This window comes from Microcoleus sp. B5-D4 (genome assembly GCF_036705145.1).
Classification (GTDB): domain Bacteria; phylum Cyanobacteriota; class Cyanobacteriia; order Cyanobacteriales; family Microcoleaceae; genus Microcoleus.
The window spans coordinates 1-44,550 of the sequence record NZ_JAUBTV010000066.1 but is presented as its reverse complement, the minus strand read 5'-3'; the positions used below and the strand labels follow the sequence as shown (position 1 = coordinate 44,550).

Below are 44,550 nucleotides of genomic sequence, written 5' to 3'. Positions count from 1 at the left end.
TCTCGCCCGTCCAAAAAGGACGGGCGAGACGCCCATCCCACAATCTTGTGGAAGTTATTTAATTCTCATTCCTTAGCAACAACAAACCGTAAAAAATGCAAGACGAAACTTTAAAAAAAGAGCGGCAATTCCACGATGCTTGGGCATCCACAATCGATATTGACGGCATTCGAGTCAATGATTACTTTGAAGCTTGCACCGCCCCAGAAAATAGATTTATCGTCCAGCAAATGGGCGATATTACAGGCAAACGCCTGTTAGATTTAGGCTGCGGCGCCGGAGAAAACAGCGTTTATTTTGCTAAAAAAGGCGCGCATTGTGTGGCGGCGGACTATTCTCAGGGCATGGTAGAAGTTGCCCTGAAATTGGCTGAGAAAAACGGCGTCAAAATAGAGGGCTGCACTGTAAATGCAATGGCTATGGATTTCGCGGACAACAGTTTTGATATTGTCTACGCTTCTAATTTGCTGCACCATTTGCCGGAACCGGAAAAGGCGATTCGCGAAATGCACCGGGTACTGAAGCCTGGGGGTAAAGCTTGTTTTTGGGACCCGATGAAGCACAATCCGGTGATTAATGTTTACCGCAGGATGGCGACTGAGGTGCGGACGGAGGATGAAACTCCTTTGGATATTAATATTGTGAATTTTATCAAGTCTTTGTTTTCGGAGACGGCTTATGATACCTTTTGGCTGACATCGCTTTGGATTTTTTTGCGCTTTTATTTGATCGAAAAAGTGCATCCGAATGAGGAGCGTTATTGGAAAAAAATTATCATTGAACAAGAGAGATTGAAACCGGAATACTCTCGGTTGGAAGGGTTGGATTGGTTTTTGAAGAAGTTGCCTTTGATGAAGCGCTTGGCTTGGAATTTGGCTGTGGTGGCAACGAAGTAATTAAAAGAAGTACAATAAGTCAAAGCATTTAATTAAGAGGCTAATTATGCCAGAAACTATTACTGCTATCTACGAAAACGGGGTTTTTCGTCCCTTGAGTCCTTTGTCATTGAATGATGGGGAAACTGTGCAAATCACAATTGTAGCGGAAGTTTCGCCGGAAGAACTCAAGGGCGATCGCGAAAAAGCGATTAAGTTGATGGATGTACGAGGATTGATGCGTTTGCCAAATAAGCAGGGTAAGCTCGATCCTGTTGAATTAGCACGACGTGAAGAGAAATGGCGCGAACTGTTTGAAGAACTGAAGGGAAGGCCGGGGACACCTGTCTCTGAAATAGTTATAGAGGATCGTGGCCCGTGGTAAATACTTATTTTCTAGATACCAGTGCTTTGGTCAAACGTTACGTGCCTGAAACAGGGAGTAATTGGATTCAATCGATTACTGATGTGGCTGCAAATAACGATTTAACTATTAGCCAGATTACATGGGTGGAGTTACACAGCGCCTTGTCGCGTCGTCAGCGGGAGGGGAGTATGTCTGCTGGTGAACTTGACATAATTTTGCAAAAGTTTCGCAATGAATTCGAGACCAAGTATCGAATCATTGAAGTTGACCAAGCGTTGATTGAAAGTGCAGGTCAATTGGTTGTGCAATACCCTTTGCGCGCTTATGATGCTGTGCAGTTGGCGTCTGGTATGTACGTTAAAACTCTGCTCATGTCGGTGCCAGAAACTCAACTAATTTTTGTTTCGGCGGACAATCGATTGCTGAATATTGCTCATTCAGAAGGGTTAGCTATTGATAATCCTAATAATTATCCGTAATCAAGCTATGTCTAGTGAGGAATGCAAGTCCTCATAAAAATCAGAGGACTTGCATTCCTCACTAGAAACTAATTTTAGTGCGATCGTTATTTAGAGAATTTCTTTCAAAGTTTTAACCAATATTTGATTCTGTTCCTCCGTACCTACACTAATCCGCAATTTGTCTTCCAATCGTGGCTGATTGAAGTATCGAATCAATATTCCTCGTACTTTCAGTGTTTGATAAATTCTTTCTGCATCGCCGTTTGGTGGCCTAACTAACAAAAAGTTGGTTTGCGAGGGCCAAACTTCAAAGCCTAATTCCTGGAAACTAACGGCTAGTTTTGCTCGCGAGACCTTAATCTTTTCGGCGTTGGCTATTTTGTGGTCTTGATCTGCGATCGCAACCGCCCCCACTGCATAGGCTAAAGCATCCACATTATAGCTGTCTTTGATTTTATTTAATTCTGCCAGCAGCGCCGGATTTGCTATGCCAAAACCCAGCCTCAATCCTGCTAGGGAATAACCTTTGGAAAGCGTCCTCAAAACTATAACATTACTGTACTTTTTTGTCAATTCCAAAGCATTTTCTTCTGCGAAATCTACATAAGCTTCGTCGATGACAAGAATGCCCGATAACTCTTTAGCCAGTTTCTCCAAATCTGCAAGAGAGATGGCTGTTCCCGATGGACTGTTTGGCGAAGCTATAAATGTCACTGCACCCTGGGCTGCTATTAGCAAATCGACTGGTAACTTGTAGTCATCGGGATAAGGAACTTCAACAAACTCTGCATCTTGAATTTGTGCCAAAGTGCGGTACAATACATAGGTAGGCGCGGGACAAACAATCTGTTTCCCCGATTCGCCCACAGCGCGAACTATCAAGTTTAATAAATCGTCGCTGCCGTTACCTACAATAATCCAATCGTCAGCAACTCCAAAAATTTTACTAGCAGAAATGCGGAAAACTTTGCCCGTTGGATCTGGATAGCGCCGCAGCATTTCTCCGTCTATTTCCTGAAGCACTTTTAACGCTTTGAGAGAAGGCGGATAGGGATTTTCATTAGAATTTAGTTTAATAATTTTTGTGCCTAGCGGTGGCTGTTCCCCAGGCACATAGCCAGACATTTCGTGGATGTTTTTGCGAAAATAATTCATCTATTAATTGAGTTTTGTGGAACGGGCCGAAGAGCCCGTTCTTGATAATGGTGCAAGATATATTGAGTTTTGTGGAACGGGCCGAAGAGCCCGTTCTTAATAATGGTGCAAGATATCAAGTTAAACAAATTATATCAAACAATTAGTGACTATCCGCGTTATACCCAAATCAATTAACTTTTGCATATCCGCTCGATCGTCCACCGTCCAGGCCACAATGTCAACTCCCTGACTCCGGCTTTCTTGAATTAGTGCGGGGTTTTCCAGCAACACGCGATACTGACTGCTAATCAAATTATCCCGATGCGCCACAGCTTGAGCAAATTGAGTTTTGTACGCTTCTAGATTAGCAACAATGTGTCCGATCGCCAAATCGCCAGATAGCCGCCGCACTTGTTCGAGAAATCCATCGTTAAAGGAAGTAATAACGCATTTATGTTGGATCTCTGCGCCCTTCAAACTATTGACAAAAGCCGCGACATCTGCATCCGACCACTCACAGTGAGGTTTGACATCAAAGTAAAGAAATTTGTCAACATTTTTGAGGATAGCTAATGATTCTTTTAAGGTAGGAATTTTTTCTTGTGAAAATTCATCGCTAAACCATTTTCCCGCATTAAGTGTCTGCAATTGAGACAGGGTTGTTTCCCTAACTTTGCCAGAAACTCCAGTGATTCTATCTAATGTTGCGTCGTGAAAAATCACTGGTACGTTGTCGGCGGATAGCTGGATGTCAAATTCGATCGAATGAGCTCCACGGGCGATCGCCAGTTCAAAAGCTGCTAAAGTATTCTCCGGGGCGATCGCCGAAAATCCCCGATGTGCGATAATTTCTACATTCACTGTCTTGTGCCCTCTAAAAAATCTGCCACAGTTTGATTAAAAGTTTCCGGTTGAGTCAAAAAAGACCAGTGATTCCCCGGTACTTTTGCAACAGTAAGATTTTTCAAGTATCTCTTGTATGGCTGCATTTGCCAAGCCATGCGATTTACGCCTTTTTCCGGCTGTACAAACAAAGTTGGTATCTCAATATTTTCAGTTAAACCGGCAACTTTCATCACTTCTGAAAATATCTGATTTCTGGCTGCAATCGCAAATTTACTGCCCCAATTTCCGTCGGATTTTGGTTCGATTTGCTGTTGGAATACCATTTGCTGCACATCACTCCAATCTGCGTATTCTCCCGATTGTTTTGCCGCTGCTTCTGCTTGGGCTAAAGTCGCAAACGGGCCCACACATTTGAGACAGTCTAATTTTCGGTAAACAATTGGCAGGGTGAGTTTCATCGCGGCGGGAAGTTTGGTGATGAAGATGGGGTCTACTAAAATCATACTGCAAAAGCGATCGGGATTTTGCCTCGCCCAAATCGGTGCTAGTTTTCCCGTCCAAGAATGTCCTAAAATGTGGGCGTCTGGCCAGTTGAGATGTACCATCAAAGCTTCTAAATCTGCGATCGCACTTTCAAAAGTATAGCCTGTTTTCGGTTTGCTACTCTCTCCGTGACCGCGCATATCGGGCGCTACAATATGATAGCGGTTGGACAAGTAATTGCCCAAGCTAGTCCAGACAAACGCACTATCTGCTAAACCGTGTAACAGCAGCAAACGCGGAACTTTTTCTGTCCCAGTTTCTGGCTGCCATTCTAGGTAGGAAAGTTCAATGTCTGGTAAGTGCAAAGTATTACGAGTTGGCATAATTAGGGTATTTTATAGGTGGATAAATGTGATTTAACTTTTTTAGAAACAGGCAAGATGCCTGTTCCACAAGGAGTGAATTTTATTGTACTGTTTTGATAAACAGGCAAGATGCCTGTTTCACAAAGAATAAATCTTCTTGTGGGGTGGGGTGGGCTTCTAGCCCGCAAGATGCCTGTTCCACAAAGAGTGAATTTTATTGTACTGTTTTGATAAACAGGCAAGATGCCTGTTTCACAAAGAATCTTCTTGTGGGGTGGGGTGGGCTTCTAGCCTGTTTATGAACAGGCAAGATGCCTGTTCCACAAAGAGTGAATTTTATTGTACAGTTTTCATAAACAGGCAATATTGTTTTTTCACAAATAATAAATCTTCTTGTGGGGTGGGCCGTTGCTCCTAGCCCGCCCTTCTGACTTAACCTTTGCCCTTCAAACTCAACAAGATAAACTGAGTTTTCTGCGCTTCATCAAAATTGTCATCGCTGACCAAAACTATACTCTGGCTGCCATCTGGCAAGCGCGGGCCGAGGGTCATTCCCTCTAAATTATATAGCGGAATTCCGAGTTGGCTTAAGTCTAGCAGCAACTTTTTCTTAACAGGTTCGACCGCCACTCGTCCTTTAAAACTCTGGATTCTCGAAGTATCTGTAGCCGCCCCAACTGCTACTTGATAAATCCTAGCGCTGTATCCCGACAGCCCAAAAGAACGTTCTAAACTCAGAATCTGACCGCCACCGACAGTTACTAATTCTGTTAAACCGTTCAAAATAGTCATGGGAACTTGGTCTAACTTGTAAAGATTCTCCGAGACTAATTGCGGCGTTTTATCGACGATGATATAATGTAAAAGACGCAGTTTGCTTGCCTGTTCGGGGTCTAAATCTTGCATTAACGGCGCTTCCGTAGCTGCGAACAAACGAAACGGATCAAGACCGCCCGGACTAAAGGTTTCTGGGTCGATGGTTAAAGATTCAAAACCTAAATTGTCCACAACTCCTTGCTGCTGTTTTTCATCGCTGGCATCGGGAATATAGCGCTTTGGTATCGGCAAATTTCCCCGCATTTGCCCGGTTTTGAGGTCAAATTCTCCGAGAAAAGGAGGGATGCCCACATGAGTAACGCCTTCGCTGGCGACAAATACTGAATTGCGGGGAGAAAGGGCGATGCCTTCGGGATTTATGGAACCCCAAGAGAAGGTTTCACCGTCTGCTTTTTTGAGGGATGTAACGCCGTCAACGGTAACTTTTTTCAGGCGAATATTTGCTGGATCGCTTGATGTGAGGTCTAGTCGGAGACTGTAAAATCTCGCTTCTCCGTTTTCGCTGGGGTCGTCGGAGAGAGCGTAAAAGCGATAAGCTTTGGAAGTGACTGCGCTAATACCTTTGGGATCGTAGGTAATTCCTGACAAACCGCCGACTGGTACTCCTTCAAAATTGGTTTTTGGCAATTCGTACTCGCCCAAAAATTCGAGGGACAATTCTGGAAAAGATCGGTCTTTTGCAACTGCGGGAGGGGGGGCGCAAGCTGTGCAAACAGTTAAGAGAATTAGGGCTAGACTAAATAAGCGTAAAATGCGTTGGCGAAGCCCTCGAAGAGGATCGCCCAGCGTCTTTAAATGCCAATAATTGCTCAGCACGGTGACATTTATTTTGTTGCTCTTGTTGAACTGTTTACTTTTGTGCCATCTTTGTGACATAATTTATACCGTTTTGTAGATATGCAAAACTTGATGTTTCCAGAAGAGATGCCGAATCGCGGCAACCAAATTTTTAGAATGAGAAGTTCTGTACCAATTGGGTGCTTGCTTTTCCTGTGGCTGTGTGCTGGTTCTATTGCTAGCGCCCAAACTAATCCACCAGCCCTCGATCAATTTTCTCCTAATCCTCTAGAAATTACCACACCCGATCCCCTAACTCCCGCTAATGAATCTTTGAGCAGCACTCAGCGGGACGAACTGACAGCGGCTTTGGAAGAGTTAAACTTAGAAGCAGCGACTAAACTGCAAGCTGGAGACGGCGCGGGTGCTTTTGAAATTTGGTTCCGAGAATTGCGGCTGCGGAGGTATCTGGGCCCGGCGGCGGAAATTGCTGCTTTGAGTCGGGTGGGAAGTGTTGCTTGGAGTAATGGTAAAAACCTCGAACTACAGCTTATTACTAAACGGTTGCAAGCAATTCAAAAAGAAGTCAAATCCCAAGTACCACTTAATACTGAGTTGCTACCCGCCTTCGCTGCGGCTTTTCAGCAGGTGCGCGCTAAAGGCCCGACTGTAGAAGTTTACCAAGAAATTCTCGAAAATGCGCGCCAAAACCAAGATATATTGGCTGAAGGTCAGATTTTGAAGGCGATCGGGCTTATTCACATCAATTGGTTGAGTTACGATAAAGCTGCTCCCGTGTATGAGGAATTGGCTACTTTAATTCAGGAAAACCGCGCTTTATTTGCTGCTAATTCTGCTGTGCAAAATTCTGCTGTAGTTGCGGGAAACGGCGCGCCGCCGCAGCCTGTAACTCCTCCAACTGAGGTAGATACCCTGAGACAGTTGGCCTATGTTTACCAACAGTCGAAACAACCCCTAAAGGCGATCGCAGCTAGGGAAAAACTAGCATCGGTGTATCTTAACTTACAAAATCCAAGCGCTATACCACCGCTCAAAATTGCGATCGCCAGCGATTACCAAACCATAGGTCAAATCAATTTAGCAGCTCAATACTATCAGGAAGCCTACAATTTAGCCGTCCCTATTCAACAGTATGCCCAAGCTAGTGAAGCTTTAGATAAATTAGCATTACTTTATCGATCGCAAAAGCAATGGGAGCCGACTTTGCGGATTTATCAAATGCAGTTGCTGTTAGAAGAGCGGGCTTACAATTTCTACGGATTGATGAACACTTATGACAATATCGGTCAAGTTTATCAAGAGATGAAGGCTTACGATAAAGCTTTGGAATCCTATCAAAAAGGGTTGGACGTGGCTAAAAAATTGGGACACAGACAAGAGTATTTTGCTAAGAAAATTCAAAAAGTTAACAAGCAATTGCAAAGAACTTCGTAGTTGTCAGCAGGCAATAATGACAAATTGCAATGTGAGTAATTTAAATGAAGTAAGGTGTGCAATGCACACCCTACAAAACTACTTTTGAATCGTAGGTTTCTCGCGAGATAGAGTAATATAGTACATCAGTTTCGTAGTAATGAGCATTTTTTTCATATTTCATGCCAACTTTCTGTATCACCCGCTGGGAGGCAATATTTTCTGGGCGGGCGATCGCAACTATTCTCTCCAAATCTAATATTTTAAATCCATAATTTAGACTAGCCAAAGATGCTTCTGTCGCCAATCCTTGATTCCAATAAACTTTGTCTAGCGCATAGCCCAGCTCAACTTCCGGTGTCTGATCCAGAAAAGCCAGTCCGCAGCGACCAATCATTTTACAGTCTATTTTATGTACTAAAGCCCACATTCCGAAGTTGTTTTGTTCCCAACGTTTGAGCATGGTATGAATGGCAATTTCTGTTGCTTCTCTCGTTCTAACTCCTGTGAGGTATTTCATTGTTTCCGGATCGCTGTAGATGCGGTACAGATCGTCTAAGTCCTCTGGCCTAAATTGTCTCAGATACAATCTGGCTGTCTCTATTTCTTGCATAAGTTATACCCAAAAAGGCTAATACACTTTCATTGGGACGACGGTGAAATGTAAAATCAATTTCTTCAATGCAGTGAACTGCATTTTGAAAACCCAGCATTTGACCAGCAAATAAAACCAGTGGCCAACTCTATGTCTAAAGGCATAAAGTGGCAAGTAGCGGGTATCCGCTGTTGTAATAAATACGGGTGACAGAGCGCTGTCAGGTTGGATAATTTGCTGGATCTGCACAATATTTCCTCATTTGACTGACTCTATTTGCTACAATTATTAGTTGGATATATTGTACAGCTTTTTTGCTCAAAGCTGAGCGAACTGATCTCGCCCGCCCGCCCTACAAGCCGCGCAGCGAAAAAAAAGCTCGATATCCTCACAAAAAGCCGCCGAATTTAGCAGCATAATAGCTTCTGCAATCTAAAATCTAAAATCTAAAATCTAAAATCGGATGACTCTTTCCTCACCAGTAGCAGACACCAAAAACAAATCCGGCCAGGAAACAGACTGGCGGTTATTCATGAGGTTGGCATCTTACGCAACCCGCAGCAAACGCTTGCTGATTATTTCGATCGCACTATTAGTACCGCTAGCAGTCTCAGGAGCAATTCAACCCATTCTCATCGGACAGGCAATTTCGGTAATTCGCTCGGAACCTACCTACGAATTCTTGCGGGGATTGTCTCTATCTGCTGCTTTGAATATTTTGGCTATTTTGCTCATGCTAACTATAACACTTAGATTAGCACTGCAATCAGTTCAAGGCTATTTAGTCACGAAAGTAGGGCAAATAATTACTACAGATATTAGAAATGATTTGTTCGCCCACGTCACATCGCTAGCAGTGAGATTTTTTGATCGCACTCCTGTCGGTAAACTGATGACTCGCCTCACCAGCGATGTAGAAGCTTTGGGAGAGGTTTTCTCTTCAGGGGCGATCGGCATTGTCAGCGATTTATTTTCAATTTTAGTAATTGCCATTTTCATGTTTACCATGCAGTGGCAACTAGCTTTAATGTTGGTGCTGATGATGATACCAATTACCGCTGTCATAGTTTATTTCCAGTACCAATATCGCATAGCCAATTACAATACCAGAGAAGAACTTTCCGAACTCAACGCCCAACTGCAAGAAAACCTGACTGGTATTGGCGTAGTGCAGCTATTCCGCCGCGAAAGGTTCAATTCACAATTGTTTCGCGTCACGAATAAACGCTACATTAAAGCAGTTGACAAAACTATATTTTACGACTCAGCCGTATCTGCGACATTAGAATGGATTGCTTTAGTGGCGATTGCAGCCGTTTTGTGGATGGGGGGTCAAAGGGTTTTAGCCGGTAATCTTAACTTCGGTACTCTCTCAGCATTCATTTTATTTGCTCAGCGTCTCTTCGATCCGCTGCGGCAATTTGCTGAGAAATTCACAGCAATTCAAGCAGGATTTACCGCTGTCGAACGGATTAGCGATATTCTCAACGAACCGATCGAAATTAAAGATCCAACTAGCGGGAAGAAGGAAGGGCACAACACGGATTTTGACACGGATACACGGATGTTTGAAGGGAGAGGGAAGAGGGAAGGAGGAAGAAGGGCAGGTTATTCACCGTTGTTGATAACTGGACATCCAGAGGCAACGGCTTACAACTTGTCTCCGTTCGATCGAGAATTGGCAGATAATCATCAAAATCCAGCAAGTTCCGAATATCGTTTAGTGCCTAACAATCCCCAATCACCCCCCGCCAATCCCCCCAAGCTTCGGGGGGGAGAAAATGCCAAATCGCAGAATTCTGAATCGGGAGAAATCCAATTTGACAACGTGTGGTTTGCTTACAAAGAAGACGAATATGTCCTGCAAAACCTCAATTTCACCATCAAATCCGGCGAAAAAGTAGCATTAGTTGGCCCCACCGGTGCGGGCAAAAGTTCGATTATCCGTCTCCTGTGTCGCCTTTACGAACCTAGCCGAGGACGGATTCTGGTTAATCATGTCGATATTCGGGATTTGCCTCAAGCAGAGTTACGCAGGCACATAGGCGTGATTATCCAAGATGGCTTTCTATTTGCTGGTGACGTGAAGAGCAATATCAGCCTGGGAGAAAGTTACTCGATTGAGGAAATTCAAGCAGCAGCAGAAAAGACTAATGTTGCCCGTTTAATCGAACAGTTGCCTCAAGGTTATGATACGCAATTGCGGGAACGGGGAACCAATCTTTCGGGGGGACAAAAGCAATTATTAGCGTTTGCTCGTGCCGCTATTCGCAATCCTAGTATTTTAGTTCTCGACGAGGCAACTGCTAGTTTGGATGTGGGGACGGAAGCTTTAATTCAAGAAGCTCTAGAGCGTTTGATGGTGGACAGAACGGCGATAATTATTGCCCACAGGCTCTCGACTATCCGAAATGTCGATCGTATTTTAGTGCTCAAACGCGGGCAGTTAGTAGAGTCGGGCAGCCACGAAGAGTTGTTGCAGCTAGAAGGGTTGTATGCCAGCTTGTACAAGTTGCAAATGCTGGGCAGTTAATATCTGAAGGAAGGCACGACACGGATTTTGACACGGATACACGGATGAATTATCGATAAGAGGGAAAATTCTCGGAATACCCAGATACCCGACTTCTTGAAGAAGTCGGGGATCTAAAAGAATCTAAAATCTAAAATCGCAACTCTAAAATTGATTCATTTGCCTGAAATCATTTTCCCCAGGGTTTCCGGCAAGTGAATTATATGTTGGAAAAGCTGATTTGGGCCGATGCCAAACAATAACTGCATCGTCAGCACAATTGCTGCTAAACCAATCGCTGTCCCGATGCTGGCTTTCAATACTTTAAAAGCCCAATTAAACACTAGCCAAGATACAAGTAACGAAGCAATTAAGATAATTAGTTCTATTGGCATATAACATTTTTAACTCTATTTTAACTCTACATAAATTACGTATCAATACCAAAGAAATCGGGTTTTTTATCTGTGTTAAAGGTTCAAATGCAGTATTTCCGTAAAAACCCGGTTTCTGCGTCAAGGACTACTCTACTTATTACTTTAAGCAATACTGCCGCGCTTCCGTGTTTCCTTATAAGAAATTCCGACATTCTTTAAGCCGGCTTTAATCATTTGCTGCTCTAACAAAGCGAAAAAGCGAGTTCGATCGCCCCCCGTGACTACCGCTTGATTGTGAGCTTCTGCTAGCGTCACCGGATACCCGCCGCCTTTGTGTACTTGAGCCAGCATCATTCCTAATGCTAAATCTAGCTGTGCTGTATCTTGTGCTACCCATTCCGGCACTTCTATTCTAGCAATTTCTGTGCCAACGTGAACGTAACAGAAATAGACGGAATTAATGCCGTACAAATCTAAAATTCGAGCTTGGGATTTCCACAAAGGGCTTCTTTGTCCAGGTGACAGGATTGTTGCCCACAATATGGCATCCCGCAATGGTTCAAATTCTTGACAAGGTGCTTTTTCGGCGAAAGAAATTGTGGCGGCAAATCCGACGTTCGGGCAATTTGTCATGCAGTCTGGTACTTCGTGGGTGCAAGCTTCAAACCGTAAAAAAGATAAGCTTTCGCTGCTGCGAGAAGCGCTTAAGTATCCTAACAGCGGAATTCCTGCTAAACGCAACTTGTCCCAAGCTTCTAAAATTGGCAGCAAAATTTGATCGCGCGCGTCGGTGGGTAACTGTTCCAAAAACCAATAAATCAGGGAACCGTCTACCATTGCTAAAGCTGGCGCGGGCAATTTATTGTCGTTAACTTTTGCCCAATTGCAGCCCATTTCTGCTAAGGCAATTGCTTCGGAAACTGCTCGCCGGTATCCCATCCATTCTTCGGTTCTAATTCCCCACTGTCGCGAACCGTACAAGTCTTCGGGTTTGTAGAAAACTTCGGGTACGCTGTCTAAAACTGGGTGGCGACTTTGGCCGTAGTGTAGCATGACTGTGCCGACGTTTAGCAGGTAGCAGTAGGCTATTTCGTGATGGTTGGGGGAAATTTGCGATCCGTCTGTGGCAAAGACTGTGTGAGAGGCGGGGGGTGCGGTGATGTAGGTGCGATCGTCTAAGGGCTCGATCGGCGTGGCAGCATTGAATAAAGTGCGATCGCGCCAATTCTCTTGCAATTCCACCAATTTTTCCTGTTCCGCTGCTGCCTTTACCAGCAAATTCTGAGCCACTTCCAAACGTTGGCGAGCCGCCTGAGCTTCCACATTCAAATGTTGGCTCATTCCCTGCATTGCCTTGGCTGCTTTAGTTAAATCGAGCATCGGTTTTAAGTCTCAATATTAGAAAGCTTTCAAGCTGAGAAATTATCAAAACACTTTTCAAATTTTTGGTTCAGAAGCTTGGTTTTTTTGTCATAAACCGGGTTTGATAAACTAAAATACTTCGTTGCAGCCCGAAGAAACTGTAAAAAAATCCGTTTCTCAGGTCAATAGTACCTCCAAGACTGTATCAAAAAAAATCATTTTTTTTTTCGATATCCTTGCTTTTCTTGAGAATTCCTGTTATTATATATCTTATAATGGGATGGTTGCACAAATATTATTTTTGCTACCATCCCATTATATTAAAATACCATGTCTGCGCCGCAAAAGTCAACAAAAAAGATGTAAAATTTTGTGATTTTTTTTGACTCTGAAAAGCGAAAAAAAATCACTACTGTAAACAAATCTAACATCAACAGTCGATCGGCAGCCAATTTGCAAAATCTCCGGCAAACTGCGACAGAGAAAGCAATTGAACTGGTGGATTTTGAGCCACAGATTCCCGTTCGGGCAAAGTATTGTAACCCCAATCAGCCAAAAATAACCTCACCTGAGATAAATCCGGCTGCTGCTTCACCGACAGCAAAGTTTTTAACCTGTCTTCCACAAACCAAATAGTCGAATCTTTGCCAGACGCGGCCAAAAATTCCCGCAAAATTTGGTGCTTAGGCTTGTTGTATTCCTTGCCAAAAATTAACTCAGACGGCATTTGTACGCCTGCTAGCTGCAAAAGTTCCCGCACAAAACGGCCTTCCTTCGTAGTGACGATCGCCACTTTCACCGAACTCTCCTGCAACGAGTGCAAGCGATCGGCAACCCCTGGATAAAAGCGGTGCAAAGACAGCCACCCAGATAAATCCTCAGCAATCCAATTATCGCGCAATCCGTCTAACATAGCGCCTACAGACTGCGCTTTTAAATTATTTTCGGTCAACAAATACGGTACTATATTGGGCCACTCTAGCAAAATTTGCTCTGGAGAAATTCCTGTCAGTAATGCGCGGATCAGCAGCGGCATTTCCCAACCAGTTTCGATGGCGGGCCGCACTCGGTAAAAACTCAAAGCTAAATCTGGATCTGGCACTGTTTCGACTGGTTTCCAGATTTGACAGTAGGTACGCCAAGCTGTTTGGAAATATTCGATTAGTCCGTCACAAATCACACCGTCAAAATCAAGAGCTAGAATTGTCGGAAAGTTATTAGCCATCAATCGATTTTAGATTTTAGATTTTGGATTTTGGATTGAATAATTGAATAATTTGAGAATTGAACGAAGCGATATCACTGATGAATCCGGGGACTGGTTATCGGATACTATTTTTTGGTTGTACCAGGATAAAAACGGGGGCTTGTACCCTGGCTGCTTTCGGTCACTGGATTGAATAATTGAAGAATTGACTCTGCAAACACTCAGCAATGATTGGTGAACAGTCGTTATTAAAAAGACTGAACTAGAGGTTGAGTAGCAATCGATTCTAGTCCTTGGGACTGCAACAATTGCGTCCACTCGGTCGTCAGCCGCGAATCATTGGGTGCGAGGCGCCGCATTTCGACTAGAGTAGCAATAGTCTCGTACCAAATCCCATTTTTAGCATAAGCAATCACCTTAGCCATAGGGTCGGGATTTGCCAAATCGTTCTTGAGATTTGCCGGGGGTTCAATTCGCTGCATCCATCCTTTAACAATATAATCTCCAGAACGCTCCAGAGGATCGCAGGCTAGTGCAAACGACCACACATATCGCTTACCAACCTCAATATTTTTTGTCTGGTCTTTCTCAGAAAGGCTAACTCCAACAATTCCGGCTTTGTCATTTTTTAAAGTAGTTTCGTAAACTACTTCGGATTCATCTGCGTTTAGCAAAATAAACTTTACTTGAGCTGTCGGTTGAGAAACATATACAAAAAATGTTGGCGACTCTGTGAGCGTTAAGCCAATATTGCTTTCAGGTATTAAGGGAGTAATGAATAAACCATCCGGTAACTTACAGCCTCGATGCGTCCCCCCTTGCCGGTTGTCGGGGGCTGTTACATCGGGAGGTGTGAAATTAACATTCTGACTCAGCAGAATGGGTGCAGGCACAGCCTGCATCGGTGTAAGCAAACTGGGGAGAGTAAGGGCGATCGCCAATACAGTCATCGCCAATGCAGTAAAATGTATAAAACGTTTCATTTTTCCACCAACTTGTATAAATATTTATAGAGCGCATATCTTATGTTAACCCGGAGTTTTAACCCCGGGTGCGATCGAGTAAATGGGTCAATTTTCACATCGCCATCGGCAGACCGACCAAACTTCAAGAAATATCGAGATTTAAAGAGGCGCAACCAGTGGTTGAGCTGCAACTGATTCCAGTCCTTGGGACTGCAATAATTGCGTCCACTTGGCTGTCAGCTTCACATCCTCCGGTGTCTGACGCCGCATTTGGGCTAAAGTAGCGAGAGTTTCGTACCAAATCCCATTTTGAGCATAAACGTTGAGCCTAGTCATCGGGTCGGGATTTGCCAAATCGCTCTTGAGAGTTGCCTGCGGTTCAATTCGCTGCACGAACCCTTTAACAACTGAATCAGCCGATCGGTCTTCCGGGTCGCAAACCATCGAAAATGACCATACGTATCGCTTGCCAACTTCAAGGGATTTGTTGTTGTCCACGGTAGCAGGAATACTAACTCCTACAATCCCGGATTTGTCAAGTTTAAAGGTTTTTTCGTAGACTACTTTGTCTTCGTTTTCGTTGAGCAAAGTAAACTCTATTTCGGGCGAGGTGTTAGGAATATAGACAAAAATTGTGGGAGAATCTGTTAGGGTTAAACCGATATTAGTTGGAGGCATTAAAGGAGTAATAGATACACCCGCTGGACAAAGCTTGTTGCCGCGATGTGTTCCTCCTTGTCGGTTGGCGGGGGCTGTTACGTCGGGAGGCTGGAAACCAAAATTTTGACTCAGCAGAAGCGGCTGGGATTGTGCGCGCATCGGTGCAAGTGAACTGGGGACGGTAGCTGCGATCGCAGATACGGCGACCGCAAGTGTAGCCCGATGTAGAAAACGTTTCATTTTGTTGTACCTTTCAGTATAATTACAAACACAGGCATTCGCTGATGGCGACAAATATTTTTGAGATGCTAGTCGAGGGCGCAGATACACATTTTAAACCTTTACATATCATCAATAACATTAATTAATTCGATCGGCAAGTGGATTCTCTGTCGGAAACATCAGGTTGCCTAGGCCGCAAGTATCATTAGATACAGTTGCTCGCCACGTACTGTAAATTTTTGTAACAAAGTGGTCGGAGTTTCCGAGTGTTCTAAGATGGAGGAAGTCTCCAGCAGGCGGGAAATGTGAAGGGGAGCATCTCAATGAAAGCAGCCAATCTAGAAATTGGAGTTAGGAGCCAGGAGTCAGGAGTCAGGAGGAAAGAGTCAGAAGGAAGCAGGAAGAAGAAGTGTTTTTACAAATATGAGATGCTCCCAATGTGAACCAACTGCTGTTCCAGAAACGAGTCAAACTTTTATGCTGGATAATGAGTAAAATATCTAACAAATTTCGATCGGCAGTGGCTCAAGTGAGTCAAAGGTATAAACCATCACTCTTCTTGGCTAAGTCTGTATTAATTGCCAGCGTGGCAGTAACATTATCCTTGATGGGAGCCAGACAGCTAGGAATACTCGAACCAGTAGAATTAAGCGCTTACGACCAAATGGTGAGGTGGCGTCCCGATGAACAGCCAGACTCGCGTTTGCTAGTTGTGGGGATTACCGAAGCAGACATTCAGAAACTGAAACAGTGGCCAATATCCGATCGCAAAATAGCTGAAATCTTACAAAAACTCGACAAAATGCAGCCGGCAGTCATCGGTTTAGATGTACTGCGAGACGTACCTTTAGGAGACGGGCGGGAGGAATTAACTAAAGTTTTACAAAAAAGCGATCGAATTATCGGGGTATGTTTAGTCACCGACGGCAGCCCGGACAATCCCGGTTCTCCGCCGGCGCCGGGGCTGCCACAAAACCGGGTGGGATTTGCAGATTTCGGAGTCGATCCGGGTGGCATACTCCGCAGGGCTTTATTATTTATGAAACCGCCGACAATTAAGGGCAATGCCTCGGCCCAACAACATCTTTGCAATGACAATTCTCAAGTTTTAGCTTCCTTCAACCTCCAGCTAGCACTCCGCTACCTGCAAGGGCAAAAAATCTATCCTCAACTTGCACATCAATCTTTATGGCTGGGAAAAACCCAATTAAAACAACTAGCAAGCAATGACGGAGGATACAAAAATGCCGATGTCAGGGGATATCAAATATTAATTAACTATCGTTCCAAGCAGCAAGTCGCAAACCAAGTCAGAATTACGGATGTTTTAGAAGGGAAAGTTGACCCAAATTTAGTTAAAGATAAAATAGTTCTCATCGGTTACACCACAGAAACCGTTAAAGATTTATTTTATACTCCTTACAGTGGGCGACAGCAAAAAAACCAATTCATGCCGGGGATCGTGGCACACGCACAAGTAGTCAGCCAAATTTTGAGTGCAGTTTTAGACAACAGACCGATGTTTTGGTTTTGGCCGGAATGGGCAGAAATTCTGTGGATTTCGGCATGGTCAATTGTGGGAGGAACCTTGGCATCGCGGATGGCTCACCCAGCGAAGTTGACGGTGACATTTGGAGCACTGCTGTCCGGGTGCTGCGCGATCGGCTTTGGGATTTTTCTCTTAGGAGGGTGGGTGCCTGTGGCAGCGCCAGCCTTAGCATTAATCGTAACTGGCGGTAGCATTGTATCAGCAGAGAGATTTAATAAAGCCGGATACGGGAAAGCAATTAGCGATCGAGTAAAACAAGTCTTCAAAATCGAAATAGACCAAGCCAAAAAAGAACAGCAAGTCGCAGAAATCACAGAATCTGATTTCTTTAAAGAATTGCAGCAAAAGAAAGATAAACTGAGGATTAGCAAACAAGAAACCTCTGAAAAAGCATCTTCCGAACCCCAAGAAATAATTGCCATTACCCCAGAGCTTCCCAAGGTCGAAAGTCAGACAGACGATTACTTAGCTCAGTTGCAGGAAAAAGCCAAACAGCATCAGCAGCGCGCCGCCGTGACTGAATTGGAAAGCGGCTCTCAAACAGGTGTCCCCATCAATGGGGGCGGCGGTGCTAGTTCAGCGGAAACCAAACCCGATGACGAGTTCAGCGATTTGCAAGCCAAAGCCAAACAGATGCGGCAGCGCAGGGGCGGCCAAAAGATGATAAAAGATGAAAAAATTGATAGTTTAGCAGACAAGGAGGATTTGGGGGACAAGGAAGAATGACCGACAACTCGACTGTATCATCGAGAATTGCATCATAATGGGTTCTCCCCGTTTCTTACCCTCATACGCAGATCATGTCCAAAATCATCTCTGTCCACTCTTACCGGGGCGGAACTGGCAAATCGAACACGACAGCAAACCTGGCATCTATTATCGCTCGCGGCGGAAATCGAGTCGCCATTGTGGACACAGACATTCAATCGCCGGGGATTCACGTGCTGTTCGGTTTCAGCGAGAGCAATATGGATCGCTGCTTGAACGATTACCTGTGGGGCCGATGTCCGATCGCGGATACGGCCTACAATGTGAGTTCGCTGCTGCCAAAATTAGCCAGTAACGGCAGCCTCTACCTGATTCCTTCGAGCATTAAAGCAGGGGAGATAGCGCGAGTTTTGCGGGAAGGCTACGACGTGGGACTGCTTACCGACGGCTTTCAAGAACTGATCGAGGTTTTGAACTTAGACTACCTATTTATAGACACGCACCCGGGGCTCAACGAAGAAACCCTCCTCAGCATCACCATTTCCGACATCCTGCTGCTGATTCTGCGTCCGGATCAGCAAGATTTTCAGGGAACGGCTGTTACGGTAGATGTGGCCCGCAAATTAGAAGTTCCCAAGATTTTGATGACGATCAATAAAGCCCCTGAATCCCTAGATTTCGAGGATTTGAAGCAACAAGTAGAGAGTATTTACAACATCCCAGTGGCAGGGGTACTGCCCCACAGCGACCAGATGATGCTGCTCGCCAGCAAGGGGGTGTTTGCGCTGCACTTCCCTAACGACCCTCTAACTAAGGTTGTGGAAGGGATTGCCAAACAGATTGTGGGATAATTGGTGCAGCGAATGCCGAGATCCCGCCCAGGAGTTTCGCTTTCGCTCTCAATTCTTGGGGAGCGATGTCCTCCTGCGTATCCCGAATATTTGCTTAGAGAGTCAGGAGAATGGCGACAAAATGAGATACAAATAGATTATGAGAATTTGTTAAAAAACTTTAGGAGGAGAACTCATGGAATTTGACTTCCGCATACTAATAGTATTGATGCCCGTATTGTTGGCGGGCGGCTGGGCTGCTTACAACGTCGGCGCTATAGCTCTCAAACAAGTGCAGAAAATGTTGAACAAGCAAGCATGAACTAAGCATTATCACAAGTAATTTCGCAGCCGGCTGTTTTTTGAGATACAAAACAGTCGGCTAATTTGTGCATTGGCTCTGCTTAAGTGATGGCTGATTCTTGGTGAGCAATTTACGACTGCAGAGAGATGGGGCAAAAACCCAAGAAAAGTTAAATTTAAAGATTAGGCAAAAACCGGGTACGCTCAAGCAAAATACTTTGTTGCAGCAAACGAGCCTGGGTAAAAAAACCTAGCTGTGAAAGCAGGGCGATCGTGTAAGTTCGGATTTTGATGTTTTGAACTTTACTCAGGATTTATGAGTAGAGTGCCCTAAAAATATTTGGTAAGCACGTTATCGCAGAAAATATGAGACAATCACAAAAGTATTTGCCCTGAGAATCTCCCTCAAAACTACGAAGTTTAATGAGTAGGGAATATAGGTCAAATTGTCAATGTTAAATTCCTATATCTTTAGATAGATTATGCTTTTTCCCCGATCGAGTGGCCTTTTACTCCACCCCACGTCCTTTCCCAGTCAATTTGGCATTGGGGACATGGGAATAGAAGCATATCGCTTTATTGACTTTTTAGTTGAGAGCGACCAGCAATACTGGCAACTATTGCCGCTAGGCCCGACAGGATACGGCAATTCTCCTTATTCGTGCTATTCAGCAATGGCGGGAAATCCGCTGCTGATTAACCCAGAAATGCTGCGGGACCAGCAATTGCTCGGAGATGAAGACTTCGCTAATTTGCCAGAATTTCCGCTGGATTATGTAGACTTCGAGCGAGCGATCGCCCTGAAAGTGCCTTTGCTCAAAAAAGCTTGCGAAAACTTCAAAGCCAAAGCATCCCCGATCCAGCAAAAAGAATTCTCAGGTTTTTGCGAAAGCAAAGAGAATTGGCTGGAAGATTACGCCTTATTTATGGCACTAAAAGATCACTTTGGCGGTGTTAGCTGGAACAATTGGGAACCAGAAATTGCCCGTCGAGAACCCAAGTCCCTAGAGAAATGGCGCCAGCAGCTAAATGCTGAGATTTATTACTACAAATACGTCCAGTTTGAGTTTTTTCGCCAGTGGACGGAGTTGAAACGCTATGCTAACCTGCGGGACATTAAAATTATTGGCGATATTCCGATTTATGTAGCTCACGACAGCGCGGATGTATGGTCTCATCGAGAAATATTTTGCTTGGATGAAGCCAGCGGAGAACCAGCTTTAATGGCGGGAGTTCCCCCTGATTACTTCAGCAATACAGGTCAATTGTGGGGCAACCCCGTATACAATTGGGAGAAGTTGCAAGCAACTAATTTCGAGTGGTGGGTGCAGCGTTTTGAAGCGATTTTCGCTTATGTAGACGTAACTCGGATCGACCACTTCCGAGGATTTGACGCTTACTGGGCGGTGAAGCGCGGACAAGAAACTGCGATCGAGGGAGAGTGGATTAAAGCGCCGGGAACAGCTTTATTGGATCTAATTAACGAAAAGTTTGGCAACTTGCCGATTATCGCTGAAGATTTAGGGGTAATTACTCCAGAAGTGGAAGCTTTGCGCGATCGATACGAGTTTCCAGGAATGAAGATTTTGCAGTTTGCTTTTGCCGGTGGTCCGGGCGATCCTTTTTTGCCTTTCAATTACGATCGCAACTCCGTAGTCTACACCGGCACCCACGACAACGACACGACTGTCGGCTGGTTCAATCAACTGCAAAACTACGAAAGAGATGAAGTTTTGCGTTATTTGGGCTGCATAGATCCCCAAGGAATTCACTGGTCTTTAATCCGCATGGGCTGGATTTCTATTGCTAATATGGCAATTGTGCCGTTTCAAGATTTGTTGGGTTTAGATACTGACGCGCGGATGAATTTTCCGGGGAAACCAGAGGGAAATTGGGGATGGCGGTATCGGCCTGAAGCTTTGAATTGGGAAGTGCGCGATCGGCTCAAAACCATGACTTACATCAGCGGGCGTTCTCCCAATAAAAATTAAAAATTGGGCATTGGCCCGCGCAGGGCATTGGTTATTTGTTATTTGTTATTAAAAAAACTACTAACTACTAACTACTAACTATGCCCGATGCCCGATGCCCGATGCCCCATGCCTCATGCCCGATTACCCTTCATTCTTGGGCGGTGCTGAAGGCTGGATTTCGTTTGCTTTAAAAACTACTTCTTTGGCGACTCCAGGATCTCCGAGTGGTTCGGCTTGTCCGTTATTAACAGCAACCATTACCCCGCCGGCGTTACCTGCTACCACTACCAATTGCTTTTGAGCCCCCCAGGTGCGAACAGTCCCGGTCGGCAAAGTTCCCTCAAACTCTGTTTTACCATCGACTTTAACCTGCATCCACGATTCTGCTTTAAAAGTGACGCTAACCATTACTGGTTTATTGCCAGATTTATCTAAACTTTGACCTGTTCTTACTGCTTCGACAGCCTCGTAACTATCGGGTTTCTGATTTTGTGAGGCTCTTGATGCCTCAGCAGCGGCGCGAGCTTGTTCTTGCTGCCCAAGCGCTATTTCTTCGGCTCCCGCACCGTTTTTTGCGGTAAGAGAACCGCTCATCAACTGAGATAAGACATTGACCGAACAGATAATTAGAAATGTGTAAAAGAGGTAGAGGTGCATCGGCCGCAACTGAGGCCCATCTTGCCAGGATAGCTTGGTTCTCGATCGGGGCGGCGGTTCGATCGGGAAAAAGTCGGCAAACTGAGTTCCGTCCAAACCCATTGCTTCAGCGTAGCGCTTGATCAAACCCTGAGTGTAGACGGGTTCGGGAAGTTGGTCGAGTTGACCGTCCTCGATTGCTTGTAGCAGATTCCGCCGAATCATTGTTACCACGGCTACTTTGTCCAAACAAATCGACTGCTGTTCGCGGTACTGACGGAGTTGAGATCCTATTTCCGCTAGCTTCTTCTGAGCTGGTTCTGGCTCTTGGGATTGCAGTTTCTGCTTAGTGGTTTTGAAGAATAAAAACAATAAATTCTTTGTCATATGCTGTGCTCCGGGGAATTTACTGGCACGCTTATTGATGTTAGGTTGACTAGATTCCATAAATAAATAATTTCCGCATCTTCTAGGGGTCGGCAGCAGCCTGGTGGCAATATTGGCGAACCAGGCCGCTGCAATTGAATCGGGCCAATGGCTGTGCGGTGCAGGCGCACCACGGGATATCCCAATAGCTCGGCTGTTCGCCGAATCTGTCGGTTTCTGCCTTCTGATAGAATGACTTCTAACAGAGTTTGGTCTCGCGCGCGATCGAGAACTTTAACTTTCGCGGGCAAAGTTTTTCTGCCGGACAAGATGATGCCCTGACGCCACGTTTGTAGTATGGGTTCCGGGGGATCGCCACTCACCCAAACCTGATAAGTTTTGGCGATCGAGTGACGCGGATGGGTCAAACAAAATGTCAGCTTACCATCATTGGTGAGCAAGAGGGCGCCGGTGGAATCTGCATCTAAGCGTCCTACGGGGTGGATGCCTTGACCACAGCGCAGTTGGGGTGGCAGCAAGTCGAGAACTTTCGATCGGGATCTTGGATCGCTGCAAGTAGAAACTACGCCTGCCGGTTTGTTGAGCAACAGATAGACCTTTGCTGGTCGATCCGTTGGTTTCACCGGGACTCCATCGACTTGGATGAGATCGCGATCGGGATTCGCTTTTTCTCCTAAGCGAACAATATTGCCATTAACTCGGACTCGTCCAGCTACAATCATCTGTTCTGCAAGACGGCGAGAGGCAATGCCCCACTGGGCGAGGATTTTTTGCAGCCTTTCATCAGACATGACGGGAGTGTGGAAATCCCCAACGAGCGAACGGTGGGGAGGAAACACGACACGGTTAATTGATTAACCGTACTAGCAATGCTCAATTCCTGGTTGGGAATAAATTATAATTCCGACCAATTATTACAGGACGTCCGGCAAGAGTGCAGATTGTCCTTGTGGCAAGAGTGCAGATTGTCCTGATGGCATTACCCTGAATGCTGTGCAAAAACTACGAAAAGACTCGCGGCAGGCACAGGTTTGCACCGTTGGTTTGCGGCTGGTTTGAAAGGTGTGGGTCTGACCCGACCATAAACCAACACTACCATAAATCCCGTACTGCTGGTTAAATTTATACGCTTGATCGCGAATTTTTCATCGGGATCGCACAACTCGTGAACTATCCAAAGATCCCAAGGGGAGAAAGGTGAGAATTTTTCTGCTTCTGGCGTTGCTGATGCCAGATTTCTGCTTGATTTTGGAGTTAATCGGACTTGCGTTCATCAACCCGGTTTCTAAGGAAAATCAGAGGTTGACGGCGATATATCTGTGCAGAAACCGCATTTTTGAGACCGGATGTGCCAGATCTAGTTAAATTTCTGTGCTTGAATATTAAGGTTTATATTCTGAAATTGTTTATGACTGTCGATCGAAACTCTCTTCAATTTGACAATAGAGATGGCGCTGCTGGCTCTGGTGGGACTGTGAATCTCGGCGACGAGCCGGGGATACCTTCGCCGAGTCAAGGCAGCCGGATTGCGAGCGCGGTGCTGTCTCCGGCGGTGCAGTTGTGGCTGCGATCGCAAGTTCAGCACGTGGACGAGTTGAAGGTGAAAATTGAGGGGAGCGATCGACAAATCTTCAGCGGTGCGATCCCCAAAGTCACCGCTGCCGCGATCGGTGCTGTGTATAAAGGACTACACCTAACTGAAGTTGCCATAGAGGGCTGCGGCATTCGCATCAACCTCGGTCAAGCTCTCAAAGGCCAACCCCTGCGCCTCCTGGAATCAGTTCCCGTGGCAGGCGTTTTGAGGGTCAGCCAAGCGGATTTGAATGCGTCGCTGAAAGCGCCTTTGCTGGCTGATGCTTTGAGCGAATTTTTGCGGACGATGCTGCCACTGGCAGATAGGGAAAAGTCGCTGAAGTTGCAAAATTCGCAGATTGTAATTGAGGCGGGTTTGTTGACGCTTTCGGCTGCAATTTTGCGCGCTGGGGGTACGCAAATTCCTTTTGTATTGCGGACTGGTTTGCGGATGGCTAGCGGTCGCGAATTGATGTTTGAATCACCCGAAATCGAAATGGATGGAGAATTAAAGAGCAGTGATTTCAATGGTTTTAAAATTGATTTTGGGCCGGAAGTTGAGATAGAAGAATTGATTTTGAGTCCGGGGGAGATTGTTTGTCGGGGAGGAATTAGAGTTTTGCCTTAGTTAGTTGACTGTTGACAGTTGACAGTTGACAGTTGACAGTTGACAGTTGACAGTTGACTGTTGACTGTTGGCTTTAACCTGGTTCTTCGGTAGAGCCTGGGAATACATACTCAATGCCCAATGCCCAATGCCCAATTCCCAATTCCCAATGCCCAATTCCCAATGCCCAATGCCCAATGCCCAATTCCCAATTCCCAATGCCCAATTCCCAATGCCCAATTCCCAATTCCCAATGCCCAATTCCCAATGCCCAATGCCCAATTCCCAATGCCCAATTCCCAATGCCCAATTCCCAATTACCGATTAATTAAAAAAGAGTCGATCGCGGGCAACAGTAAAGTGACAAAATAGTAGACTAACGGCGCGGTAAAAACATAACTGTCGGTGCGATCGAGAATGCCGCCGTGACCGGGGATCAACTGTCCCGAATCCTTAACGCCGGCGTCTCGCTTCATCATCGACTCAGTTAAATCTCCCAACAGGCTAGCAACCCCAATCAACAGACCAAAAGCAGCCCCAGTATACTGCCACCCCGGCCAGTGTAAATACCAAGAACCAGCGACTGCCACGGTGATGCTGCCACAAACTCCAAATACGGCACCTTCAACGGTTTTTTTGGGGCTGATGTGGGATAGGCTAGTGCGGCCGAAGAATTTGCCGACAAAATAAGCCCCAATGTCAGCGGCCCAGATACAGAAGAAAGCCAGCAGCAGCGAAGTCAATCCTAAAGATACATGGCTGGAAGTTGTCCAAGACGGCGGCGAGGAAATGTTAACGGGCAAATTGCTTGCTACTGCTTGCGAAAGTTGGGTTGTAGCAAGATTGCCTGGGTCGAGGCCGACTCGCAGCCGTACCCAATAGCTGGGCAAATAACCGCCGTAGAACAATCCTAAAACTGAGGAGGCAATATCGGCGATCGTCGATAATTTAGGTTGGAATAACAGGTAGAAACAAATTAAGGTTCCCGCTAAGGGGAACATGGCATCTACGAGCTCCGGTGCTAGGGCGGCAGTAATTAATAGCCCTTGACTGACGGCTAAGGTAGTTTTGGCAGCGGGTGCAATACCTTTAGCCCTGGCTAATTGAAAATATTCCAATTGCCCTAGGTAGACGATGACCCCAAAGCCGACGGTGAAGTACCATCCGCCCATAATAATCATTCCCAAAGCAAGGGCGATCGCAACTATTCCACTCAGGATACGAGACCAAGGCATAAAATGAATTTCTCTTGCAGACGGCGGCGGATCATTCGATTTTGGATTTTAGATTTTAGATTTTAGATTCTAGATTTACTCCACAGATGAATCTGGGAGATTGAACTAGGGTCTAAAATTTTGGGTAGCCCACGACGATTGTCGGCGGCTTGTATCCGTTTTTGGGCGTGTCATTCGACGCAAGGATGCAAGGATGCAAGGATGCAAGGATGCAAGGATTGTTAGGGTACCGTTTCCTCCCTTACACAGCCAAGCCCAATACCCAACTGGCGATGATCCAAAATCTCAACTCAGGGGGTCAATCCAGCTATGGTGGCCCCTATTCTTAAGTATGAAGGTTAAGTGAACTTAAAAAAGATTAAGAATTACATTTAGGAATTGGCATAGGGCATAGGGCATGGGGCATGGGGTATGTATTCCCAGGCTGTGCCGAGGAACCAGGTTAAAGTTAACTGTCAACTGTCAACTGTCAACTGTCAACTGTCAACTGCCAACTGCCAACTGTCAACTAACTTCTAATCCAGCTTTTCGCCGCTGAGAATAAATATGGGATTGACGGCGGCAAAGGTTTGACTCAGGCCGCGAGTCTCCAAGCGGTTGACGGCGGACTGGACTACTTCAATGTTGCGGACTTGTAACTCGGCGAAACCTTCGGAAAGGGCGTAAAGATTCTCTAAATTCGATGCTGTGGCAACAACTCTACCGTGGGGTTGCAAGTAACGCCAGACTTCTTGGAGAATGGCTTTAATGGGGCGACCTCCTTCGATGCAGACTCGGTGGGGGGGTTGGGGCAGGCTTTCCAGGCATTCCGGGGCACTGCCTTCTATGACTTCTACGTTGTTGAGCTCGAATCGATCGCAATTTCTGCGAATCAAGCTTGCTACTTCTTCGTCCCTTTCAACGGCGATAATCCGACCTTTAGGACACAGCAAACCTGTTTCTACGGCGATCGTACCAGTACCTGCACCGATGTCCCACACCACTGAATCTGCTTGCAGCCGCAGGTGGGAGATTAATAGCAGTCGGACTTCTCGCTTACTCATGGGAATTCCCGGTAAACGTTCAAATAAGTCATCCGGGATGCCTGGAGTGACGTAGGGCCAAAGCATAGTTATATTTTTGATTTTTGATTTTTGATTGAAGCAAGACCGAAGTTGGAACTCGCGGAAGAAGTAGAAATTCTCCCAATTTCCCCGAAGCCTTAATATTTACTGTCGCACAACCTTGAGAGTTTGGAGGCAGGGATCGCTGCAACCTGTGATTTTTCCGCCGGCGGCAAGGATTTGTTGCAGGTAGTCAACGGCTGCTGGGGTAATGATTTCACCGGGCATCAGGACTGGTATTCCTGGGGGATAGGGACAGATGAGTTCGGCGCACAGGCGATCGACTGCTTTGTCTGCGGGTACTGTTTCCGCTGGAAAAAAGAAAGCCTCACGGGGGGAAAGGAGAGGGGGAGAGGGGGAGAGTGGCAGAGTGGGAGAGTGGGCCAATCTTCCATCGGACATCGGACTTCTTCTCTCGGACTTCTTCTTTCGGACTTCTTCCTTCTTCCTTCTATCCTTTACATCCGTTACAGAATCCGTTGCCGAACTTCCTTCTTCATTCTTCCTTCTTCCTTCTAAAAGAGTACAAGCTTTAACTAGATTGTCAATATCTGATTGTGTATTTCCCAAGGTGATAATAAATGTTAAATGTTTGGGCATTGGTAATTCTGCGGTGACGCCGAGTTGAGAGTGCAAAATTTCATCGGCGGCAAATCCTGTGATTCCTAAATCTGATACTTTTACTGTTAGCCTAGTGCGGTCTAATGCTGCAAAACCGGGTGTATTTAAGGGTTCTAAAACTGATAAGCCGGGAATTTGACTGATGCGCGATCGCGCTTTTTCTGCTAGCTGTAAAGTTGGCGCCATTAACTCTTTGCCGTGGAGTGCGATTTGTTGGCGGGCTGCGTCTAGGGATGCTAATAGTATGTAACTCGGACTGGTAGATTGTACTAGCTGCAATGCTTTATTTATTTTTTGGATATCTATCCGATCGCCCTTGACGTGCAGCATCGATGCTTGTGTCATTGCACCGAGGGTTTTGTGGATTGATTGTACTGTTAAATCGGCACCGGCTGATAGTGCCGTTTCTGGCAAGTTTGGATGAAAGTTAAAGTGCGCGCCGTGGGCTTCGTCTACTAATAACGGTATGTTGTATTGATGGGTAATTTGGGCGATCGCCCGCAAATCCCCGCAGACGCCGTGATAGGTTGGGTAAACTATCATTACTGCTTTGGCGTCGGGATGTTGTTCTAATGCGGCGGCTGTGGCTTCTGGGGTGATGCTGTTGGCAATATCCCAATCCGGGTTGTACTCTGGATTGACGAAAATTGGAATTGCGCCGGATAAAATTAAACCAGAAATTGCCGATGAGTGGATATTTCGAGGTAGGATAATTTTATCTCCTGGGCCGCAAGTTGCTAAAATGGCGGCGATTATTCCGCAAGTCGAACCGTTGGCCAAAAACCGAGTTGATTGGGCTCCAAATGCTTCGGCGGCTAAGTCTTGAGCTTCGGCAATTGCACCTTCTGGGTTAAAGAGATTGTCTAACTCCGGCAATTCCGGTAAATCCGATCTAAATACTGCCGCACCGAATAAGTCAATTAGGGGTTGAGAGATTCCTTGTCCGCGTTTATGTCCGGGGGCGTAGAATGGGGCGTGCGGATGATTTGTGCGATCGCGCAAGGCATCTAATAGAGGCGTTTGTTGTTGAGAGTTTGCTGGTGACACGCTTAATCTTGATTTGATTATTTGGAATTATAGCAACCGCCGAGGTTTCACTGGACGTTATTAATTGCTGAAACCATTGCGGGCAATTCCGCGATCGCATCGACGGCTGCCTTTTTCCTTGCAATCGCCCACAAGCAACACCGTCTCAATTTCAAACTTCTCTAAAATGACTTAATATGGACTGCTTAAGTATGATACTCAAACAGTTGAAAATTCTGGCTACTGCTTTACTTATGGTTTGTCTAGGGGCTGTGGTTTCAGTTAAAGCACAAAATCGTACCACAGTCTGCGGCTATTTTTCAGCCAAGACCGGCTTTCGAGTCAATACAACCTGTTCGATAATATCGGCTGCTTTTTTTACTCCGCCCGATCGCCCGATCGCGTCTTGGAGGGCGATCGACCTTTTTTGATACCACCGCTTACTTCTTATAGAGGCGATCGCACTCTAACAACTCATATCTACCGCTGAGAATTACCGATACCATCACAGAGGTTGCGATCGCTATTCTTTTCGTCAAGGGTAGCTAGATATTTACGCGCTCGTTCACAACCCCGTTGGAGTAATTCATCTAATCCTCCTAGCTGCCACAACTGAACTTTACCATCCTCACCAACAACAGCCAATTTACTGTCATCAGCACTAAAACTGACACTTTTTATCCTATCTATATATCCTTCAAATTTCATCAACTGTTCGCCCTGTAAGTCCCAGATGGCTACATCGCTTCCTAAAGCGGTAGCAAATAAGCTACCATCGGCATTGAAATTGATACTGGTACGTAGAAAGGTATCTTCTATATTTTTTGTATTTAAAGTAGTTGATTTTCCCGAACTATCCCACAAAACAATATCACCACCGCCATGTGTATAAATTGCTTTTAATGTACCATTAGATTGAAAATGAATGCTACCGACACTCGGCTCGTTAAATGGCACTGTAAACTCGTCTAATTTCTGACCATTCAAACTCCACAGGTGAACTATTGTGTCTTTATTGTATTCATCAATTTTGATAGTAGCAATACTCTGACCATTCTGTGCCCAACCGATAATCTTTACTGGATTACTTGGATAAGCTTTAAATTCCTTCAAAATGTTGCCGTGCAAGTCCCAAAACTGAACAAAGCCGTTTTCTCCTCCAGTAACTAGCTGCTTGCCGTTAGGGCTAAAGCTCAAGCTTGCAATCTTGCCTGAAACTTTAGGAAATTCCTGTAACTGGTTGCCCACTAAATTCCACAAGCGAACAGTTCCTTGGGTATCTGTGGCTATGGTAGCAATTGTTTGACCATTTGGGTTAAAACTGATACTTTCAATTCCCTCTAAAGAGAATTTAGGTTCAGTTTTGGGATAGGGCAGATCGACATCCCATAAGCGCAGGATGCCATCATCGCCTTGAGTAATGAATTGCTTGCCGTCCGGGCTAAACATCATATTCTCAAGTGCGCCTTGAGGCAAATTGAATTTACCTAAAATATTAGCACCAACACTATCTGAAACTGACAAATGTTTATACAAATAAACAGAACGATCTTGGTTGATAGCTACTAATAGCTTTCCATCGGCGCTAAATCTCGATGTATGGACTTGATTTAGATCTTGAGCCTCTACGTTTACCCATTGGTTCTTATTCAAATCCCAGACCCACATTTCGCTGCTAGAAAAATCGCCGGCTGAACTTACAAAAGTTACTTTTGTGCCATTAGCACTAAAATTAGCATTATAGATTTCATCCGGTATTTTAGCCATTGGTGAAATACGGCTCACTTGTCCAGATGGCCAGTTAAGCACTGCGACATACGGACTCTTATTTGTGTCATTCAACGTAGCTATTAATAGATTGTCATTCGACTTAAAACTCATACCAAGAAGGTGAGAGTTTGGTAACAGATATGGCTTCTTGCTTTCTAAGTTCCACCACAAATAGCCGAACCTCTCTGAAGCATCCTCATTCTTGGCAACTTCAATAGCCAATCGCTTACCATCATGGCTAAAACTAATTTTTGCGGATCGACGCTGATCCTCAAGTGATGCCGAGCCTTGCAGTCCGTGTAATTCGTACTCAAACTGCTTGCTTCCCAAGTTCCACAACCGGACAGTTCTATCTTTACCTGTTTGATTTTGGCTTAAGATAGCCAGTATCTTACCGTTAGGGCTAAACTTTGCCACTACAATTAAGTCTTGTCTTGGTAAGGGATTACACGCTTTAGTCTGTGAATCCCATACGCAAATATCATTTTTATCTTTTTGAATAGCTACGAATATTTGACCATCCTGGCTAAAAAATATATCTAGTACCTCACCTTGAGGTAGTTGCCAGCGATAGAGCTCTCTAACTTGAGAAACTGCTTTTCTTAAGGTAGTTATAACTTGAATTTGCTGCTGCCGATCTGCGTGGGGCGGGAGAATAGATGTATGCAGGAGCCAATGTTTCAAAGGCTTTCCTGCCCGTAAACTACTTATTAAAGCCTCTAGTATCGGTTGATTTGTGCCTAACTCATTCTCGGTGGAATTTTGATTAGCGCTCATGTGTTCTATTAGTGCTTGTTTCTGGCCAATTAAAGCCCAAACAGTTAACCCACTTGATAAAATGATTACCCCAGTTGCAATTCCCCAACGCAGATTAACATTTCTGCGTCTTTGCCAAATACTTTGCTGTACAAATTCAGCTTCTACTTGGTTAAACCAGTAGTCGCTAGATTTAAGTGTTTTTCTTAAAACATCAAGATAGGGATTCCCATTCCAAAGAAACTGTACCTTCTTCTCTCGCTGACGTTCTTGAGAATTTTGCGGTTTGATTTTTGTCGGCCAGTTTTCAGGAAAGCCGAATATCTTGTTTAAAAATTCAAACACAGGTTCTGCTTTTGTTAAAAAAATTGATATTTTTTCATTGCTTTTCCATTTCGTACTTGCCTGTTGCAATTGGACTTGTCTCTTTTGTATAACTTGTTGTACCTCCCGATCTTTGATTTGTTTCAACCATTCTTCGGTCGAATCAATTTTTTTGTCTAAACTTGTCAAAAAAGGTTCAGCTTTTCCTAACACGCTTGATGCCTGCTCCTTTTTTTTCCACTCAAAAGCAACGGTTGTCAAACGGCGTTGCAAGAGCAAATTTTCCTGTTCCTTTTCTAGCCACTTTTGTAATTTATCCCACCCTTTGACCAAAAAATCATGGGCAGGCTCTATATAAGGTTCTCCCGTCTCTTGCCCGCTGACAACGAGACGAGTGTTATGAAGACATTCCAGGACTACTTCGACTCGCTGATTTTCTTCCTTGTCTGGCTGATTTGGCTCTTGTTTGTTGGCGTAAACCAATTCCGACAATGACACCCGTCGCCTTACTGGTTCTCCGCCTTCAAGTGTAACCATTCGCAGCATTACCCGACGCATCGTAGCTCTGTGAGCATCGTCCGGCAATTCGTTATATTCCTGATTGGCTCTGCGCGTTAGAGAGCCTGCAACCCCTCCTTCCTTCTCAAAGTCCGCATCAATTCTCAGGGCCCGATCGCTACTTCCATCTTTCACCCACTTTTCATAAAGCTTGATGTAAAATTCACTGAGCGTGAAAGATAGCAACGGCAATGCACCAGGCATTTGTCCGACTTCCTCAATCAGCCGATCAACCAGATTAGCCGGTTCAAAGTACAAAGCCATCTCTGCTGCGGGGCGTTCGATCGCCTGTCGCAACTCATCCGCTCGCATCGCTCGTACCGGAAAGCGAGCTTTTGCCCACTGCGACTTCAAAACATCAGAATTGAGAAATCTTGGCTCAAAATCCGATCGCAAAGTGACGACAATCCGCAACTGTTTTAAATTAGCTGCTATTACCTCTTCCAGAAACTTCAAAAACTGCTGCCACTCTGGTTGTTTATTATTCTTTTTGTCTTGCTCCTCGTCCCGACTCAGAGTAATTAGCTCTTCAAACTGATCGATAACCAATAACAGCTTGATGTCAGGATGATTTCTGCTCCATTCCTCTACAATCTTGACAAATTCTTCGGAATTTAAACTTTGGCTGAATCTCTTAAGACCGTCCAAGCATACCTGTCTTAATTGTTCCTTCTGCTCCTCTTGTTGACACAGAGCGTCAAGTTCCTCGAAGCTATCGGCAAATAATTTTCTGGGGTTGTTATTCCATTCACGGACAAATCCTTCTAACTTTTCTCTGTCTCGATCCAATCGCTTAAATTCCTCATTTTGTTGCCCGGATTCGTCAAATTCATTTATTTCTCTATCTAACTTTTCAATTTCTTGCTGTAGGACTTCCCGTAAAAACTCAACAGTTTTAAGTTCGTTGTCGATCGGAAAATCACTGATGGGGAAAATAGTCCTTGCTAAAGCAGTAAACGGAGACTCTCCTGGACGCATTGGCGTGAGGATATGCCAATGATGGATATAGGTGAAAGCCCAAAAATCAAGAGGAAATTTAGGAAGCGAACGAATTATCGCTATAATAACGTTTGTTAAATTGCAAGCACTATCGAGAATATTTTGAGAGACTTCTTGTTCTGAAAGGTGTTTCAAGCAAGGAATTAAGCCAGCTTTGACGAGGCTTGATTTGCCCGCTCCAGATACCCCTAAAACTACAGTCAGCGGTTGCTGTGGCTGAGAAATTCGAGCTTCTAGTTTTTTAATTAATTCTTGCCTCCCAAAGAAAAACTGAGCGTGCTTTTCTTCAAAAGACTCTAACCCCCGATAGGGATTGTTATCTTTATTTAGTTCCGGTGCAGATTTTAAATTCGGGGGGCGATCCGGATGTAAAAAGATGTACTCGCCTCGGTTGTGCTTCGGTAGAGGCCACAATTGGGTAGTTTGGTGATCGCCCGCAATTTCTGCTACCTGATATTGCAGGTATTGAGAAAGTTCTGTAGCTGTAACTACTCCGTCTCCTGCGGGTTTATTTTTTTCAGCAGGAGGCATAATATCCGCCTCACCCTGTAAAGCTTTAAACAAGGCTTCAGCAAAAGGCGAATGATTTTTTCCTGCTAATAGTTCTCTATTGTTAGGATTAATACTGTTAGGATTAATGTCGTAAGCTTCTTGATTGTGTGCTGCTGAAGTAATCGCTTGCCAAGCAGGAGAATTAATAAAACGATCGTAATGTTCTTGGTGAATTTTGCGTGGAATGACTGTTACTTTTCGGGTACTTGACCAGCGGAATGTTCCGGCAAAACAGCAGTCCAGAATCACGAGTAAATGGCGACATTTGAGTGCGGCTAAGCGATCGTGTAGCGTTTGCATCGGCAGCAAATTCGCATTATTTTTGACATCGGCATCCTGTGGGACAAGGAAACCAGCAGGGCCGCGATCGCTCTCCTTCGCAATCCCATGTCCGGCAAAATAGAAAAGCAAGCGATCGTCTTTATTAATTTTTTCCGGCAGTTGCTTTGTCAGCAGATTTAATAAGCTCTCAAGATTGGGTTTGCAATCGGTATCATCAGTAATTAAAATTACCTCATACTTGTGCGACTCAGCTAATATATCTGCCAGTTTTTCGGCGTCATTTTTAGCTGTTTTTAGTTTGGGAACTTGATTCTGGTAATCATTGATTCCAATAACAACTGCCCAGTTACGCTGGAAGTTTGCCATTTTACCCACCCCTTGTTTAATTGACTAAAATTCTACTTGCCTTCAAAATTAATGCGATCGCTGCCAATGGATTGATTAATTTGCTATCACCTTAACCGCTACCTGTTTTGTCGTCCAACCTCGATTAGGAGCAACAACGACTTCAGCTTTTTTTCTATTAAAAAGTTGCTCGTCAGCACCCACAGCAGCTAAAATTTCTTCTAACTCATTTCTAGGTGCTTTAAGTCCTCTGGCACCGCTGGGCGGAATCTGTTGGTCAAGTGCTGGTAATTCCAGCCACCGGAAGTTTGCTTCACCTACAGTTGCAAAAACTTTAAAGATATTGGTTTCTTCCGTATATCCCTCTGGAAGAGTGAGTGTAAAAGGAGTTGGAGTCGGCTCTTCATGCCCCGCATCGAACAGGGCAAAATCTTCGTTAGAGTCCCAAATATTTTGTTGGCTAATCGACCAATCTGAATTCAAGACCAAGACAATAATGTTGAGAGCTTGAGGAGAATCATTTTTGATTCGCAAAAAGACGGTTTCTCCAGATTTTACAGTTGGATTAAGCGGCTCGTCAAAGGGTTGGAGAGAGGGTCGCCGTCCCCGTTTATAATTGGCTTGCTTGCCAACTAACTCAACTACCAACTTAGAAGCTAAAGGGGTACCAAAATTGTCAAGTTCCTCAGTAGATTTATACTTGGTAATATGTACTAAACGCTTCACCACCTGAGCGGCTGCATCCGGTTCGCAAACTTTCAGCGGTGGTCGTAAATTGGGAATGGGTGTTCTTGACGGATCGCCAATCTCGTATTCGCCGTTTTTGTTAATCGCAATTTGGTAGTCAGCAACTTCATTATCCGAAACTAATCTCACCCAGCCATTTCCCGCCAAGGCACTCTCAATTCCTTGCAAAGCTACTTTTTGATCTATTTCTTTGGGAGGCAAATTTTCAGTGTTTGTATTCTCTTCTGTACAGTAAATCAAGCGAACTTTGCGAACTAAATCGACAGGTGCTGACAGCATAACGGCTTGAGCGCCTTGCTCGATTTCTCCTTGGCGCAAAGTCTGAGTAATTTCAGCCCAAGCGTCTGTTGCACCCACATCAACAATTTCAGCGATCGCTAATTGTTTATCCTCCTGAGTAAAGTCTTTTGCTCCTAACTGGTAGATTGCAAACTTTCCGCCTTCCTCTAAACCTTGCGCCTGACCAGCATTCAACCGGATTCGCACTGGATTTTTAGTTGTATCAACCTGCATCACAGTCACAGCATACTGGTATGAACCGAAATCCCTGCCAAAAACTTTCCGCTTCCCCTCTCCGAAAAGCATCGGTGTTTGTTGCGAAAACTGGCTGTGGATTTTCGCGTTGAGGCGATCGTAGAGTGCCTTATAAGTTAAGTTAGGACTAGGATTTTGCAGCGAATCCAGTAGCCAGTAAGTCAGGGCTCCGTTTTTCTCTTTGCCATTAAAAGCGTACTCGAAAGCAAACTCATTAGGGCGACAAGCGGCTAACACAGTACAGCCTTTTATTTCAGGAAGCATACTCTCAATAGTTGCAGCGCGTTTTCCCTCTGTTAAAGCTTCCCAAATTTCTGCCAATTCCAAACTTGATGTCACTAAACTTTCTATTGGTCGCGGTGTTGTGTCAACCGTGTTCATATCTGCACCGCGAAAATCAGAATCACCCGATCGCGTCGAGCCTCCTGAATGGCAGCTATCCAGCACAAGCGTAACAACTAACTGCTTATCTGCCATTTTTTGCAAGAATGCTGCTATCTCCAAATCGCGCAAATAGCGGGCGTTGGAGTTGCCAATATCAACCGGAACGAGTCCCTCATCAATCCCTTTTTCTCCCTTAATTTCTGGAAAAATTGTGGCTGCACGACCTCCGTGACCGGAATAGTGAATGTAAACTTGGTCTTGCGGTTGGGCTTTTTCGATCAGTTCGTTAAACTTCCCTACAATATTTTCATAAGTTGGCCACAGGTCTTTTGATTCTGATGGCTCATTCAAACCCTCAGCATTAGAAGCCGTTAGCTTCATAATCTGCGATTCAGGCAGTTTCAGGATATTTTTTAAGAACGCTGCTACATGATTAATGTCACGCACGCATCCATTAAGGTTTTTGTAGGAAGCTCCTTCAGGTAATTTGTTAGGCAGGTAGCAGTCTATGCCGATTAGTAAGGCGTGAAAATTAGATCCGATTAAAGTAGATGCGTCAGTCATATTTTTCTCCTATTCTTTCGGGGAGTTTAAGCTCTGAAGATTACTTAAGAACATTAGGCGACACCGTAGAAGCTCAAAAAACTGTCCAATCTTCCCCTAAAAACAAAGCTCTTTCAGCCTTCCGCCTCCGTGTCAATCCTTCTAATTCTTGACTCCCTGCTTTATTCCATCGCGGGAATTGATCGCCCGCTCCCTGAAAGTCTCCTTGGTTTAAAAGCTTTAAAAGAGTTGAATCAAAAAGATTTTCAGGTCCCAGATTAAACGTAAAAGACACTAAAGCTGAAAATTGATTTTCATTGATAGAAACTTGCACAGCCTCAGACACATACCCTTCAAATTCCGCTAAATCTTTTCTCAGCAATTCTTCCGCCTGTGCTTCCGTAATTGTCATACCCTCATATACGCCTTGGGTATGTCCGTATCCAATTGTCCAAACGTCAACAGCATCAAGATAGGCTTCTAACTCCATTCCCTCAAAGGATTTAATCAAATTCACCCCGTCTTGATTGATCGTCATCCCTCCCCGCACTCCTATTTCCATAACTTGAGGAGGAACTTTATCGGGAGGAGCAATGGTAAATGTTTTAGCTAATGTGAATAGCAAAGCTTTTGAGAGCAATTTCACTTGTCCTTCGGTGGCGATCGCCTTTGTTGCCACCTCGCCTTCCATTTCATAAATACTCCCATCAGAGAAGATTTCGAGCACCCGTTCCATCGTAATTTCTCCTTACTTTTTGGATTTTCTGTTTCAATTCAACCGTGAAGCATAAGCTATATAATTAATTCACTGGCTGTTGTGCAACACTGTTTGCTGCTGGCGATTCTTTGCCGTTAAATGTATCTGTCTCTTCAGGCAGATTTTCTTTCCAAATTTCGCAGACCGTTTCCGATGTGGTTTCGGCAACTGTAGAAGTTGCCGAAACCAGTGTTTTGATAATCAATACCGCAACAATCATGGCGATCGAAAAAGGTAAATTGAGTTGACTTACTAAAGCCGGAGCTAAAAATGCCGCTGCTTTCTCAGAGTTTTCTTTGTAGCTTGCCTGAATTTTGCCTATCAGTTCTGGGTCTAACAGTTCGCCGCACATCAACTCATAGGATTTGATATTGAATTTATTGAAGAATTGGCCGCCAAATTTCAAAGCAAGACTATCTGAACTAAAACCTCTGGGAGTTGCGTTTAAATCCTCTTCCAGACTCTCAATAGAAGCAGATCGTGCGGTTGTATCTTGCCCTATTTCTTGAACCCTAATCCCAAGCTGTGCCTTGAGAGTATCTTCATCAAGGTCTAACAATTTTTGCGCTACTTCATCAATTTGGGTCATAACTTTAGGGAAGTTGTTGTGACAGACTACAAGGTGAAAGAAAGGGCGGGTTGAGAAGAGCGATCGTTGTGATGCTATCAATCTAGGAGACCCGACCCTACAAATATCAATGCTTACTTAGGGAACGGGAAAATGACACCAACTCTCGCCACCCACATCCCAAACAGCTCGAAGGTCGGAATAAGTGTAGCGAACATCTCCACCGCTCGCGTTATTGTCATATCCACCCTGATAACCTAGCCATTTGCCATAGGGATCGTTGCAGATCCAAACCCCCTCTGCATCGTCATAACCTTTGATTACAATGATATGACCATTTGTAAAATAACCGTGAATGACAACAGGATTACCTTTGGCTAAATGCTGTTTTATTTCCTGTTCAGAAGTGACATTTTTGAAGTAAGTATTCTGAAGTTTTCCATTGCCATATTTTTGACCCCACTCCCGAAGAAGCCGCTGAAGATAACTGGGGATGTGTCGCGTACAAGTGCCGTCTGCGAGAGGATAACCCTCCTTTTCATCCCACTCTTCTGTTTTTCGGAACAGCACATCTTCAAGCTGTACGTCGTTTTTAATATCTTCTTGCGTTCGAGAATCCACCTCATAATACTTGAGAACCATTGCTATGCAAGTGACATTACAAGCCCCAGAAGGACGTTTTAAATTATTGAGCTGAGAGTGGTAAGGAACTTTTAAATCAACTTTCGGCGGCAGTACCGGCGGGTAATGTTGAGCAACTGACTCACCTCGCGGAACAGCCGTTAAGGAGATTTCAACATCATCGCCAAAACAGTAATATTGTTTTGGGGCTGTTTCTGGTGAACGAATATCAAATTCATCCAGGAAAACCCGAATATACTTACCTTGCAAATTAGGGGTGTACGCACTGATAAAAATTTCCTCTCCGGCTTTGTAGTTGAGGATTTGATCGGGAGATAATAGTGATGTGTCGAGTGGGCGAGCTTTCAGCACCGAATTGTCTTTAAAACGCAATGTATATTCTAGGGTGTTCATTCTTTACCTCGTGGACTGGTAAGATGCTAGCTTCAATCGTAAGAGAATCATCCCTAAAAACTTCCTAGCTTTTAGTTGAGTCTTAAATTAGCCAAAAGGCCAGCTCCCAACTGGTCAAAAGTACGGGAAATAACCTGTACTTTTGGCTAGGTGTCGTCCACAACTACAGGCTGGCAAGGCTTTTCGGAGGGCGATGGATTCCGCGATTTTAGACTTGATATTTTAGATTAAAGAATTGCTCCCACGGGCTGTAGCGATCGCAGGTGATGAGTACGCTACGCTTTTTTCAAGGGTCTACGGCCTGTACCGGGGGGCTGTGACCAAATTGCTTTCCGCCAGCATAAAAAATCAAATACAGATAAACCCGGTTGTTTTCATCTACTCCAAAAAGCTGATTTAAAATGGTACAAAATATCAATTTTAATAAATTTTCACTATTTAGATAGATGTCGTATTTTTAGTTTTTTATATACGCTGATTGTATCGAGTTATTAATAGAATTGCCGTGATTTTTCCCAACCCTAGTCCATTTCCAGGCCCGCAGATTCCCAGCACCGAACCGGGGCTGCCGACTATACCCGCATCGCCACCAGTGCCTGGCCCCGTACCCGAACCGATTCCCGGCTTCGTACCGGAACCCGTACCTGCGCCAATTCCGCAGCCAATTCCCGAACCGGTGCCGGAAACTGTACCCTCTCCGATTCCTCAAACAGTGCCGGAACCTATTCCTCAGACAATCCCTGAACCTGTTTAAATTATGTTTTAGTCGATCGCGAAATTTAAGATTGTTTGTGAGGTCGATCGCAAAAACCGGCTTTCTCCAAAGTCCCCAATCTTTTTGATGAATATCAGACTTGAAAAAACTCGGTTTTTGCGTAGATTATCGATTACTTGAAGTTGAGCGCAGTCTCTTTACAAAGGTCAACAGCACCCAAAGCAGTCCATTTGCCGTCCTCGTATTCGGCCATGACATCAAAAACACAGCCCGCATCCGAACCCTCGTAGTCAGCTCGATCCCACTCAAAATCTGCCTTTTCCCGATCGGCAATCGGGGCCGGCAACTCGTTTTTTCCCCAAGCCTCCTTATCGGGAGGAGACATATAGACGGCTGTCATCGTCTTGCCGCTGTTGTTAATCACCGAAATTGTGACCGTCTGAGCGAAAACGCTAGCTGCTGTGAGCGCTAACAGAGGCAGCGACAGCCCCGCAGCCATCGTTACTTTGCTTAACCACTGGTTAACCATTGAGCCATCTACCTCAAGTTGTATATTTATTCAAGCTTAGCTCTAGAAGTTAGAAGGCACAAGTCAGATATATTGCTATTCCTTATGATATTTTGATACAGTGATATGTTTCTAAATAGCTATGCTTACCGCCGGAATTGTCGGACTGCCTAATGTTGGCAAATCTACCTTGTTTAATGCTCTGGTTGCTAATGCCAAGGCGACTGCTGCTAATTTTCCTTTTTGTACGATCGAGCCAAATACGGGTATCGTGGCAGTGCCAGACGAACGGTTGAAGGTGCTGAGCAATATTTGCAATTCCGCGCAAACTGTGCCGACGCGGATGGAATTTGTGGATATTGCGGGTTTAGTAAAGGGGGCGAGTCAGGGAGAAGGACTGGGAAATCAGTTTTTGTCTCACATTCGGGCTGTGGATGCGATCGTCCACGTTGTCCGCTGTTTTGAGAATGATGATATCATTCACGTTGCGGGTTCTGTCGATCCGATCCGAGATATTGAGATTATCAATCTCGAATTAATTCTAGCAGATTTAGCTCAAATTGAACGCAGGCTCGATCGCACTCGCAAGCTTGCCCGCAACAATAAGGAAGCTCAGGCAGAAGTGGACGTGCTCGAAAAATTGGTCGCTGTTTTGAATGCGGGGAAACCGGCGCGGCAGTACAATTTCACAGATGAAGAAGCTGAATTAGTTAAAGGTTTGGAATTACTGACCAACAAACCAATTATCTATGCGGCTAACGTATCTGATGACGATTTAGCAACAGGAAATAGCTTTGTCGAACAAGTGCGGGAAGTAGCAGAAGCCGAAAATGCTAAGGTTGTCATAGTTTCGGCACAAGTTGAGTCAGAATTGGTGGAGTTATCCGAGGAAGAACGAACGGATTTCCTAGAATCTCTGGGGGTCAAAGAAGGTGGCTTAAAATCTCTGATTCGAGCTACTTACGAATTATTGGGTTTGCGGACTTATTTTACTAGTGGCCCGAAGGAAACTCGCGCTTGGACGATTATCGCGGGAATGTTAGCACCGCAAGCTGCAGGAGTGATTCACTCTGATTTTGAACGGGGTTTCATCCGGGCCGAAACTGTAGCATATGAAGATTTGGTTGCTACGGGCGCGATGAATGCGGCTAAGGAAAAAGGCTTAGTTCGCAGTGAAGGAAAAGAGTATGTTGTACAAGAGGGGGATGTGCTGTTGTTCCGATTTAATGTTTAGCTTTTTTAAGGAGATTGGCACATGGATATCATTTCGCTGATAATTGCTTGGCTGGTTACTTCGGTGAGCTTTTTTATCATTTCCAAGTTGCCCATCGGGGTGGATATTGACACTTTTGGAAAAGCGATGATTTCGGCGGCGGTTTTTGGATTGCTGAATGCTTTGGTACGGCCGCTTTTTGTGGTTTTGGGTTTTCCATTGCTGTTGGTAACTTTTGGTTTGTGGATAATTGTTATCAACGCGATTATCTTTGGATTGGCGGCTTGGCTAGTGGATGGATTTCGCTTGCGGTGGGGAATTTGGAGTGCTTTGCTGGGTGCTATAGCCCTCGGTTTTATCAACTCTTTGCTCTATGAGCTGTTGCGGACTCTGCCTAGTGTAAGGTAGATCCGGGTAATGCGGGGGGCGGAAGGAAGGGGCGGGTTTATTCATCCTGTTAGTTATCGCCAATATTGCAGGTGAAACCAGCCCCGACGGCCAATATTTTAGGTTTAATTTCTCGATATCAGGTATTTGTTTTTTGGTATGGGTTGAGTTATTAGCCTTCACAGTAGTCGATAAATTTGTCGGGAACTAGGCGCAATTCGCCCGATCGAAAGCGATCGATCGGTATCCAAAATGCAGTATGTTCCCCATCTCCGTCTGCAAAATCCAGACTCTCCAATTCATAAAATTTGGAATCAACAAAATCGCACTGGTATAGTTGTATTAATTCGTGTCCGGCTTTGCCATTATAAACAAAGAAGTTTTCTAAACAAGCCAAATATTTGATATTTGTTAACTCGGCTTGAATTTCTTCTTGAAACTCTCTTTGCAAAGCGTCGATGCTGTGCTCTCCGAATTCTACGCCACCGCCCAGAGCTCGGTAAAATGTGTCTTGTTTGACCGGATCTTCGCATTCTGACACGAAGATGCGATCGCCCGATCGAATTAATCCTAAAACAATTACGCGAATTTTACCTTGCATAATATAGCCATCAGTCATCAGTCATTAGTCATTACGCATCAAAACCAAAGAAACCGGGTTTTTTGCCCTTCAAGCGTTGTAACAAAGTATTCAAGGAAAAAAACCCGGTTTCTGATTACCCGTGCGTCCAGGACTATATTATCCGTGTATCCGTGTCATCCGTGTCGTGCCAACGTTTAATTATCGGCGGCAAAACCCTCTCTGCTCCTCCTATTTTCAATTGGCCAGTCTATATTTTCACCCCCGATAATTAGTTTTTCAATCGTTACGAATTCTTTGCTGAGTTGCTGGAAAACATTAATCAAAACATCGAGTCCAATTGCATCGCTAGTACCCAAATCAAACCAGCAACGAGCCCAAGAACCTTGATACTCCATTTCTCCCATATTGTGCATCAAAGCCATCATGCTTTGGTCGGCTAGATTAACATCGTAATTCATATCACTGATGTCTAAGCCTTCATCTTGAACTTGCAAATTTTCCGCATTAAATCCTCCAAGTTTTCCCAAGAAAAACCAAGAGTCAAACACTTCTTCAACATACTGTTTTTCACCGTTTGAAGGTACGTTGCTGAACTTCAGCCAAATCCAGAGGTCAAAGGGGTTAAACTCGCGAAACTCTACTTGCATCAATTTTCTCAAAGAAAGGGAATAAAATTGCAGGAATTGGATTGCAGGAGAGAGGAAAAGTGGGACAGAGGGAGACAGGAAAAATTTTCCTCCTGACTCCTGACTTCTGACTTTGCCTCTGACTCTTTTTATAGTGGTGGTAAGGCCGCCGGCCCCCAGACTCCATCTGCATCTCTAATTTTATCGCGCATGGGGTCGCAGGCGCGAGATTTGCTGTCGATACGGTTACGGGTTCTGCACTGCTGAAAGAAGATTTCGGCTACTAAACTACGCGGCAGTTGGTCAGGTTTTGCTAAGGCTGCGTCCAAGTTTTTTCGGGCTTCCTCAAGTAAGGTTTTGTTGCTGTCTTTTCCCTGGGATTGGGAAAACAAGATTTGTCCTTTTAGATAGAGAACTTCGGGATTATTTGGCGTTTCTGCTAGGGATTTGTTGGCAAACTCTAAAGCGCGATCGTACTTTTTTAAGTCTCGATAGCCTACTGCCATGCCGCGATAAGCTAAGTAGCGGGGAGAGGCTTTTTGTTCGAGTCTTTGAATGGCTTCGTTGGGGTTGGAAAAGGGCAGGTTTGTGGCTAGCATTAAGTCCATGTAGCCTTTGATCAGGTTAAGTTCTGGGTCGTTGGGCGCTATTTTGTCGGCGGCATCTAGGTATTGAAATACTACTCGCAATTTACTCAAAGCTTGGGGCGCGCCTTTGGCTGTTCCTTCTTTTGCTATAATGTTCGCCCCTTCTAGAAAGTGGCCTGCTGCTGTGTAAATGTTGCCGCGCAATGGATTAGTTTTCGCCAATTTTTCTCCGACTTCGCGGGTTTTTTGCGCGTAGGAATTCATCGAGTTGAAGTCTTTTTCGATGTAGGAGAGGGAGGCTGCCATTGCATAGGCTAGCGGCTCGTTTGGTTCGGCTGATAGTGCTTGTTGAATTTGAGTTTTTGCTTGTTTGTAGTTTCCTTGCTGAAACATTGTTTTGAAAGCGGTTTCGGTGTTGGGCCCGATCGCCTGCGGGTTGCTGCTGCGAAAGGGATCGCCCGCTACTGCTGAGTTAATGCAGATGCTGAGGGCGATCGCTCCTGCACTCGCGATCGCCCGCACTGTCTGTTTAGAACTTAACATTTGCTTGCCCACCGATGCTAAAGGGTTTTTCGTCATCGTCAATTCTCTCAATGTAATATACTGTAAACTAGAAACAAGAGAGTTAAATTTTCAGACTTTCGGGCCGCGACCAAAAAAAGAGTGAAATTTGCTTGATTTTTTGTGGTTCTTGAGGTATATTTTAATAATGGAAGTGTGACTTGTAATATATTGATGGACAGATTTCCATTATTAAAATATACCATGAAAAAACAGAAAAATCAAACGCCACTCCTGAAAAAAAAGGAAATTTTTGTTAAGATTTATGTAAAATAATTGTGTGCGATCGACCCCAGCCAAAAACAGCCTTAACTATCAATAGCACAACCCGAAGTTCCCCGCTCCAACAATAACTATTTTTCTGATAGTTGAATGTAGATTGTTGACTGTTAACAACTGCCAACTGCCAACTGCCAACTGCCAACTGCCAACTAACAACTGCCGTTAATGCTTTATCTAAAAAACTTAGTATATCATCCTACCGCCTGTCCGAATCCTATTCTGAAAAATATTAACTTAGAACTGCCATCGCAGCAAATGGGGCTGATTGTGGGTCGCAGCGGCTCAGGCAAAAGTACGCTATTAGAAATATTAGCAGGTTTAGCCGAAAAAACTAGCGGCGACATCCGTTGGCGGGAACAGGAATTAACACCGGAACACTTGCAACAGTTAGGAGGGTTAGTCTTCCAGTTTCCAGAAAGGCATTTTTGCGGAGGCACAATTTTAGAAGAATTGCGGTTGGGGCATCCTGAATTGGGACAAGAACAAATTAACTCAGCAATGGCAGAAGTGGGACTCGGACATTTGCCGCTGCGCGCTTCCCCCCACGCTTTGAGCGGCGGACAACAGCGGAGGGTAGCCCTGGCGGTGCAGCTAATTCGGCAGCCGCATTTGCTACTTTTGGACGAACCGACGGCGGGTTTAGATTGGTCGATGCGGCGGCAGTTGGTAAGCTTGTTGAGTAAGTTGAAAAGTCACTGGACTTTGTTGATTGTTACTCACGATGCTAGCGATTTGTTGAGTGTAGCCGATAAATTTTGGACTCTAAACCACGGGGATTTGCAAGAGGTCGATCGGGCTAAATTAGAAGCTAAGGAAACAAGTTTTGTTAGTCATTAGTCATTAGTCATTAGTCATTAGTCATTAGTCATTAGTCATTAGTCATTAGTCATTAGTCATTAGTC

The 44,550-nt window shown here is 44.8% G+C and carries 40 protein-coding genes; 15 read left to right on the top strand and 25 right to left on the bottom strand.

Annotated features, from left to right (window positions below; genetic code table 11):
• Positions 1-95: 95 nt before the first annotated feature.
• The 3 genes from QUB10_RS24815 to QUB10_RS24805 are packed head-to-tail and all read left to right on the top strand — an operon-like array spanning position 96 to position 1,721.
• On the top strand, positions 96-896 hold the full coding sequence (locus tag QUB10_RS24815; RefSeq protein ID WP_333205885.1) for a class I SAM-dependent methyltransferase: 801 nt from the start codon (positions 96-98) through the stop codon (positions 894-896).
• Positions 897-942: 46 nt separating this feature from the next.
• A complete protein-coding gene (locus QUB10_RS24810) occupies positions 943-1,260 on the top strand; it encodes an antitoxin family protein (RefSeq protein ID WP_333205884.1) in 318 nt (105 codons plus the stop codon).
• Complete coding sequence (locus QUB10_RS24805) at positions 1,254-1,721, top strand: type II toxin-antitoxin system VapC family toxin (protein ID WP_333140379.1); 468 nt, start codon at positions 1,254-1,256, stop codon at positions 1,719-1,721. Before QUB10_RS24810 ends, QUB10_RS24805 begins: the two co-directional genes overlap by 7 nt.
• A gap of 90 nt (positions 1,722-1,811) precedes the next feature.
• On the opposite strand, the gene hisC is transcribed toward QUB10_RS24805, so the two are convergent.
• From hisC to QUB10_RS24785, 4 genes are all read right to left on the bottom strand, one after another.
• Positions 1,812-2,858 carry a histidinol-phosphate transaminase gene (gene hisC / locus QUB10_RS24800; protein ID WP_333205883.1) on the bottom strand — a complete coding sequence of 349 codons (1,047 nt, stop codon included), beginning with the start codon at positions 2,856-2,858 and terminating at the stop codon, positions 1,812-1,814.
• Positions 2,859-2,987: 129 nt separating this feature from the next.
• Positions 2,988-3,701 carry a glycerophosphodiester phosphodiesterase family protein gene (locus QUB10_RS24795; RefSeq protein ID WP_333205882.1) on the bottom strand — a complete coding sequence of 238 codons (714 nt, stop codon included), beginning with the start codon at positions 3,699-3,701 and terminating at the stop codon, positions 2,988-2,990.
• On the bottom strand, positions 3,698-4,552 hold the full coding sequence (locus tag QUB10_RS24790) for an alpha/beta hydrolase (protein ID WP_333205881.1): 855 nt from the start codon (positions 4,550-4,552) through the stop codon (positions 3,698-3,700). Before QUB10_RS24790 ends, QUB10_RS24795 begins: the two co-directional genes overlap by 4 nt.
• A 414-nt stretch (positions 4,553-4,966) precedes the next feature.
• Positions 4,967-6,247 carry an esterase-like activity of phytase family protein gene (locus tag QUB10_RS24785; RefSeq protein ID WP_333205880.1) on the bottom strand — a complete coding sequence of 427 codons (1,281 nt, stop codon included), beginning with the start codon at positions 6,245-6,247 and terminating at the stop codon, positions 4,967-4,969.
• A 21-nt stretch (positions 6,248-6,268) separates the two neighbouring features.
• Between QUB10_RS24785 and QUB10_RS24780 the strand changes: the two genes are divergently transcribed.
• On the top strand, positions 6,269-7,603 hold the full coding sequence (locus tag QUB10_RS24780; RefSeq protein ID WP_333205879.1) for a tetratricopeptide repeat protein: 1,335 nt from the start codon (positions 6,269-6,271) through the stop codon (positions 7,601-7,603).
• Positions 7,604-7,673: 70 nt separating this feature from the next.
• On the opposite strand, the gene QUB10_RS24775 is transcribed toward QUB10_RS24780, so the two are convergent.
• Positions 7,674-8,195, bottom strand: a complete 522-nt coding sequence (locus tag QUB10_RS24775; protein WP_333205878.1) for a GNAT family N-acetyltransferase — start codon at positions 8,193-8,195, stop codon at positions 7,674-7,676.
• Positions 8,196-8,640: 445 nt separating this feature from the next.
• Here QUB10_RS24775 and QUB10_RS24770 point away from each other — a divergent pair, with 445 nt between their 5' ends.
• On the top strand, positions 8,641-10,710 hold the full coding sequence (locus tag QUB10_RS24770) for an ABC transporter ATP-binding protein (RefSeq protein WP_333205877.1): 2,070 nt from the start codon (positions 8,641-8,643) through the stop codon (positions 10,708-10,710).
• Positions 10,711-10,865: 155 nt separating this feature from the next.
• Here the strand turns inward: QUB10_RS24770 and QUB10_RS24765 are convergent, their stop codons facing one another.
• The 5 genes from QUB10_RS24765 to QUB10_RS24745 all read right to left on the bottom strand — a co-directional run bounded on the left by QUB10_RS24765 (position 10,866) and on the right by QUB10_RS24745 (position 15,500).
• Positions 10,866-11,084: a hypothetical protein gene (locus QUB10_RS24765; RefSeq protein ID WP_006633087.1), complete on the bottom strand. Its 219-nt coding sequence runs from the start codon at positions 11,082-11,084 to the stop codon at positions 10,866-10,868.
• Between the two features lie 144 nt (positions 11,085-11,228).
• Positions 11,229-12,446: a DNA double-strand break repair nuclease NurA gene (locus QUB10_RS24760; RefSeq protein ID WP_333205876.1), complete on the bottom strand. Its 1,218-nt coding sequence runs from the start codon at positions 12,444-12,446 to the stop codon at positions 11,229-11,231.
• 412 nt (positions 12,447-12,858) lie between these two features.
• A complete protein-coding gene (locus QUB10_RS24755; protein WP_333205887.1) occupies positions 12,859-13,653 on the bottom strand; it encodes an HAD hydrolase-like protein in 795 nt (264 codons plus the stop codon).
• Between the two features lie 230 nt (positions 13,654-13,883).
• A complete protein-coding gene (locus QUB10_RS24750) occupies positions 13,884-14,618 on the bottom strand; it encodes a DUF928 domain-containing protein (protein ID WP_333205875.1) in 735 nt (244 codons plus the stop codon).
• A gap of 141 nt (positions 14,619-14,759) precedes the next feature.
• A complete protein-coding gene (locus QUB10_RS24745; protein ID WP_333205874.1) occupies positions 14,760-15,500 on the bottom strand; it encodes a DUF928 domain-containing protein in 741 nt (246 codons plus the stop codon).
• A 469-nt stretch (positions 15,501-15,969) separates the two neighbouring features.
• On the opposite strand from QUB10_RS24745, the gene QUB10_RS24740 reads away from it, so the two are divergent.
• The 4 genes from QUB10_RS24740 to malQ all read left to right on the top strand — a co-directional run bounded on the left by QUB10_RS24740 (position 15,970) and on the right by malQ (position 20,863).
• Positions 15,970-17,757, top strand: a complete 1,788-nt coding sequence (locus QUB10_RS24740) for a CHASE2 domain-containing protein (RefSeq protein ID WP_333205873.1) — start codon at positions 15,970-15,972, stop codon at positions 17,755-17,757.
• A 74-nt stretch (positions 17,758-17,831) separates the two neighbouring features.
• On the top strand, positions 17,832-18,590 hold the full coding sequence (locus tag QUB10_RS24735; RefSeq protein WP_333205872.1) for a MinD/ParA family protein: 759 nt from the start codon (positions 17,832-17,834) through the stop codon (positions 18,588-18,590).
• Between the two features lie 175 nt (positions 18,591-18,765).
• A complete protein-coding gene (locus tag QUB10_RS24730; RefSeq protein WP_333140345.1) occupies positions 18,766-18,891 on the top strand; it encodes a photosystem II protein Y in 126 nt (41 codons plus the stop codon).
• 463 nt (positions 18,892-19,354) lie between these two features.
• Positions 19,355-20,863, top strand: a complete 1,509-nt coding sequence (gene malQ, locus QUB10_RS24725) for a 4-alpha-glucanotransferase (protein ID WP_333205871.1) — start codon at positions 19,355-19,357, stop codon at positions 20,861-20,863.
• Between the two features lie 123 nt (positions 20,864-20,986).
• Here the strand turns inward: malQ and QUB10_RS24720 are convergent, their stop codons facing one another.
• Complete coding sequence (locus QUB10_RS24720; protein ID WP_333205870.1) at positions 20,987-21,868, bottom strand: RodZ domain-containing protein; 882 nt, start codon at positions 21,866-21,868, stop codon at positions 20,987-20,989.
• On the bottom strand, positions 21,865-22,659 hold the full coding sequence (locus QUB10_RS24715; RefSeq protein WP_333205886.1) for a pseudouridine synthase: 795 nt from the start codon (positions 22,657-22,659) through the stop codon (positions 21,865-21,867). The genes QUB10_RS24720 and QUB10_RS24715 overlap by 4 nt, the downstream gene beginning before the upstream one ends.
• 617 nt (positions 22,660-23,276) lie before the next feature.
• Here QUB10_RS24715 and QUB10_RS24710 point away from each other — a divergent pair.
• Entirely contained in the window at positions 23,277-24,068 is a 792-nt protein-coding gene (locus tag QUB10_RS24710) for a DUF2993 domain-containing protein (protein WP_333205869.1), read from the top strand.
• On the opposite strand, the gene QUB10_RS24705 is transcribed toward QUB10_RS24710, so the two are convergent.
• From QUB10_RS24705 to QUB10_RS24690, 4 genes are all read right to left on the bottom strand, one after another.
• Entirely contained in the window at positions 24,069-24,350 is a 282-nt protein-coding gene (locus QUB10_RS24705; RefSeq protein ID WP_333205868.1) for a hypothetical protein, read from the bottom strand.
• A 14-nt stretch (positions 24,351-24,364) separates the two neighbouring features.
• Positions 24,365-25,282, bottom strand: a complete 918-nt coding sequence (locus QUB10_RS24700) for a phosphatidate cytidylyltransferase (RefSeq protein WP_333205867.1) — start codon at positions 25,280-25,282, stop codon at positions 24,365-24,367.
• Between the two features lie 515 nt (positions 25,283-25,797).
• Complete coding sequence (gene cbiT, locus QUB10_RS24695) at positions 25,798-26,391, bottom strand: precorrin-6Y C5,15-methyltransferase subunit CbiT (protein WP_333205866.1); 594 nt, start codon at positions 26,389-26,391, stop codon at positions 25,798-25,800.
• Between the two features lie 99 nt (positions 26,392-26,490).
• Positions 26,491-28,053, bottom strand: coding sequence for an aminotransferase class I/II-fold pyridoxal phosphate-dependent enzyme (locus QUB10_RS24690; protein ID WP_333205865.1), 1,563 nt, complete (start codon positions 28,051-28,053; stop codon positions 26,491-26,493).
• 191 nt (positions 28,054-28,244) lie between these two features.
• Between QUB10_RS24690 and QUB10_RS24685 the strand changes: the two genes are divergently transcribed.
• Positions 28,245-28,463: a hypothetical protein gene (locus tag QUB10_RS24685; RefSeq protein ID WP_333205864.1), complete on the top strand. Its 219-nt coding sequence runs from the start codon at positions 28,245-28,247 to the stop codon at positions 28,461-28,463.
• 49 nt (positions 28,464-28,512) lie between these two features.
• On the opposite strand, the gene QUB10_RS24680 is transcribed toward QUB10_RS24685, so the two are convergent.
• The 5 genes from QUB10_RS24680 to QUB10_RS24660 all read right to left on the bottom strand — a co-directional run bounded on the left by QUB10_RS24680 (position 28,513) and on the right by QUB10_RS24660 (position 38,186).
• Positions 28,513-33,639, bottom strand: a complete 5,127-nt coding sequence (locus QUB10_RS24680) for an nSTAND1 domain-containing NTPase (RefSeq protein ID WP_333205863.1) — start codon at positions 33,637-33,639, stop codon at positions 28,513-28,515.
• A gap of 75 nt (positions 33,640-33,714) precedes the next feature.
• On the bottom strand, positions 33,715-35,847 hold the full coding sequence (locus QUB10_RS24675) for a caspase family protein (protein ID WP_333205862.1): 2,133 nt from the start codon (positions 35,845-35,847) through the stop codon (positions 33,715-33,717).
• A gap of 73 nt (positions 35,848-35,920) precedes the next feature.
• Positions 35,921-36,562: a lysozyme gene (locus QUB10_RS24670; protein ID WP_333205861.1), complete on the bottom strand. Its 642-nt coding sequence runs from the start codon at positions 36,560-36,562 to the stop codon at positions 35,921-35,923.
• 64 nt (positions 36,563-36,626) lie between these two features.
• Complete coding sequence (locus tag QUB10_RS24665; protein WP_333205860.1) at positions 36,627-37,172, bottom strand: hypothetical protein; 546 nt, start codon at positions 37,170-37,172, stop codon at positions 36,627-36,629.
• Between the two features lie 117 nt (positions 37,173-37,289).
• Positions 37,290-38,186, bottom strand: a complete 897-nt coding sequence (locus QUB10_RS24660; protein ID WP_333205859.1) for a C39 family peptidase — start codon at positions 38,184-38,186, stop codon at positions 37,290-37,292.
• Between the two features lie 505 nt (positions 38,187-38,691).
• Between QUB10_RS24660 and QUB10_RS24655 the strand changes: the two genes are divergently transcribed.
• On the top strand, positions 38,692-38,940 hold the full coding sequence (locus tag QUB10_RS24655) for a gamma-aminobutyric acid A receptor, epsilon-like protein (protein WP_333205858.1): 249 nt from the start codon (positions 38,692-38,694) through the stop codon (positions 38,938-38,940).
• Between the two features lie 133 nt (positions 38,941-39,073).
• Here QUB10_RS24655 and QUB10_RS24650 read toward each other — a convergent pair whose 3' ends face one another.
• Complete coding sequence (locus tag QUB10_RS24650; RefSeq protein ID WP_333205857.1) at positions 39,074-39,430, bottom strand: hypothetical protein; 357 nt, start codon at positions 39,428-39,430, stop codon at positions 39,074-39,076.
• Between the two features lie 121 nt (positions 39,431-39,551).
• Here QUB10_RS24650 and ychF point away from each other — a divergent pair, with 121 nt between their 5' ends.
• Positions 39,552-40,643: a redox-regulated ATPase YchF gene (ychF, locus tag QUB10_RS24645; protein ID WP_333205856.1), complete on the top strand. Its 1,092-nt coding sequence runs from the start codon at positions 39,552-39,554 to the stop codon at positions 40,641-40,643.
• 21 nt (positions 40,644-40,664) lie between these two features.
• Entirely contained in the window at positions 40,665-41,030 is a 366-nt protein-coding gene (locus QUB10_RS24640) for a phage holin family protein (protein WP_333205855.1), read from the top strand.
• A gap of 151 nt (positions 41,031-41,181) precedes the next feature.
• Here QUB10_RS24640 and QUB10_RS24635 read toward each other — a convergent pair whose 3' ends face one another.
• The 3 genes from QUB10_RS24635 to QUB10_RS24625 form a co-directional block, all read right to left on the bottom strand.
• Positions 41,182-41,628 (bottom strand): NUDIX hydrolase, encoded by a 447-nt coding sequence (locus QUB10_RS24635; protein ID WP_333205854.1) that lies wholly within the window; start codon positions 41,626-41,628, stop codon positions 41,182-41,184.
• Positions 41,629-41,786: 158 nt separating this feature from the next.
• A complete protein-coding gene (locus QUB10_RS24630; protein WP_190659407.1) occupies positions 41,787-42,239 on the bottom strand; it encodes a DUF3531 family protein in 453 nt (150 codons plus the stop codon).
• Between the two features lie 128 nt (positions 42,240-42,367).
• A complete protein-coding gene (locus QUB10_RS24625; protein WP_333205853.1) occupies positions 42,368-43,384 on the bottom strand; it encodes a Sll0314/Alr1548 family TPR repeat-containing protein in 1,017 nt (338 codons plus the stop codon).
• Between the two features lie 429 nt (positions 43,385-43,813).
• On the opposite strand from QUB10_RS24625, the gene QUB10_RS24620 reads away from it, so the two are divergent.
• Positions 43,814-44,485, top strand: a complete 672-nt coding sequence (locus tag QUB10_RS24620) for an energy-coupling factor ABC transporter ATP-binding protein (protein ID WP_333053058.1) — start codon at positions 43,814-43,816, stop codon at positions 44,483-44,485.
• Positions 44,486-44,550 lie beyond the last annotated feature (65 nt).

Excerpts from the sequence above, each read along its gene's own strand:
- QUB10_RS24815 (WP_333205885.1), top strand. The coding sequence starts at position 96 with ATGCAAGACGAAACTTTAAAAAAAGAGCGGCAATTCCACGATGCTTGG.
- QUB10_RS24810 (WP_333205884.1), top strand. The coding sequence starts at position 943 with ATGCCAGAAACTATTACTGCTATCTACGAAAACGGGGTTTTTCGTCCC.
- hisC (WP_333205883.1), bottom strand. The coding sequence starts at position 2,858 with ATGAATTATTTTCGCAAAAACATCCACGAAATGTCTGGCTATGTGCCT.
- QUB10_RS24790 (WP_333205881.1), bottom strand. The coding sequence starts at position 4,552 with ATGCCAACTCGTAATACTTTGCACTTACCAGACATTGAACTTTCCTAC.
- QUB10_RS24785 (WP_333205880.1), bottom strand. The coding sequence starts at position 6,247 with ATGTCACAAAGATGGCACAAAAGTAAACAGTTCAACAAGAGCAACAAA.
- QUB10_RS24780 (WP_333205879.1), top strand. The coding sequence starts at position 6,269 with ATGCAAAACTTGATGTTTCCAGAAGAGATGCCGAATCGCGGCAACCAA.
- QUB10_RS24775 (WP_333205878.1), bottom strand. The coding sequence starts at position 8,195 with ATGCAAGAAATAGAGACAGCCAGATTGTATCTGAGACAATTTAGGCCA.
- QUB10_RS24770 (WP_333205877.1), top strand. The coding sequence starts at position 8,641 with ATGACTCTTTCCTCACCAGTAGCAGACACCAAAAACAAATCCGGCCAG.
- QUB10_RS24765 (WP_006633087.1), bottom strand. The coding sequence starts at position 11,084 with ATGCCAATAGAACTAATTATCTTAATTGCTTCGTTACTTGTATCTTGG.
- QUB10_RS24760 (WP_333205876.1), bottom strand. The coding sequence starts at position 12,446 with ATGCTCGATTTAACTAAAGCAGCCAAGGCAATGCAGGGAATGAGCCAA.
- QUB10_RS24755 (WP_333205887.1), bottom strand. The coding sequence starts at position 13,653 with ATGGCTAATAACTTTCCGACAATTCTAGCTCTTGATTTTGACGGTGTG.
- QUB10_RS24750 (WP_333205875.1), bottom strand. The coding sequence starts at position 14,618 with ATGAAACGTTTTATACATTTTACTGCATTGGCGATGACTGTATTGGCG.
- QUB10_RS24745 (WP_333205874.1), bottom strand. The coding sequence starts at position 15,500 with ATGAAACGTTTTCTACATCGGGCTACACTTGCGGTCGCCGTATCTGCG.
- QUB10_RS24740 (WP_333205873.1), top strand. The coding sequence starts at position 15,970 with ATGAGTAAAATATCTAACAAATTTCGATCGGCAGTGGCTCAAGTGAGT.
- QUB10_RS24735 (WP_333205872.1), top strand. The coding sequence starts at position 17,832 with ATGTCCAAAATCATCTCTGTCCACTCTTACCGGGGCGGAACTGGCAAA.
- QUB10_RS24730 (WP_333140345.1), top strand. The coding sequence starts at position 18,766 with ATGGAATTTGACTTCCGCATACTAATAGTATTGATGCCCGTATTGTTG.
- malQ (WP_333205871.1), top strand. The coding sequence starts at position 19,355 with ATGCTTTTTCCCCGATCGAGTGGCCTTTTACTCCACCCCACGTCCTTT.
- QUB10_RS24720 (WP_333205870.1), bottom strand. The coding sequence starts at position 21,868 with ATGACAAAGAATTTATTGTTTTTATTCTTCAAAACCACTAAGCAGAAA.
- QUB10_RS24715 (WP_333205886.1), bottom strand. The coding sequence starts at position 22,659 with ATGTCTGATGAAAGGCTGCAAAAAATCCTCGCCCAGTGGGGCATTGCC.
- QUB10_RS24710 (WP_333205869.1), top strand. The coding sequence starts at position 23,277 with ATGACTGTCGATCGAAACTCTCTTCAATTTGACAATAGAGATGGCGCT.
- QUB10_RS24700 (WP_333205867.1), bottom strand. The coding sequence starts at position 25,282 with ATGCCTTGGTCTCGTATCCTGAGTGGAATAGTTGCGATCGCCCTTGCT.
- cbiT (WP_333205866.1), bottom strand. The coding sequence starts at position 26,391 with ATGCTTTGGCCCTACGTCACTCCAGGCATCCCGGATGACTTATTTGAA.
- QUB10_RS24685 (WP_333205864.1), top strand. The coding sequence starts at position 28,245 with ATGATACTCAAACAGTTGAAAATTCTGGCTACTGCTTTACTTATGGTT.
- QUB10_RS24680 (WP_333205863.1), bottom strand. The coding sequence starts at position 33,639 with ATGGCAAACTTCCAGCGTAACTGGGCAGTTGTTATTGGAATCAATGAT.
- QUB10_RS24675 (WP_333205862.1), bottom strand. The coding sequence starts at position 35,847 with ATGACTGACGCATCTACTTTAATCGGATCTAATTTTCACGCCTTACTA.
- QUB10_RS24670 (WP_333205861.1), bottom strand. The coding sequence starts at position 36,562 with ATGGAACGGGTGCTCGAAATCTTCTCTGATGGGAGTATTTATGAAATG.
- QUB10_RS24665 (WP_333205860.1), bottom strand. The coding sequence starts at position 37,172 with ATGACCCAAATTGATGAAGTAGCGCAAAAATTGTTAGACCTTGATGAA.
- QUB10_RS24660 (WP_333205859.1), bottom strand. The coding sequence starts at position 38,186 with ATGAACACCCTAGAATATACATTGCGTTTTAAAGACAATTCGGTGCTG.
- QUB10_RS24650 (WP_333205857.1), bottom strand. The coding sequence starts at position 39,430 with ATGGTTAACCAGTGGTTAAGCAAAGTAACGATGGCTGCGGGGCTGTCG.
- ychF (WP_333205856.1), top strand. The coding sequence starts at position 39,552 with ATGCTTACCGCCGGAATTGTCGGACTGCCTAATGTTGGCAAATCTACC.
- QUB10_RS24640 (WP_333205855.1), top strand. The coding sequence starts at position 40,665 with ATGGATATCATTTCGCTGATAATTGCTTGGCTGGTTACTTCGGTGAGC.
- QUB10_RS24635 (WP_333205854.1), bottom strand. The coding sequence starts at position 41,628 with ATGACTGATGGCTATATTATGCAAGGTAAAATTCGCGTAATTGTTTTA.
- QUB10_RS24630 (WP_190659407.1), bottom strand. The coding sequence starts at position 42,239 with ATGCAAGTAGAGTTTCGCGAGTTTAACCCCTTTGACCTCTGGATTTGG.
- QUB10_RS24625 (WP_333205853.1), bottom strand. The coding sequence starts at position 43,384 with ATGACGAAAAACCCTTTAGCATCGGTGGGCAAGCAAATGTTAAGTTCT.
- QUB10_RS24620 (WP_333053058.1), top strand. The coding sequence starts at position 43,814 with ATGCTTTATCTAAAAAACTTAGTATATCATCCTACCGCCTGTCCGAAT.